The organism is Arthrobacter sp. 2RAF6, assembly GCF_052115205.1.
GTDB lineage: Bacteria > Actinomycetota > Actinomycetes > Actinomycetales > Micrococcaceae > Arthrobacter.
The window spans coordinates 1-44861 of the sequence record NZ_JBFRGF010000041.1; the positions used below are offsets into that span (position 1 = coordinate 1).

A 44861-nucleotide genomic window follows, 5' to 3' on the forward strand; every position below is an offset into this window, starting at 1 on the left:
GTGGCGTTCTTCGATGCTGACCGGGTGGTGGCGTTCGCGCCAGGTGCGTGCTTTGGCCCGGAACCGGGACGGGACGAGGTCCCCGGCCGGGCAGCCGCGGGCGGGGTTGGGTGCGTCGGGGTCCAGGAAGTGTGCTTCCAGGCCGGCTGTGGCGGCGGGGTCCAGGCTGCCGGTTTCGTCGATGATGATCCGGGCGTGTTGCCAGGAGATCGTTCCGGACTGCAGGGCCGCCAGGGTCAGGGGCAGGCCCATGGTCAGGGCCTGGGCGTCGGCCAGGAAGGCCCCGGCGGTTCGTTCGCTGACGGTCAGGACGCAGGCCACCTCCGCGAGCAGGGCCAGCTCGTGTGCGGTGGACTCCTGCGGTGAGGACGCCGGCGGGGCCAGGGCCCTGGCCGCGTGGACGTAGTCCGCGGCCAGTGTCGCCTTCAGCGCGGCGGTCCGGGCCTCCAGCCGGGCCACTTCCGCCAGGCCGTCCAGGCAGGAATCCGCCAGCTCCCGCAACGGATTAGCGCAATCCAAAGCATCTGCGCCAGCCAGAAAAGCGAGGTCCAATGAATCGACGACGCGCGGATCAGAACGGCCCACACCGGCACCGGCGAGGGAATCAAGGACAGCAGTGGACGCGGCAACTGCCGCCGCCGCCCTGCTCTCCGCAGTCCACGCCGTGTTCTGATCCATACCCACAGCATCGCAGGAGGCACCGACATTATTAACTCCAGGAACCGCTTGGATCGAAAACCCTGAAAGAAGGCGCTCTCCGGGTGCCGGCACCCAGCTTCTTCACGAGAAAACGGACGCTCGAACCTCCGGCGGCCTCCTCCCCGAAGGTCTACCCAGAACCCCCAGGTGCGCTGAACCTCGAGTGGCCTGCCCTCGTAAGGTCTAAACATTGTCGAGGTCTGTTCGCCGCTCCCGGTTCAGTGCGGGACAGGCTGCCGAAACTGATTCGCTACGCGGCGCCTTCATGAGTCAGCGCGAAGCCTTGACAATCGTTCGAACATATATTCGAATGGAGGCCATGAGATGGGACGCACAAGCACTTTCACCACAACGTGGTCCGGCACCCGGAGACAACAGCGACAGCATTCTGTCCGGAGCCGCCCCAGCAACGGACGCACTGCTGCCGCTGGCCGGGCTTGTGCGTTCCGTCTCAACCCCCGAATTCTCCGGAGTCACCTTTCATGAGGTCACCGCCAAATCGGTGCTCAACAAGGTGGCGTCCGGTTCCCAGATGCCGTTCGAATGGACGATCAACCCATATCGCGGATGCAGCCACGCCTGCGTCTACTGCTTTGCACGCAAGAGCCACACCTACCTGGAGTTCGACGCCGGACACGATTTCGATTCCCAAGTGATAGTGAAGATCAACGCCGCAGAGGTCCTGCGCAAGGAACTCTCCAAACCATCGTGGGGCCACCATCATGTGGCCCTGGGCACAAACACGGATCCGTACCAGCGGGCGGAGGGCCGCTACCAGCTGATGCCGGGGATCATCCGGGCCCTGGCCGATTCCGGTACTCCGTTCTCCATCCTCACCAAGGGCACCCTCCTGGGCCGGGACATCCCCCTCCTCAAGCACGCCTCCAGCCAAGTGCCCGTGGATCTGGGTATCTCGCTGGCCATGACTGACGAAACACTGGCCTCGGCAGTGGAACCGGGCACGCCCGCGCCGCGCGCCAGGCTCAAGCTCATCCGCCGGCTGCGCGAGGCCGGGCTGCCTTGTGGTGTCATGGCCATGCCCATCCTGCCGTGGTTGACGGACAGTGAGGACGCCCTGGAGTCGCTCTTTACCGCCCTGTCCGAGGCCGGTGCCACTGGCGTGACGGCCGGGGCGTTGTACCTGAAGCCGGGCACGCGCGAATGGTTCATGCAATGGCTGGCTGCACATCACCCCGGCCTCGTCGGCAAGTACCGGCGCCTTTACGGCCAAGGCTCGTACGCTTCGAAGGAATACAGGACCTGGCTGAGTGGCCGCATCAACTACTTCAAGGCCAGTCACGGCTTTTCCGGGAGCAGCGGTTTCAGCCACAGGAACGCGACAGCGGACAAGGAGACGTCGGTTTCCCTCCCACCGGCTTCCTTTCCAACAACCGGCCAGTCGACTCTTTTCTAGCCAAGCAGGCCTGAGGCCACCCGTTCCAGTAGTGCACGGACAATCGGCAGGTCAGCCGGAATCCACGGCAAGGTGAACGCCTCGTCAGAATTGCCAAGCGGAACCCACCGGAGTTCATCGTGGTCTTGGAGCGGACGTGGTTCGCCGTCAAGCAGTTCGGCGAACCATACCCTCATGACGGCCCGTTCGTTCAGGGACCAAGCGGCGCCTGCGTCCGGCTCCACTTCGGCCCCGAGCCGGACAGTGATCCCGAGTTCCTCGAGCAGCTCGCGGCGCAGCGCGTCTTCGAAGGACTCCCCTGCCTCCAGCTTGCCGCCCGGGAACTCCCACATTCCCGCGAATTGCGGCGGGGCGCTGCGTCTTGCGGCCAGCAACCGCTTCGGGTTTTCAAGGGAATCGACGACGGCGGCGCCCGCCACGCTTATCAGTCCAGTCACCGCAACAGTCTATTGGCCGTCAGGTCATCACCCCCGCCTATGGAAGTTGTCACATTCAGGGACATTCGCCGGAGACTCGCACTAAGCTTGAAAGTCGGCTTTATTCCCTTCGAGTGGCTTCCCGCTCGCCCCCAAGAAACAGGACGATGACCACTACCGCTGTCACCAGGACCTCCCAAAAGACCGGAAGCCGGCACGTGGCGCTGGCGATCTTCGCCCTTGCCATGGGCGGATTCGCCATCGGAACCACGGAGTTCACCATGATGGGCTTGCTCAAGGAGATCGAGCAGGGACTCAATATCAGCACGCCCGAGGCCGGGAACCTGATCTCCGCCTACGCTTTGGGTGTCGTGGTAGGTGCGCCGATCTTCGCGGCGCTCGGCGCCCGGCTCCCCCGCAAGCAACTTGCCTTGGGACTCATGCTGTTCCTTTCCATAGCAAACCTGACGTCCTTCATCGCACCGGACTACGGAACCATGGTGATCACGAGGTTTGCCTCGGGACTGCCGCACGGGGCCTTCTTCGGGATCGCCGCGGTCATTGCAGCCAGCCTGGTTGCTCCCACCAAGCGCGGTTGGGCGATTTCGATGGTCATGGGCGGACTTACCGTCTCCAATGTCATCGGCGTTCCCGCGGCTACGTGGCTGGGCCAGACATTCGGGTGGCGCCTGCTCTTCGTCGTGGTGGGCATGATCGGCCTGGCCACCACTGTGTTGCTGTGGAAGTTTGTCCCCTTTGAGCCTGCCCATCCCGAGGCAAGCATCCGCCGGGAACTTGGTGCCCTCAAACGCATCCAGGTGTGGCTGGCACTGCTGATCGGAATCATCGGTTTCGGCGGCTTCTTCGCCACGTACACGTACATCTCCCACACCATGACGTCCGTGGCCGGCATCCCGGAGGCGCTGATACCTCTCGTAGTCGCCCTCTACGGACTCGGCATGGTGGCAGGCAATATCCTGGGCGGCCGCATCGCCGACAAGTCGGTCATGGGAACCATCTACCGGGTCCTTCCCCTCATCGCCTTGGCGCTGGTGGCCTACGCCGTCGCGGCCCACTGGGCGTGGTCGGCATTCATCATGGTCTTCATTGTGGGCGGTATCGGCTCCATGCTTATTCCGCCCTTGCAGACGCGCCTTCTCGACGCTTCGCCGGACGCCCCGTCCCTGGCCTCTTCGCTCAACCACTCCGCCCTCAACATCGCCAACGCCCTTGGCGCGTTCCTCGGCGGCGTGGTCATCGCCTGGGGCTGGGGATACGTCGCCCCTGCCCTCGTGGGAGCTGTCCTGGCAGTCCTGGGGCTCGGCGTCGCGGGCGTCAGCGGCTGGTTGGAGCGCAAGCGGCCGTTGGCGGCATAGTGTTGCCTTCGCCTGCTTAGACCTGGACCCGCTCGACGTCGGGCTCCAGGTAGATGACCCGGGCGATCGGTACCGCGGTGCGGATCCTGAGTTCGGCGGCGTCGATCGCTTTGGCAATCGCCTGACCGGTCTCTGCCGCACCCACACTGATCTTCGCGGCGACAAGCAACTCCTCCGGGCCCAGGTGCATGGTCTTGAGGTGGATGATGCGCGTGCCATCGGACTCAATGGCTTCCGTGATGCGCGCGTTGTCCTCTTTGGTGGCCGATTCGCCGAGCAGCAAAGACTTGGTTTCCACCGCGAGCACCACGGCGATTCCCACAAGAAGCAGGCCGATCATTCCTGTGCCCGCGGCGTCCCACAAACCATTGCCCGTGATGAGGGTCAGGCTCACGCCGAACAGCGCGAAAACGAGGCCCAAGAGGGCTCCGAAGTCCTCCAGGAGGATCACGGGCAGCTCGGGTTGCTTGGCGTTGCGGATGAACTTGATCCAGCTTTGTTTGCCGCGCAAGGGGTTGGATTCGTGGATTGCGGTGCGGAACGAGAAGGATTCCGCCACAATGGCTCCGAACAGCACGGCGAGCGGCACCCACCAGAAATCCCCTTCAATGCCATGGGGGTGCTGGAACTTCTCCCAGGATTCGTAGAGCGCGAAGAGGCCGCCAACGCTGAACAGCACGATCGAGACGATGAAGGCGTAGATGTAGCGCTCACGGCCATAGCCGAACGGGTGTTCGGGACTTGCGGCCCGCTGCGCCCGCTTCCCGCCGAGAAGGAGGAGCAATTGGTTGCCGGAGTCGGCTACGGAGTGGATTGCCTCGGCCAACATGGACGACGACATCGTCAGGACGAATGCGACGAATTTGAGCACAGCGATCGCCAGGTTGGCACTCAATGCCGCCACGATTGCCTTGGTACCGCCATTTGCAGCCACGAAAGCTCCACTTCTTCTTCGGTTCAGGGGATGTCAGTGAATCGGCCGGAACGGACCGCGGGGTTGCGTCCCTGCAAGCAATACCGTACCTGTTGAGAAATCGTCAGGAGGCGTGCTGGGAGCGCGCGCTGGCGTAGAGGCAGACAGTGGCGGCTGTGCCGAGGTTCAGGCTTTCCGCCGAACCATAGACGGGCACTGCGACACGATGGTCGGCAAGGGCCAGCTCGGAGTCTGAAAGTCCTTGCGCCTCATTACCGAACAGCCAGGCCGTCGGGGCTTCGAGTGCGTACGCGGAAGGTGCTGCCGACGCACCCAGGCGGCGTGCCGCGTTCTCGTCCTGAAGTTTGTCCAGATTGAGGGTGCCGTAACCGTCCGCTGCGAGAATCCCGATGCCGCGATCCTTGCAGAGGGCCGCGAGCTCCTCGACGTCCGCACCCAGGACAACCGGCAGGTGGAAGAGCGAACCTGCCGTGGACCGCACAGCCTTCGGGTTGTAAATGTCAACGCTGGAGGCCGTCAAGACCACCGCATCCGCACCGGCCGCATCAGCGGCCCGAAGCACCGTTCCGGCGTTGCCGGGATCCCGCACCTGGCACATGACGGCGATCAGCCGCGGCCCGGCGTCGAGCACTGATTCAAGGCTGACGTCCACAAAACCGCAGACGGCCACAATCCCCTGGGGATTGACGGTGTCCGCCATGGCGGCCAGGACATCGTCATTCGCGAGCCGCAAGGCAACGCCGTCGGCGAGCTCGGCCAGTTCAGGGAGCCGGTCCAGGCAGCTTTCGCTCGCGAAGACTTCGTGTACGACGCCGGGCTTCCCCGCCGCAGTCCGCTCCCGGTGCAGGACCAGCGCCTCGCGAACGGCCTGGGGGCCTTCCGCGAGGAACCGGCCGCGCTTTAAACGGGCCGGGCGCCCTGCAAGCTTTGCGACATCCCTGACCCGATCGGCTCGGGGATTGGACATCGGAAGTTCTTGCGGGCGCCCGGTTTCGTTCATATACAGAACTTTAGTGGCAGTTGCGGCTAGTTCTTGATCTGCTGGCGGGCTTCGCCGCCGGCAGGCTCAAAGCCTGCAGCCTTTGCGGCCTCAACGGTGGAGAACCAGTATTCGGCAACAGTGACGTCGTACCAGGTGGAACCCGGAACGTGGTACTTGTTGGACTCGGCGTTGCCCTTGATGGCGTGGCCTTCCGGTGCAGCTTCGCCCTCAACGGCAACAACAGCGCCTTCGATGGCCGGCTTCTCGGAAACCGATGCCTTGACCGCAGTAGCGGTCTTAGCAGCCGGAGCAGCCTTGGCGGCAGCCTTCGGAGCGGCCTCGGCCTTGGCGGCCGGAGCGGACGTGTCGGCAGGCAGGGAGTCCTTGGCAACCTTGACCAGCGCGGCGAAAGCGTTGGCGTCGGAAACGGCCAGCTCAGCCAGCATACGGCGGTCAACCTCGACCTCAGCGGCCTTCAGGCCCTGGATCAGACGGTTGTAGGTCAGGCCGTTGGCGCGGGATGCAGCGTTGATACGCTGGATCCAGAGGCGACGGAAGTCGCCCTTCTTCTTGCGGCGGTCGCCGTAGCTGTACACAAACGAGTGCAGCAGCTGCTCTTTTGCCTTGCGGTACAGGCGAGACCGCTGACCGCGGTAACCCTTGGCCCGTTCAAGGACAACCCGACGCTTCTTGTGGGCGTTTACCGCCCGCTTCACACGTGCCACGTGCGTACTCCTTCAAAATTCTTATCCCAAGCTGCTACTGCCGGAAACCGGCCGGCCTGAGAAGGCTTTGGTGTAGTCGGCAGCTACCGGATGGCAGCAACCAGAAAACTTGGAACTTAGACGCCGAGCATCTTCTTGATGACCTTGGCATCGCCCTTGAAGACGATCTTGTCGCCGGCAAGGCGACGGGTCAGCGTGGAGGACTTGTGCTCCAGGTAGTGGCGGCGGTTGGCCTGCTGACGCTTCAGCTTGCCGGTACCGGTCAGCTTGAAGCGCTTCTTAGCACCACTGTGGGTCTTCATCTTCGGCATGGGAACCGATCTCCTTACGTGTCCGCAGACTGGGTCTGCAGTTCTTTCGTGCAGCTTCCCCATAGGGGCGGCTGCTGCTTTCGTGCCGGGCGGAGGGGATGCCTCCTGCGGCGTGACTAGTTGGTCTTGCGTGCCGCTGGCTTCGGAGCGGCCTTGGGGGCTGCCGGCCGAGCTGCAGGCTTCGGAACCGCGGGCTTCGCCATCGGTTTCGGTACTGGTGTAGCAGCAGGCTTGAGGGCGGCCGGTACAACAGGCTTGGAAACTACCTGCTCAGGAGCCTTTACGGGCGCCGGTGTCTTCGCCGGTGCCGGTGCCTTTACCGGCGCCGCAACCGGAGCTGCTTCAACCACGGGAGCCTTTTCGACAACCGGGGCTGCTTCAACCACGGGAGCCTTTTCGACAACCGGGGCTGCTTCAACCACGGGAGCCTTTTCGACAACCGGAGCTGCTTCAACCACGGGAGCCTTTTCGACAACCGATTCCTCAGCGACCGGAGCCTCTTCGATTTCGGCAGCCTCCGCCTCAACGGCGTCGGGCGCGGTTTCCTCGGCCTGGGTTTCCCCAACCTGAGTCAAGAGTTCCGCCGGGAGCAAGTCCGCGAGTGACTGGGTCAAGGGAGCATCCTCGCCTGAAACGTCAATCCGGCCTGCTGCCTTGGCTTCATTCTGGGCTTTGGCTTCTGCACGCTGCGCCGCACGGCGGGCCTCGGCCTTGGCCTCTGCCTTGTTCTTCAACGGACCAATCACCATGACCATGTTGCGGCCATCGATGCGCGGGCTGGACTCAATCACGCCAACTTCGGCAACGTCCTCAGCGAAGCGCTGCAACAGGCGGATGCCCATTTCAGGGCGCTGCTGCTCGCGTCCACGGAACTGGATCATGGCCTTTACCTTGTCGCCGGCACCCAGGAAGCGAAGCGCATGGCCGCGCTTGGTCTCGTAGTCGTGGGTGTCGATCTTCAGGCGGAAGCGGATTTCCTTGAGAACCGTGTTGGTCTGGTTCTTGCGGGCCTCACGGGCTTTGACAGCGGCTTCGTACTTGTACTTGCCGAAGTCCATCAGCTTGCACACCGGAGGCTTCGCCTGCGGTGCAACTTCAACGAGATCCAGGTCAGCCTCGGCAGCCAGACGCAGGGCGTCCTCAATACGGACGATTCCAACCTGTTCGCCGGCAGGGCCGACCAAACGCACCTCGGGGACGCGGATACGCTCATTGATTCTTGGCTCGCTAATGTCAAAGCTCCTGTTGTTGTGATGAGTATTCCACCGGCAAATAGAGAAGGCCCCCAATTGCTGGCGCAATCGAAGGCCTCGAAGATCGGATACGGCCCCTTAATGGGGCGTTCGCACCATCCAAGGCTGACCTTGAACGGCGTCCGACCAGGTACCCGGCAACTTACATCCCCGAAGGGAAACGGCTGACGCGGGTGGGAGAGAACTCCGCTTGCAAACTGAAAATCAATTCTACAGAAATCGGCAACCAACCGCACATTAACGATGGGTGGCCGAGCGCTGCGTGTGCCATGGAAAATGGCAACTTCCAGTCGGTCTGTGACAAGCTTACCAGCATGAGCACTTCAGACAGCAATTCCCTCGACCACGAGCCCGCCGGCACCGACGCCGGAGTAGGCCAGCAGATCCGCGACATTTCGGAAGTTCCGGCTGTTGAGGTCATCACCACCGGCGCCGTTCACCTCATGAGCGCAGCGGCCGTCAAGGTGGGCCTGGCCGACGACCCCGAGGCCGAGGAGCTCAAGGACCTGGACGAAGCCCGCAAACTGATCACCGCTTTGGCCGGCCTGGTCACCGCCGCCGCACCGGAAATCGGCTCGCAGCATGCCGGCCCCTTGCGCGATGGCCTCCGTTCCCTGCAGCTTGCGTTCCGCGAAGCTTCCCTTATCCCGGACGAGCCTGGCAAAGGCCCGGGCGAAAAATTCACCGGCCCGGTCAACTGACCCCGGACTACCCGTACGACCGCGACGGCGGGCTGGCCTCTTTGGCCGGCCCGCCGTGATCGTATCCTGGCGGCTTAGGCGCAACTCAGTTGGCGGGATCCGCACCGGCCTGGGTGGTGGTCATGATCCGGCGCCGACGCAGCTGGAGGAACAGCCCGGCAAGGCACAGCACCACTCCCGCCGTCCCGATAGCGACGAAGCCTGCCCACGGCCCCACGCCGTCGATAAAGAGCCCCGCGACCGGCGAACCGAAAGCCACGCCTGCCGTGAGAGCCGAGCCATACCAGCCCATTGCCTCGCCGCGCCGGTCCTCATCCACGATATCGGCGACCCTTTCCGAAGCCGCGGACAACACCGGCGCGCAGAGCAGGCCGGGGAGCAGGGACAACAAAGCAAGGGTCCAAGTGTCCCCTGCGAAGCCCATCGGGATGGTCAGGGCCGCCATGCCCAGCAGGAGCAGGATCGGTGAGACGGGCTTGTGCATGGCGCCGTAGATGAGCCCGCCGACTACCGAAGAGGCACACCAGAAGAAGAAGACAATTCCGATCTCGCTCTCGTGCCCGCCGCGCTGCAACACCGCGACGATTCCGACGTCGGTGCCGCTCAGTACCATGCCGGATCCTGCGGCGACGGCAAACACGGCGGCTACCGCCGCGGTGAACCATGTGAAGTTCCGGGCCATCTTTCCCCGCAGCCCGGAAGCTTGCGAGACCGTCGGAGCCATCTCTGAAGCGGCTTCCTGGAGATGGGCCGGCGCCGAGGCGACCACTGCGGCTTCGGCCGCATGGAGCTCATCGGCATCCCGGTCGGCGGTCTGGCCGGCATCCAGGACGCCCTCGCTGCGGGTGGGCGGGTTGAACCAAAGCAGGAAGAGACCGGCCGCCGAGGTGCATACACCCACGATGGTCAGGCCGAGGACCGTGAACCCGCTGGTAGCCACAACCGCGCCCACCGCGGGGCCGATCATGAAGACCACTTCGGTGCCGATGGAGTCCAAGGCGTAGGCCGAACGCCGCTGCTCGCCATCAACCAGCACACCGAGGGATTGCCGGATGACGCTGAAGATCGGCAACGTCAACAGGCCCCCGACGAAGACAAGCGGAAGGATCCATTCGTAGCTGACGTGCGGGACCACGGACCAAATCACCAGCTCAGACACCACCGAAGGAACAAGCGCCCTGCGCAGGCCGACAGTGTCCACGCGCCGTCCTCGCCACGGGGCGCCAATCGCGATGCCGATGGTGAATACCGCGGCCGCAGCACCGGCGGCGGCGTATCCCTTGCCCAGGGTCAGCACGATGTGCAGGGTGAGCAGAACTCCCGCCGCCGAGTGCGGTATGCGGGCGACCATGCCCACCAGCAGGAGACGCCGCACGGACGTGATGGAAAGCATCTCCCGGTAGAGAGAGAAATTCACGAGATACATCCTCTGTTCTGCCGAGGGCAGGACAAGGACGTTCCCCCTGTGCCTTCGGCTACTGTGCCGCCCGCTGCAAGCTGACCTCGATCGAGTCAACCCGCTCGGCGAACAATTCGTTCTGCGCCCAACGTCCGTTCAGCCCGGAGACGAGATCCTGGACCGCGGCGGCGTCCAGGCCGTCTTCGAGGTATAGCACCACGCGCAATTCAGGCCCGGCTCCCCCGCCGGCCATGGCCGATCCATCAGCCGTGCGCGAAGCCATCCCCGATCCTGGCCGCATCTCCAGGCGCCGCACGGCCGGGTACGTCTCTGCCAAGGAATTGAGAGCAGCCTCCAGTTCATCATCAAGGTACGACGGCGTCCAATCGCGCTGCTGTGCCAGTGACCACATGGCAGGCCGGCGCACCACGAAGGTGACATCCGAACCGGGATCCAGGACGAGCAGCTGGGCTCCCTCTGACACGGCAGACAACGCCGCCCGGGCCGCATAAACGGCGACGGGACGGGCCTGCGGATGCCATGCTTCAAGGGCGGCAGCCGAGGTGAACACGGGCATGGCCGTGCGCCCATCCGGCGCTTTCAGTGTCACAAGCGCCATGTCGGCCTGCTTGTCGGCATGGAGGCCGTCCACGCCTTCGGCTTCCTCAGCGAGCTGGGCCACCACCGGGACAAAGACCCTGGCGGTTGCCAGCGAAGCCACCACACCGGCCTCGCTGCCGGTACCGGCGAGCAAGGCCGCGACGGCGGCGAGGTACCCGGCGTCGGCCGTTCCGTCGTCGTCTTCGAAATTATGGATCTTGGCGGCATCTCCGCTCAGGTCGCGGCCCGCCCAGGGCCGGCCTGCAGAATCACCAGCTCCCCCGGCTCCCGCCAGGGCCGCAGCGATATGCCCGGGCAACTGCCGGGGTGCCGGAGCCTTGTCAGCAGCCGGGTACTGTGGTTCCTGCGACATCAGCGGCGGCCGGCGACGTCCAGGGCTTCCGGGAGCGTGAAGGCACCGGCGTACAGCGCCTTGCCGACGATCGCTCCTTCGACCCCGAGCGGTACGAGTTCGCGCAGGACGCGCAGGTCCTCGAGGCTCGAGATGCCGCCCGACGCAACGACGGGCTTGCCGGTCTTTTCGACCATCTGGCGCAACAGCTCGACGTTGGGACCCTGCAGCGTTCCGTCCTTCGTGACGTCGGTGACCACGTAACGGGCACAACCGGCGTCCTCAAGGCGGGCCAGCACCTCCCAGAGATCCCCGCCCTCCTTGGTCCAGCCACGGCCCGCGAGCGTTGTGCCGCGGACGTCGAGCCCGACGGCGATCTTGTCACCGAAGCGGTCGATGGCCCGGCGGGTCCACTCCGGGTTCTCCAATGCGGCGGTTCCGAGGTTCACGCGGGCGACGCCGAGCTCAAGTGCGCGCTCGAGGGATTCGTCGTCGCGCAGTCCGCCGGAGAGCTCCACCTTGACGTTCAGCTGCGAGACGACCTCGCTGATGAGGTCGGCATTGTTGCCGCGGCCGAAGGCGGCGTCAAGGTCCACCATGTGTACCCATTCGGCTCCGGCGTTCTGCCAGTTCAGTGCAGCTTCCAGCGGGGTGCCGTAGCTGGTCTCGGAGCCGGCTTCTCCCTGAAGGAGACGGACAGCCTGGCCGTCCACGATGTCGACGGCGGGCAGGAGTTCCAGAACAGGCAGTTCGGAGGCGGTGGTCATTGAAGTCCTCGGTGTTGTGGAGACGGGCGTCAGTTGCCCGCCGAGCTAATTGGCAGGCAAAGTCATTTGGCAGGCAGCGTGAAGAGGTAGGCCGCCAGCAGAGCCAGGCCGGCCAGGACGTAGAACGAAATGGAGACCCAGACGGGACGCTTCTGCTGGTGGAAGGAGATTCCGCCGCCAACCAGTAGCCCGGCCGCGCCCATGAAGATAACGGACCACATATTAGGCAGCGCCTCCGGCCTCGGTCGCCTGCGGCTGGATTTTTGCTTGCGGGCGCAAGCCCTCAACCCAGTTTCGCAGGAGCCGGGCTCCGGCGTCGCCCGACTTCTCGGGGTGGAATTGCGTGGCGCACAACGGACCGTTCTCCACGGCGGCGATGAAGGGGGCGCCGTGCTCGGACCAGGTCACCTTCGGCGGGGCCATGCGGGGCTGGACGACGTCGAATTCCCACTTCTGCACGCCGTACGAGTGCACGAAATAGAAACGTTCGTGCTCGACGCCGGCGAACAGCTTTGAGCCTTCAGGCACGTCCACGGTGTTCCAGCCCATGTGCGGGACAACGGGCGCAGGGAGGAGTTCCACCTTGCCTGGCCACTCGCCCATGCCTTCGGCCTCGGTACCGTGCTCCACTCCGGCCTCGAACAGGACCTGGAGCCCGACGCAGATGCCCAGGACGGGCCGGCCCCCGGCAACGCGGCGGCCGATCATCCGGATGGCGTCGACTGCCTTGAGTTCGCGCATCACTGTTTCGAAGGCGCCGACGCCGGGGACCAGGAGCCCGTCAGCGTTCAGGACATCTTCGGGCTTGGCGCTCAACGTGACTGCTGCTCCAGCACGCTCAAGCGCCCGGACCGCCGAGCGGACATTGCCCGAGCCGTAGTCAAGGACCGTTACTGTCGGTTTTCCTTCAGGCGAGACAATGCGGCTGGCGGCCTTCGGATCCACGACAGCGCCGTCCTTGAGGATGTGCGCACTCACAAGGCGCCTTTGGTGGACGGAATGCCTTCGACGCGGGGGTCGGACTCAACGGCGGAACGGAGCGCACGGGCGAACGCCTTGAACTGGGCCTCCACGATGTGGTGGGGATCGCGGCCCGCCAGGACATTCATGTGAAGGCAGATGCCGGCGTGCAGGGTGATGGCCTCAAACACGTGGCGTGTCAGCGAACCGGTGAAGTGTCCACCGATCAGGTGGTATTCCTGGCCGGCGGGCTCACCGCCGTGAACGAGGTAAGGGCGTCCGGAGACGTCGACGACGGCGTGGGCCAGCGCTTCATCCAACGGGACCGTGGCCTCGCCGAAGCGACGGATGCCGGCTTTGTTACCCAAGGCGGTGCGCAGGACCTCACCGAAGGTGATAGCGACATCCTCCACGGTGTGGTGGGCGTCGATGTGGGTGTCTCCGGTCGCCTTGACGGTCATGTCGATGAGCGAATGCTTGCAGAGCGCAGTCAGCATGTGGTCATAGAACGGCACCGAGGTACTGATATCCGAGACTCCCGTCCCGTCGAGGTTGATTTCAACCAGGACGGAGGACTCGCTGGTGGTGCGTTCCATGCGTGCTGTCCGGGCGGCCGCCGTGCTGGCGCCGTTTTCGCTCATTGATGATCCTTAGGAGGAAGGAGTGGTGGGACTTGTTCAAGTCTAGGCCGGTGCGGAGACCTGGCCGTCCAGCAAGGCTTCGAGCGCCTCAAGGAAGGCCGTGGTCTCAGGCTCCGTACCGGCGGTGACCCGGAGGTGGCCCGGTATGCCGACGTCGCGGATCAGGACTCCGCGCTCCAGCAGGCCTTGCCACATGGCATGGGGGTTTTCGATTCCGCCGAAGAACACATAATTCGAATCCGAGGCGGCGGGCTTGAAGCCCATTCGGGTCAACTCGCTGACAATGCGGTCGCGCTGGACCTTGATGTCCTCGACGTCGGCCATGAGGGCCTCGCGGTGCCGGAGGGCCGCCAGCGCGGTTGCCTGGGTGATGGCGGAGAGGTGATACGGAAGGCGGACCAAGCGGATCGCATCGGCGACCTCGGGAGCAGCTGCCATGTAGCCGATGCGTGCACCGGCGAGGGCGAAGGCCTTGCTCATGGTCCGGGAGACAATGAGCCGCTCCCGGCCGGGGAGCAGCGTCAACGCACTTGGCGTGTTGTCGTGGGCGAACTCGTGGTAGGCCTCGTCGACGATCACCACCGTCTGGCTCGCCTCGCCGGCTTCGTAAACGGCTTCGACGACGTCCAGGCCAAGTCCCGTGCCGGTGGGATTGTTCGGGGAGCAGAGGAACACGACGTTCGGCTTGAGTTCGCGGACCTGCGCGGCGGCCGAGGTCGCATCGAGTCCATAGTCTTCAGCGCGAACTCCAGCGATGTATGCAGTGTCGGTTCCGCTGGCCAGCAACGGGTACATGGAATACGTGGGCGGGAACCCGAGCGCGGTCCGGCCGGGGCCGCCGAAAACCTGGAGGATCTGCTGCAGTACTTCATTGGAGCCGTTGGCTGCCCAGATGTTCTCGGCCGCAAGGTCGTGGCCGAGGTATTCCGCAAGGGCCTCGCGGAGTTCAGTGAATTCCCGGTCGGGATAGCGGTTCAGTCCAACGGCGGCTGCCGCAACCGCTTCGGTGATGGCCGCCTGGACATCGGCCGGTACGCCATGCGTGTTTTCGTTGACGTTGAGCAAAATCGGAACATCAAGCTGCGGCGCGCCATACGGGCTCAGGCCGCGGAGGTTGGTCCGGAGGGGAAGTCGGTCAAGTCGCTCAAGCTGGTCACTCACCATGACAGTTTAAGGCGCCGCGGTGGATGCACTGAAACTGTGACGACCCGGCGGCCGTTCAGGCGAGCTGTCAGCCCGGTCAAGGTTGCTGTCAGGTGGACGGAATAAACAGCTGCTGGCCCGGCACGATGCGGCCGTCCTGAAGGTTGTTCAGCTGGATAATCTCGGCAACGACGTCTCGTGGGTCCCGGGAAGGCGCGGCGGTTCCCGCAATCCCCCACAAGGACTGGCCGACTTGCACCGTGACGCTCGTACTGGAGGTGGGCTGCAGCTCGGCGGCGGAATCAGCAGCCTTGGCCGGCGAATTCAGGAATCCCGCCAGGCTGAGCAGCACTGCGACCAAGAGCATTGCCGGGATGCCGAAGAAGACCATGCGGCCCCGGCGGGTCAGGCGAAGCCGACCCGGTGCCGTACTGCGGCCGGACCTGTGGGTGATGGTGATTGCGGACATGAGCTGAGCCCTTCTGAACAATGCCGCGTTCCGGAATCTCTGGTTGCGGCTGCCAATTCTTGCCTTCAGTCAGTGCTTGCAGGATGGCTGTTCGTTGTTCTGTTCGAACGATTCGAACGAACACCCGGATCCTGCGCCACTTTTATAGAACACATATTCGAACCTTGCTATGACATTTTTAGCACTTATCAACGAATGATGTCGAGACTCGCTAGAACAAATGTTTGATAAACGCCTGTGCCTGCCCTACGTTTGAGTGAAGGAACGAGCACTGAATCAGTGCAACAGGAGGGTCTGACATTTCAGGCCGACAGTCCCGGCAAGGCCTCAGCGCCGCACGGGCGGAACGGAAGGGCGTTGGCGAACATGGCAGCGAAAGCCACTGGCAGCGGGTCGGCTTCAGCGCGGAGCCAGCAGCCGCAGAAGACACCCAAGAGCCTGACTGTCCGCCAGAAGAAGATCCTGGAGACCATCCAACGTTCGGTGAACGATCATGGCTATCCGCCGTCGATGCGCGAAATCGGGGACACGGTTGGCTTGGCCAGCTTGTCCAGCGTCACGCACCAGTTGTCACAGCTCGAGAAGCTTGGCTATCTTCGTCGCGATCCCAAGCGCCCGCGTGCAATGGAAGTCCTCATGCCGTTGACCCTGGACGGCGGCTCCGTCATACCCGGCGTTGACGCGCCGGCGAAACTCCGCAGCGCCGGCGGCATGGCCGTCACGGAACTTGCGAGTGCAAGTGACACGGCCATGGTTCCCCTCGTCGGGCGCATTGCTGCCGGTGGACCTATCCTGGCGGACCAGACCGTCGAAGACGTCCTGCCGCTGCCCCGCCAGCTGGTGGGCCATGGCGAGCTCTTCATGCTGAAGGTCGCCGGCGATTCCATGATCGACGCGGCTATCTGCGATGGGGACTGGGTGGTGGTACGGCGTCAAAACGACGCCCTCAACGGCGACATCGTGGCCGCACTCCTGGACGACGAAGCCACCGTCAAGACCTTCCGGCAGCGCGACGGCCATACGTGGCTGCTCCCCCAGAACACGCAGTACGAGCCCATCCTGGGAGACCATGCCACGATCATGGGCAAGGTCGTCTCGGTCCTGCGCTCACTTTAGTTCGCCCCCGCTTTAGGACGAGCCCGTATTAAGCCTTGGCGGACTCGGCATAAAGCCGTTCGAGCGCACCGCGCACTATTGAACGGTCCGTGGTGGGCCAGAAGGGCGGCAACGCTGCCCGGAGAAAATTGCCGTAGCGCTCCGTCGAAAGCCGTGAATCCAGGACTGCCACGACGCCTTTGTCCCCCGTTGAGCGGATGAGACGGCCGGCCCCTTGGGCTAGCCGGATGGCGGCGTGCGTCGCCGAAACTGCCATGAAACCGTTGCCACCGGCCTGCGCCACCGCGCGGGACCGTGCCGTCATCAGGGGATCGTCCGGACGAGGGAACGGGATCCGGTCAATCACTACCAGCCGGCATGAACCGCCTGGAACGTCAACGCCTTGCCAAAGGGACATGGTGCCGAACAGGCACGTGTCTTCCTCCTCGGCAAACTGCCTGACCAACGCCGCCATGGTCGATTCGCCTTGGCACAGGATGTCCACGTCCAGGCGTGACCGCATCGCTTCCGCCGCGTCCTCCGCCGCACGTCGGGAAGAGAAGAGGCACAAGGCTCCGCCGTGCGAGGCCTTGATGAGCTCTTCAAGTTCGTCAAGCGCCTCGGGCGAGGTGCCGCGCCCCGGCTTAGGCAGGTGCTTGGCGACGTACAGCATGCCCTGCTTGGGATAGTCGAAGGGAGAGCCTACATCCACGCCGGTCCAGCTGGGGGCGCCTTGGCCAGTCAGGCCCAGTCCTCCGGCCGTGGCCTCGAATGCAGAGCCGATAGCCAGGGTGGCAGAGGTCAACACCACGGTATGGCCCGCGAAGAGCCCTTCCCGGAGGCGTCCGGCGACGCTGAGCGGCGCGATATTGATGAGCGCAGGCGAGTCCTCGTCGGGCGCCGTGTAGCCCTGCTGCGGATCGAAGGTACTGTTCCTGGAGAGCCAGACGACTTCCCGGTTTTCCCGGGCTGAGAGCAACCGTTCGCATAGTTCGAGGATCAACATCAGCCGTGAGCGCGCGAGCTGGCGCCCGCCGTCGACCGCGTTGGACGAGTCGCCCTTCGAATCGGAAAGGGCTGCACGGCAGGCTTCCCGGAGCTGGTCCACGCAATCCAGTTGTTCGTCATTGAGCCCGTTGGGCAGGAGGCCGGAGGGCGCTCCGATGATCGCGAGTTCCAGGCGGTCCGCAGCCGCGTTCAGCGCGTCCACGGTGATGGCAGTGTGTTTGCGGGCACTCGACGCCGCGGCATGGATCATCGCCACCGACAGCTGCCCGGACACAGCACCGGTCACGCGGTCCTGGAGCTCGTGGGCCTCGTCCACCACGACGATGTCGTATTCGGGCAGCACCGCCAGGCCTTCGAAGGCGCTGACTGCGAGCATCGCGTGATTAGTGACCACGACGTCGGACTCCGCGGCACGGTGCCGGGCGAGCTCGCTGAAGCATTCCTCCGCCATCGGGCACTTCTGCGCCCCGAGGCACTCCATGGACGTGACTGATACCTGGCGCCACGCCCGGTCCGTCACACCCGGCATGAGTTCGTCCCGGTCCCCCGTCGCCGTCTTCCCGGCCCACTCACGCAACCGCAGGACTTCCTTGCCGAGCTGGGAGGCAGGCCCGCCGATGGCTGCGGCGAGATGCGGAACGCTCGTGTCCTCACCGAGGGAGAACAACTGCCCCTCGGCAGGCTCCTCGCTAGGGAACCCGCCCTCGAGCTTGTGCCGGCACACATAGTTGGCCCGGCCCTTGACCAGGGCGATGCTGACCGGGCGCTCCAGCTCCGGATTGATCGTTTCCAGGAGCCGGGGCAGATCCCGGCCCACGATCTGCGTCTGAAGGGCGAGGGTGGCCGTGGACACGAGCGTGGGCTTGTTGCTCTCCATCGCGTGCGCAATCAGCGGAATCAGGTACGCGAGCGACTTGCCCGTGCCCGTGCCCGCCTGGACCAGGAGGTGTTCACCGGTCTCGATCGCCCGCGCCACCTGCCTGGCCATCTGGTGTTGGCCGGTGCGGTTCTGGCCGCCCATACCGGCAACGGCTTTGTCCAGGAGTTCGAGGGCGGTCCGTTCCCCCACGGTCTCGCCGCGCTCCCCCATCTCTGGATCAACCATTGCTGACGAACGACTCCAACTCGGCTGCCAGGTTCTCATGGACCATGGCCACCACGCGCGTGCCTTCCTCCTCATGCTCAAGGCTCAGGATTTCGGCGTCGGTGTTGTGCAGCTTGTTGATCAGCTCACCCCGGTTGTACGGAATCAGAACTTCAAGGCGCACACCAGGACGCGGGATGGCCTCGCTGATGGCTCCAAGGAGCTCGGCAATGCCTTGTCCGGTGCGGGTCGACACGACGACATGGCGGGGCTCTTTCTGCTTGAGCCGCTCCACGACAAACGGATCCGCGGCGTCTGCCTTGTTCAGGACAATGATTTCCGGGATCTTCCGGGCATCCACTTCGCTGAACACCGTGCGGACGGCCGCGATCTGGCCTTCCGGATCGGGATGCGAAACGTCCACCACGTGGAGGATGAGATCGGCGTCGGCCACCTCTTCCAGCGTGGAGCGGAAAGCCTCCACGAGCTGGGTAGGCATCGAACGCACGAAGCCGACGGTGTCCGAGAGCGTGTAGCCGATCCCGTCGGGAGTCTGGGCCTTCCGGACCGTGGGATCCAGGGTGGCGAACAAAGCGTTCTCCACGAGGACGCCGGCATCCGTCAGACGGTTGAGCAATGACGATTTTCCGGCGTTCGTGTAACCGGCGATGGCGACCGAAGGAACGGCATTACGACGGCGGTTAGCCCGCTTGGTCTCGCGCGATGGCTTCATCGCGGCGATTTCACGCCGCAGCTTGGCCATGCGTGTGCGGATTCGACGGCGGTCCAGTTCGATCTTGGTTTCGCCAGGACCACGGGAACCCATGCCTGCGCCGGCACCACCCACCTGGCCACCGGCCTGGCGGGACATGGAATCGCCCCAGCCACGCAGGCGCGGCAACAGGTATTCCAGCTGTGCCAGCTCAACCTGGGCTTTGCCTTCGCGGCTCTTGGCATGCTGCGCGAAGATGTCGAGGATCAACGTGGTGCGGTCCACTACCTTGACCTTGACGATGTCCTCAAGGCCACGCCGCTGGGACGGCGCCAGTTCGGCGTCGACCACCACGGTGTCCGCGCCGGTGGACATCACGATGTCCTTGAGCTCGATGGCTTTTCCTGAGCCAAGGAACGTGCCGGGGTCCGGCTTCATGCGGCGCTGGACGATCCCGTCCAGGACTTCCGAGCCGGCCGTTTCGGCCAAGGCGGCGAGTTCCCTCAGGGAATTCTCGGCGTCGGCCAGCGTGCCTTCGGTCCAGAGGCCTGCCAGCACGACGCGCTCAAGGCGCAGCTGCCGGTATTCGACCTCGGTGACATCTTCAAGTTCCGTGGACAGGCCCGCGGTACGGCCCAAGGCCCGGCGCTCGGCCAGATCCACTTGATCGCCGTCGTAGATGCTGTGCTCTTCGTCCAGGCGGGAAATCGCCTGGGCCTTGCCAAACACGCCCCGGGGTTCGTCGCGGTCCTGAACTATGGCAGGTGCGTCCTTGGAGAGAATCCGGTCGATGACAGCCTGGATTTCTTCAGGACTCATGTCCTGGGCGTCGGAATCGGGTCCGGTGTTCTTCTGCGTGGTCATGGTCTCCTTTAGGGGTTCGGCACTTCCAGAATAGTGCCGATTCGGGTCTTATGGCGCGGAATTCGCGCAGGGCTGATGCCTGGCAAGGCTCTGCCGACGGTCTGGGACCTCCATCCGGAACGGGCTGCGCGGATTGCGTGCACGGATCCCAGGAGGGAGGGGGACGATCTGCTGAGTGTCCAGCGTCAAGAAGCAACGACTGGAACGGACATGCCAAGGCGGAATGGCGCTGCACATGAAGCAGGCCTGCGTCGCGGGCGGTGCCGGCTACTCAAAGATCAAGAACATGGAGATCACACTATCAGACCCCGTCAAGCCCGCGTTGGGCCTGGTTGTCACGGTGCGCGGTTTCCCTTGCCCGCTGCTGGCCACTAATCTGGCAAGCTATGGAGTCTGCTCACTATTTCAGCGCACAGCCCGCGGGGCCGTTCACCCGCAAGTCCCTCACGGTGGAACTGGCCGGCGCGACCCGCCGGCTCCAGACATCGGGCGGCATCTTCAGCCCCGACGGGATCGACAAGGGAACTGCGATCCTGCTCTCCGAGGTTCCACCGCCGGCCCCGCAGGGAAATCTGCTCGACATCGGCTGCGGCTGGGGTCCCATTGCGTTGACGATGGGGCTCATGGCTCCGCACGCGCGCGTCCACGCCGTTGATGTCAACGAGCGCTGCGTCACCTTGACCAACGAGAATGCCGCCCTGCTGGAGCTCGGGAATGTCACAGCTAGCCTGCCCGACGACGTCGACCCCGCCCTGACGTTCGACACTATCTGGTCAAACCCGCCCATCCGCATCGGCAAGGATGAACTCCACAACCTGCTGCTCAAGTGGCTGCCGCGGCTCGCTCCGGGTGGAAACGCCTGGCTTGTGGTGCAGAAAAACCTTGGAGCGGACTCGCTTCAGCGCTGGCTGGCCGATAGCCTCGACGGTTCCTTCTCGGTATCCCGGGAAAGTACGTCGAAATCCTTCCGCGTGCTGCGAATCAGGAAAGCGTCCCGCTAGCGACAATCACGGCCGGGCCGCTGAGCTCAACATGTTCACGGCCGCTTTCTCCCGGGAAGAAGCGCACGCCGACGACGCCGCCCGGCACCTTGACGCGCCACGTGTCGGGAGCGCCTTCCCCGGCCCAGTGGCGGATGGCGACGGCGGCCGCGCAGGCACCGGTGCCGCACGATTGGGTCTCACCGACGCCGCGTTCGTGGACCCGCATGGTGATGTTGCCTACGCCGTCGTGAACGAGGGGCTCCGCGGGAACCACGAATTCGACGTTGGTGCCGTTGGCCGGCTTGGGATCGACGACGGGCGCCTTGAAGAGCTGCGTGGATTTGAGCTCCGAAAGTTCGGCCAACGCCACTACGGTGTGCGGATTGCCCATGCTGACGGAAAGGGCTGGCCGGGCGACTTCCAGTCCGTCGGCGCTGACGAGGGAGTCCATGGCCTTGCTGGTGGCATCCTTGGGGAAAATGAACTCCCAAGGACCCATGTCCACTGCATAGCCGTCAGAGGTCCGCACGATCTTCTTGATGCCGCCGCGCGTCCCGATGGTCAGCGATTCACCGGCGTTGAGGGTGACAAGACCCTGCTCGATCAGGAATTGGACGAAGACCCGGACGCCGTTGCCGCACATCTCAGACAACGAACCGTCGCCGTTCCGGTAATCCATGAACCACTCGGCATCGGAGTCTGCTTCGAGCAGCTGGAGGCCTTCGGGCAGGAATCGCGAAGGGACTGCCCGGATGAGCCCGTCTCCACCGATGCCCAGATGACGGTCACAAAGCGCTGCGACCTGCTCAGGCGAGATCTGGTGCGCGTCTTCGGGGTCCGCGATGAGGACGAAGTCGTTGCCCGTACCGTGCCCCTTGGAGAAAGACAGTCCGTGAAGACCGGAGGCGGGTACGGCACCGCCGGCAGCGGCAGGCTGCGGGGCGGAAAATGCAAGGGTTTCATCCATGGCTCAAGGCTACCTGCACTGGGGGTTGCGCCTAAATCATCGACGCCGGGCTCGCGCAGATTTCTGCGGCTTTGGCCACCAAATCCGGATCCTGCCAGTCAAGCCAGTGGATCCGGGGGTCGGCCCGGAACCAGGTGAGCTGGCGGCGCGCGAATTGCCGGGTGGCCACGATGGTTTCTTCGGCCGCGGTAGCAGTGTCGGACTCGCCGTCGAGGACCCGCAGGAACTGGGCATATCCGAGCGCCCGCGATGCGGTCTTCCCTTGCCGCAGTCCGGCAGCGTCCAGCCGCGCGACCTCTTCAAGAAGTCCCGCGTCGACCATCCCCAGGACGCGCTCGGCCAATCGCTCGCGCAGTACTCCGCGGTCGACGTCGAGCCCTATCTGCACGGCCGGCTGGAAGTACTCGCGCTTCGGCATGAAGGAGCTGAACGGACGCCCCGTGAGCTCGAAGACTTCCAACGCGCGGATGACGCGGCGGGCGTCCTCGAGCCTTCCGGCAGAAACGGGGTCGACGTCTTGCAGTCGCTCCTGGAGGCCTGGAAGACCGGATGTTTCGTGCTCCCGCTCCAACCGCTGCCGTACGCCAGGGTCCGTGCCGGGAAATTCCAGGACATCCAACGCCGCCCGGACGTAAAGGCCGGAACCGCCCACCAGGATGGCACGCTTCCCGCGGCGATGAATATCACGGATGGCGGCGCGGCAGTCGGCCTGGAAAGCGGAGACGCTGGCTTCCTCGGTGACATCCATCGTGTCCAGGAGGTGGTGGGGTACTCCCCTGCGTTCGGCGACGCTGATTTTGGCCGTGCCGATGTCCATTCCGCGGTAGAACTGCATGGCATCGGCGTTGATGACCTCGCCGTCGATCGCAAGGGCGAGTTGGACGGCGAGATCGGACTTGCCGGAACCGGTGGGTCCGACGACGGCGATCACGGGCGGATTCGGATCCGCTGATCCGGCCGGTACTGCTGTCATGTCGGACTAGCCGCGTCGTACAGGGAGCGAGGGCATGCCGAGTGAGACGCCCTTTGGACTGGTGGACCCGGCGCCCGCGGCACCCGGTACCGGAGCGCCGCAGGAATCGGCCTGCGAGCGATCCCAAGCGTCGCCGGCACGGGAGCGCCTCAAGCTGTAGTCCGCCGTCGTCGCCGGATCGGAGACGAGGTGGAAGGCAGCGGCCCCGGTGATCGTCACGGTGACGAAGTCGCCAGGCCGTGGGCTCTCTGCGCCTTCGGGCACGGAGAAGTGGACCAGCCGCTGGTCCTGGGAGCGTCCGGACAGGCGATGCGTCTCCCCGGCCTTGCGTCCGGACTGGGCCGTGACCAGGAGTTCAACCCGGCGTCCGAGCTGTTTCGCGTTCTCCTCGGCCGCGATGCGGTCCTGGAGGGCGGTCAGCCGTTCGTAGCGTTCCTGGACAACGGCCTTGGGGAGCTGTTCCGGAAGGTCCGCGGCCGGGGTGCCCGGGCGCTTGGAGTACTGGAAGGTGAAGGCCGACGCGAAGCGTGACTTCTCGACGACGTCGAGCGTTGCCTGGAAGTCCTCTTCCGTCTCGCCGGGGAAGCCCACGATGATGTCGGTGGTGATCGCGGCGTGGGGAATCTTGTCACGGACCTTGTCCAGGATGCCCAGGAACTTCGTAGAGCGGTACGAGCGGCGCATGTCCTTGAGGACCTTGTCCGAGCCGGACTGGAGAGGCATGTGCAACTGCGGCATGACGTTGGAGGTCTCGGCCATCGCCTCGATGACGTCGTCGGTGAAGGCGGCCGGGTGCGGGCTCGTGAAGCGGACACGCTCGAGGCCCTCGATGCCACCGCAGGCGCGCAGCAGTTTGGAGAAAGCCAAGCGATCCCCGAATTCCACGCCGTAGGAGTTCACGTTCTGGCCGAGCAGGGTGACCTCGACGGCGCCGTCGTCCACCAATGCCTGGATTTCGGCCAGGATCTCGCCGGGACGGCGGTCTTTCTCCTTCCCGCGGAGCGACGGGACGATACAGAAGGTGCAGGTGTTGTTGCAACCGACGGAGATGGACACCCATCCCGAGTACACGGAGTCACGCTTGGTGGGCAAAGTGGATGGGAAGACGTCCAGCGATTCGAGGATTTCCAGCTGCGCCTCGTTGTTGTGGCGGGCCCTGTCCAACAAAGCCGGGAGCGCCCCCACGTTGTGGGTCCCGAACACGGCATCCACCCAGGGAGCCTTGCGCACGATGGTTTCGCGGTCCTTCTGTGCCAGGCATCCGCCCACGGCGATCTGCATGCCCGGATGGGCGGCCTTGACCTGTTTGAGTTCCCCGAGGTTGCCGTAAAGCTTGTTGTCGGCGTTCTCACGGACGGCGCAGGTGTTGAAGACCACGACGTCGGCGACGCCGCCGTCGAAGGGCACGTATCCTGCATCCTCCAGGAGTCCTGCCATGCGCTCGGAGTCATGGACATTCATTTGGCAACCGAAGGTGCGGACCTGGTAGGTGCGCTTCGCCCCGTGCTTGGGTGCGGGCTCGCTAACAGGGGCCGGAACGGGCTGCTGAACGGGGGCTGGTGCTGGTGCTGCGGAAGGGGAACTCACCAATCTAGGGTAGCCCCTCGGACTAGTACCAGTTGAAGCCCATCTCATGCTGCCAGGCGTTGCAGGGGGAACCGTAACGGTCGCGGATATAGCCGAGGCCCCAATCGATCTGGGTCCGGTAGTTGCTGAGCCAGTCGCTGCCTGCCGAATAGTACTTGTCCGGCGGCAATGCCTGCGCAACACCGTAGGCGCCGCTGCTGGGATTGGTCGCATCTGTCATCCAGCTTGATTCCTGGGTCCATAGCAGGGACAGACACTGCATTTGGTCCTGGCCCCAGCCGTAGGCGCCGAGCCGGGAGGACGCATATTGCCGTGCACCTGCGGGGTCGTTGACGACATTTCCTCCGCCACCGCCTCCGAAGCCGCCGCCTCCGCCGCTGCTGATCGGTGGCTGGACGGGTTGCTGGTTACTGGCAGCTGCGGCCGCCGCTGCCGCTGCAGCCGCGTCCGCCTGGCGCTGTGCTGCCTCCCTCTTGGCTTCCTGGGCAGCCTGATAGGCGGCAAGCGCTACCTGGCCTTCCTGGTATTTCTGCGCAACCGCGGCAGAAGTGGAGGTCAAGGACGCGAGCTGCGCGACCATGGTCTTTCGCTGGCCGTCCGTGGCAGCAACGCTGTCTTCCGCGGCGCGCCTGGCAGACTCTGCGGCCTGGGCCTTTGCCGCGGCGTCACTGTCCAACTGCGCCAAGACATCGCGGGCAGCTTGTTCCTGCGCGGTTGCGGCGGCCGATGCCTGGGAAGCGCTCAGGGCATCATCGTGCAGCTTCGCCGTATGATCGAGGACCCTGTTCAGCAAGGCGAAATTTTGAATGTTGTCTGGTGCGATGGCGGCATTCGCGAGGGACCAGGGCCCGGGATCGAAACCGCCAGACTCGTATGCCTTGACAACCAGGGAGGACGTGGCCGTCTTCAATGAATCCGCTTTTGCCTTGGCTTGTTGGGACGCTTCAGCCAGCTTCTGGGTGACTGCCTGCTGGTGCTGCAGCGCGTCATGGGCCTTCGCGTACTCAGTACCCGCCTTGATGGCTGCCGCGCCCAGCTCGCCGGACTTCTGTTGAAGGCCGGCCAATAGCTTGTTGATGCGGTCCACTTCAGCACTTGCGGCAGCTTCATTCCCCTGGGCCTGCTGTACCTCCGCCCAGCTCGGATAGCCCGACGGCGGGGCATCGTCGTCCGCCGAAGCCGGGCCTGCCTGGAGAAGCGACGCGACAAGCAAGGGCACAATGATTGCCGAAAGCCGTAGCGACAACGGATTCATTGGATCTGACCTGCTTCCCGACTCGGAACACTAGTCCAGAACCATAGCCGACGGCCGCCAAGAAGCCACCCAACCCCGCCGCCTGGGACAATACTCACAGGCAGCTCTCAGTTTCCCGGACGACGCCGCCTAGCCGATGTCGCCTGCTTCAGGAGCACCGTGCGCCCCGGCCCGGTGGGACTCCGGCTCCCCTGCCAAGGCTTCGTCCAGGACCTCCCCGACAATCCGGAACGCCGCCGATGGCTGGTAGCCCTTGCGGGCAAGCATCGACGCGAGCCGCCGGGTTTGCTTGTCGCGCTCGGTCCTGTCGGAAAGGTCTGTTCCGGCCCTCAGACGTCGCGCGACCAGCTCCCTGGCCGCGGTCCGCTCGTCGTCATCGCTCACCTGCGCGAGGGCCTTCTCGGCCGTTTCAGCGTCGATGCCTTTGTCCGCCAATTCGCGCCTCAGGGCACCCCGCGCGAGTTTCCTCGACTGGGCGCGTCCGCGGACCCACATCTCGGCGAAATCGGCGTCATCAATGAGCCGGACTTCCTCGAAGCGGTCCAGCACGGCTTCGGCCACGTCTTCCGGCACGTTCCGCTCAGCCAGCTTCCGCGCAAGCTGAAGCCTGCTCTTGGGAGAATTGGTCAGTTGACGGAGCACAATGGCCCGGGCAACCGCCTCCGGATTGGCTTCAGGATCTGCTGCCACGGACGAATCCGTAGACGGACCCCAGGACCGGGAGCGGCCCTGGCGCTTAGCCGTCAACGGCCTTCAGCTTCGGAGATTTCTCGGCTTCGGCAGGCTTGACTACTCCGACCCCAAGCTTCTCCTTGATCAGCCGTTCGAGGTCCGCAGCCAGCTCAGGGTTGTCCCGCAGGAAGCGGCGGGAGTTCTCCATGCCCTGCCCCAGCTGGTCACCGTCATAGGTGAACCATGAACCGGACTTCTTGATGATGCCGTGCTCGACGCCCATGTCGATGATGCCGCCCTCACGGGAAATGCCCTGGCCGTAGATGATGTCGAACTCCGCGATCTTGAAGGGCGGAGCCATCTTGTTTTTGACGATCTTGGCCTTGGTGCGGTTACCTACCGAATCCGCGCCTTCCTTCAGCGTCTGGATGCGTCGGACGTCGATGCGGATGGAGGCATAGAACTTGAGGGCCTTACCACCGGTAGTTGTTTCCGGGGAACCGAAGAAGACGCCGATCTTCTCACGGAGCTGGTTGATGAAGATAGCGGTCGTCTTGGTCTGGCTCAGCCGGCCGGTGATCTTACGCAGGGCCTGGCTCATAAGACGTGCCTGGAGGCCGACGTGGGAGTCGCCCATTTCGCCTTCGATTTCAGCGCGGGGAACCAAGGCGGCGACGGAGTCGATCACGATGACGTCCAAGGAACCTGAGCCGATCAGCATGTCCATGATCTCAAGCGCCTGCTCACCGGTATCCGGCTGCGAAACCAGTAGCGCGTCGGTATCGACACCCAGTTTCGCCGCGTACTCCGGGTCGAGGGCGTGCTCGGCGTCGATGAAGGCTGCGATGCCGCCCTGGCGCTGGGCGTTCGCCACCGCGTGAAGCGCGACGGTGGTCTTACCGGAGGATTCCGGACCGTAGATCTCGACGACACGGCCACGAGGCAAGCCGCCAATGCCAAGAGCGACGTCCAAGGCGATGGAGCCGGTCGGAATGACCTCGATCGGCGCCCGGACTTCGTCCCCAAGGCGCATGACCGAGCCCTTGCCGAATTGCTTGTCGATCTGGGCAAGCGCTGCCTCGAGCGCCTTCTCACGATCCTGATTTGCCGCCATGGTTCACACCTCTGATGCTTTCTCGCTGTGGACTGGCCTGAACGGCCGCTTTCCTATCTCATCCGACGCTAGTACGAGCCGCTGACAATTTTGTGTGCGACTTCGTCTATGTGGAAAACCACAGGGTCCGAATGATGCGAAAAGTGGTCCGCTAGGGTCAATTTTCCTCTGAAAGGAGCATAGCCTCATCCGAACAGATATTCGAACAAATTTGCGGGCGTGTCCGCCAGAAACCGGAAGTCAGAACGTTCCGGACCCTTTGTCCGCGGGCTTCATGTCCCTGCCGAGCCGTCGCTCCGGAGGAACGTCCTGGACGTCGCACAGGGCAAGCCAGACGTCGCGGGGGCTGTAGCCCGCTGCCAAGGCGTCGTCTGCCGTACGGCCGCCGACGCCGGCCAATACAAGGGAGCTGCTGAGGACCCGGGAGTAGCCAGCCCCGAATTCATCGTCCATCAGCCGCCAGAAGTCACTGATCCGCACCAATAGAGTCTCTCACGGGAGCGGACTCTAGAATGGTTGTCATGAGCAACACTCCCGACGACGCGCCAGAGATGGTGGAGGCAGGCGACAACGTCGACGCCGCCCTCCAGCAGGTGGAACACCAGCTGAGCATGTTCTGGCGACGCGCCCGATCGCTGTCCCACCAGTTATCCCGCCAGGTCCATCCCGACATGGAACCAGCCGCATACGGACTGCTGTCGATCATCCGGAAGGAGGGTCCCATCCGCCTGACTGAGCTCGCCTCGTGCATCGGCGTCGGGAAGCCCTCGGTAAGCCGCCAGATCGCGTTCCTCGAGAGCATCGGCATGGTCTACAAGGAAGCCGACCCCCAGGATGGCCGCGCACAATCGATCCGGCTCACCCCCAAGGGCGAAGAAAAGATGCACCAGGTCCAGGACGCGCGCCGGCAGGTATTCCGGGAACGCCTGGGCGAGTGGCCGCTGGAAGAAATCCAGACGCTGGCTGACTACATTGAACGGCTCAACGCGGCCTACGGCGAAGGAATCGGCAAGGACTGACCACGCCAAGCCACAAAAGACCAAAGAAGGAGGGCCTCCAGGTGGAGACCCTCCTTCTTTGCTTCAAGCATGTGCCGTTGTTACGGCGCAACGGATCCCGGCAGCGACGTGCCGGATCGCGCTCCGGCAACTGAGCACCGGAGTCAGGTCCGACTAGCGGGCTCCGGAGAGCATGCCCTGGGTGAAATCGTCGTTCAGTTCGGCGCTGAGCTCGCGGTCGAGATCGCGGCCGTAGCGCTGTGCGAATTCCTGCGGGACGGTGTCCGGAACAGCGACGCCTTCGGCGACGGCAACCCGGTCACTGACCTCGCGGAGCATCCCGGACAACGGAACGTCCAGCGCCGAGCAGATCGAGGACAGCAGCTCTGAGGATGCTTCCTTCTGGCCGCGCTCAACTTCGCTCAGGTAGCCAAGGGAAACGCGGGCGCTGTGCGAGACTTCGCGGAGCGTACGGCCCTGGCGCTGGCGGACATCGCGCAGGACATCACCAATTTCGTGACGCAGTACAACCATCTTGCGCTCCTTCTGTTCGCTCGGTGCCTTCTCGGCCAAGCCCACATCCTTCCAGCGGACAACGCCGTTTACGGATACGGGCTGCTTAACCATCTGTATCGCCTTGCTCCCTCGTGATTCCGGTTCACCTTGCAGGTGCACCGGTTGTTTTCTACATCCTAGGCGCCCCGGCCATTCCGGGGCGACACAATGTAACAACTATTGGGCCGCTGTTTTTGTTCCCGGCTACTTTACGTGCGGTAGGTCGGCAAGGACAAGGCACTCAAACAAGCGCTCCAGTGCGGCCGTCGTTGCCTGCGCACGGATGCTTGGCCGATCTCCCCGAAAGGAGTAGGCATGCGCCACGGCTCCGCCCGACGTGGCGACGCCAATGAAGACGGTGCCAACCGCCTTTCCGTCGTGCGGCAACGGCCCCGCAACCCCTGTGGTGGAGACCCCGACGTCGGCCCCGCACGCGCGCCTGGCGCCGTCGGCCATAGCCGCGGCCACCTCGGCGTCGACGGATCCGACCGCGGAAAGCAGCTCCTCGGACACCCCAAGGATTCCGGCCTTGACCGCATTCTGATAGGCAACGACCCCGCCCTGGAGCATGCCTGACGCGCCGGGAGTATCAGCGAGGGTGGCGGCAACCATCCCGGCTGTCAGGGATTCCGCGGTAGCCACTGTGACGCCCCGCTCGATGGCGAGGGCGACAGTAGAAGCGGCCACCTCATCCGCGGTAGGGCTCATGCGCGCCTTCCGGCCGAGCGAAGCTTTGCGGCTTCGATCACGTATTCGACGCCGGTCCACACTGTGATGACGAGAGCGACGATCATGACCCAGAAGGCCACGCTGACAAGCCACGGCGCGAAAGAATTCAGCGGCAGGATGTAGAGGAAGATCGCGACAGTCTGGACGGCGGTCTTGAGCTTGCCGCCACGCGACGCCGGCATCACCCCATAGCGGATGACAAAGAAGCGCAAGGCGGTGATGCCCCATTCGCGCACGAGGATGAGGATGGTGATCCACCACGGCAGCTCCCCCAGCGCCGAGAGGAGAACGAGTGCCGATCCGATCAGCAACTTGTCGGCAATGGGGTCCGCGATCTTGCCGAAGTTGGTGACGAGGTTGCGGCTCCGGGCGATGTCGCCGTCGAGCTTGTCTGTATAGATTGCCACGGCGAAGGCCACTACGGCGGCCCAGCGCCAGATGCCGTGCTGGCTGTTGTCCTCCAGAAGGAACCAAACGAAGAACGGGACCAGGACAATCCGGAGCATCGTCAGGATGTTGGGCAGGTTCCAGATATCGGAGCTGCTGGAACCGGCTTTGCTGCCGTCGGATGTAGTCACCCCTCTAGGCTACCGTCCGGCCAGTGACCAGGCGTCTTCGCCGCCGTCGTCCTCGTCATCGATGCCATCTGCTCCGTCGTGGTATTCCGTGACTTGCTTGCGGCGTTCGAGATCGGCGGCCACAAGGTCCTCTGCGTAGCCTCCGACGGCGATATTCGCGTTCGCATTCTCGCTCAGGGCCGCCGTGTGCGCGTCGGGCGCAACCGGAGCCTCCTGGCCCTTCATGGCCGCCAGTACGGGAGCGAGGTCGTCCGGCTTGACCAGGACATCGCGGGCCTTGGAGCCCTCGGACGGACCCACGACGCCGCGCGACTCCAGCAGGTCCATGAGGCGGCCGGCCTTGGCGAAGCCGACGCGGAGCTTGCGCTGCAGCATCGATGTGGAGCCGAACTGGGTGGTGACCACGAGTTCGGTCGCCTGAAGCAGGACCTCGAGATCGTCCCCGATGTCGTCGTCGATCTGCTTCTTCTGCGCCTCGGGCGCCACGTCGTCACGGTAGACGGCCTTAAGTTGGCCCTTGACGTGCTCCACCACGCGGTGGATTTCAGACTCGGTGACCCAGGCGCCCTGCACGCGCATCGCCTTGGAGGCACCCATCGGCAAGAAGAGCGCGTCACCCTGGCCAATGAGTTTTTCCGCGCCCGGTTGGTCCAGGACCACGCGGGAGTCGGTGACAGATGACGTGGCGAACGCCATGCGCGAGGGAACGTTCGCCTTGATCAGGCCGGTGACGACGTCGACCGAGGGACGCTGGGTGGCCAGGACCAGGTGGATGCCGGCAGCACGGGCGAGCTGGGTGATGCGGACAATCGAGTCTTCGACATCGCGCGGGGCCACCATCATGAGGTCGGCGAGCTCGTCCACGATCACCAGCAAATAAGGGTAGGGCTTGATGACGCGCTTGGAGTCGACCGGCGGAACAACTTTGCCTGCGCGGACGGCCTTGTTGAAGTCGTCGATGTGCTTGAAGCCATAGTTGGCGAGGTCGTCGTAGCGGGCGTCCATTTCACGCACCACCCACTGAAGCGCCTCGGCCGCCTTCTTGGGGTTGGTAATGATGGGCGTGATGAGGTGCGGAACACCCTCGTAAGCGGTCAGTTCGACGCGCTTGGGGTCCACCATGACCATGCGGACCTCATCCGGCGTCGCGCGCATCAGGATCGACGTGATCATCGAGTTCACGAACGACGACTTACCGGCACCCGTAGCACCGGCCACGAGCAAGTGCGGCATCTTGGCGAGGTTCGCGACGACATAGCCGCCCTCGACGTCCTTGCCGACGCCCATCACCATGGGGTGGTCGGTCCGCCGCGCGTTCTGGCTGCGCAGGACATCGCCGAGGGAAACGGTCTCGCGGTCCGTGTTGGGGATCTCGATGCCGATGGCCGACTTGCCGGGGATGGGGCTGAGGATACGTACGTCGCTCGACGCCACGGCGTAGGAGATGTTCTTGGACAACGCCGTGACGCGCTCCACTTTGGTGCCGGAGGCAAGTTCGATCTCGTAACGGGTCACGGTGGGGCCTCGGCTGAAGCCGGTGACGGTAGCGTCCACGTTGAACTGTTGCAGGGTGTCCGTGAGGGCGGCCACGACGGCGTCGTTCGCTTCCGTGCGCTCCTTCGGAATGGAACCCGGGGTCAGGTTGTCCGAGGACGGCAGCGTGTAGGTGACGTCGCCCGCAAGCGAAAGTTGTTCGGTGCGCTGCGGGATCGGCGTCGGGGGCGGGGGCGGGCCGACCGGTGCCGCAGGCACGATGACCGGGGGGACGGCGGCGGTCGGCGTGACCAGGGGAATGGCTTCGGTGGCGTTGTCCGCAACGGGCTTCGGGCTTCCGAGTCCCTGTGCACTTCCAAGACCTTGCGCGGCTTTGATCTTCTCGACGGCGATTTCGGCCTGGGTCGGTCGGCGTACCCCTGGCGGCACGGATGGCCCGCCCTTTGCGGGAGCGGCATCGTCGTCGACGATTGCGTGTTCGAAGGCCTCGTCGCCGACATAGCCCTCAAGCGTGGGGTCGTCGTCGTGGTCCTTGCCGAAGAAGCGCTTTCGGCGCTTCTTCTTCGGTTCAACCGCCACCTCGTTTTCGTATAGATAGCTGCGGTCATGGGAATCGGCACGTTGCGCGTCGGCATCCAGCAGGTCGACGCCCATGAGGTGCTCGTAGGCGTCATGGATACGCCGGGGAATGGCGCCGAAGGGCGTGGCCGTGAGAATCAGGAGGGAGACGAACGCCAAAGCACCGTAGACCATGACGGGGACCACGGGGTGGATGGCGGCAAGAGGCGACGCCGCGAGGAAGCCGAGCATCCCGCCCGCGCGCCGGAGGCCCTCGAAGCCATCGGCGACAGTCGGCTGGCCCCCGATAATGTGGGCCAGTCCGGTGCCGGCGAACGTCATGATCAGGAAGCCGATGCCCACGCGGTTGTTCCCACGGCTGTCCCACGGCTGCCGGAAGAGCCGGAAAGCGCAGACGAAAAGCATGAGCGGAAGAAGCAGGGATACCCAGCCGAAGGTTCCATTCACGACGCTGAAGACAACATCCGGGAACCAGCCCTTGAAGCCCCACCAGGCGAAGGTAGCTATGAAGACACCGAGCGCCAGATTGAAAAGCGCGGCGCCGTCCCGGCGGTCCAGGGGATCAAGGTCACTGACGTCGTGGCCGATCCGGCGGATGCCCGCACCCACCACGTGCCCGATTCCCAGCCAGACACCGGCCAGCGCGCGCAGGATCCACGGCTGTTGGGGTTCGACGACGGCGGCCTGCTTGCCGCGGGCCGTGCCCGTGCCGCTCCTGCCGGTCTTGGCCGGGGTCCGGCTGCTGCCCGAGCCGCCGGTTTTGCTATTGGAGCTGCCTCTAGGCGCGGAGGTAGTACGAGTCGCCATATCGGCCACGCTACCCCAACCCGTCCGGAAACCCGCGGATTTCAGGGGCGCGGAGGAACCATGTTGCCCCTGTTGAACAATCTACGGACCCGGTTTTGCGGCGAGCCGGTCCTGAAACGCGAACGGCCCGGTTCATTTGAACCGGGCCGTTCGGAGCCTGACTAGGCCTCCAAAACCAACGGGATGATCATGGGGCGCCGGCGAAGCTTGCGGTTGACCCACGTGCCGATCACACGACGCACCACTTGCTGGAGTTGGTGGGTGGTGTGGTCCGCGTGGTGGAGCACTGCGTCTTCAAGGGCCGCGTTGATCTTGGGGATGATCTCGTCAAAGACGGAATCATCTTCGGCCACGCCGCGGGCGTGGATTTCCGGGCCCGAGACGATCTTGCCTGTGGTCCGGTTGATCACGGTGATAACGGAGATGAAGCCCTCGTCGCCGAGGATCCTGCGGTCCTTGAGGTCGGCGTCGGTGATTTCACCCACGCTGGAGCCGTCCACATAGACGAAGCCCACTTCCACCTGGCCCACCACATTGGCTTTGTGGTCCCTGACGTCAATGACGGTGCCGTTGTCGCTGAGGATGACGCGGTCCGAGGGCACGCCGGACTCTTCCGCCAGGTTGCCATTGGCGATGAGGTGCCGGGTTTCGCCGTGCACAGGCATCGCGTTCAAGGGCTTGAGGATGTTGTAGCAGTAGAGCAGTTCGCCCGCCGCGGCGTGGCCGGAGACGTGCACTTTGGCGTTGCCCTTGTGGACGACGTCGGCGCCGAGCTTGAGCAGCCCGTTGATGATCCGGTAGACCGCGTTCTCGTTGCCCGGGATGAGGCTCGAGGCCAGAATGACGGTATCGCCCTGGCCGACCACCACGCGGTGGTCTCCGTTGGCCATCCGGGACAGCGCTGCCATGGGCTCGCCCTGCGAGCCCGTGGACATCAGGACCACGCGGTGGTCCGGAAGGTTGTCGATGTTCTTGATGTCCACCAGGATTCCTGGCGGGACGTCAAGGTAGCCCAGTTTCGCGGCGATAGCCATGTTGCGCACCATGGAACGGCCCACGAAGGCGACATTGCGGCCATGCTTGGCGGCGGCGTCAAGCACCTGCTGGACGCGGTGCACGTGCGAGGAGAAGGACGCGACGATGATGCGCTTCTTGGCCTGGCCGAACAAGCGGTCCAGGGTGGGACCGATTTCCTTTTCCGCCGTGGTGAAACCGGGGACATCCGCGTTGGTGGAGTCGGCCATGAACAGGTCCACCCCTTCTTCGCCCAGGCGGGCGAAGTGGCGCAGGTCCGTGATGCGGCCGTCGAGGGGCAACTGGTCCATCTTGAAGTCGCCCGTGTGCAGCACGTTGCCGCCGGCGGTGCGGATGAAGACGGCCAAGGCGTCCGGAATGGAGTGGTTGACGGCAACGAATTCGCATTCGAAGGGGCCGAACTGCTCCACTTCTCCTTCGGCGACCGTGAGCGTGTACGGCTTGATCCGGTGTTCCTGGAGCTTGGCCTCAACGAGGGCAAGCGTCAGCTGGGAGCCGACCAACGGCAGGTCCGGACGCAGGCGCAGAAGGTACGGCACAGCACCGATGTGGTCTTCGTGGCCGTGCGTCAGGACGATGGCAACGACGTCGTCCAGCCTGTCCTCGATGTACGAGAAATCGGGCAGGATCAGGTCAACACCCGGCTGGGTCTCTTCAGGGAAGAGCACGCCGCAGTCAACTACCAGCAGCTTGCCGTTGATTTCGAAAACGGCCATGTTGCGGCCGATCTCCCCCAGCCCGCCAAGGGGCACAATCCGGAGTGTTCCCTGCGGAAGTTTGGGCGGGGTGACAAGTCCGGGAAGGGCGGTTTGGGTCATAATGCGCTACTTTCCGGCGGAATCCTTCTAGACAGTGAAGTCCATTCCAGCTTCCGCCAAGTCCTCGCGGATGATTGCGATCTCGGCGGCGTCCGGCTCCACGAGGGGCAAACGGACAACCGAGTTGGGCAGGACTCCCTGCCATTTAAGAATTTGTTTGGCGGCGACGGCGCCTTGGACCCGGGTCATGGTTGCACGGATCACGGGCTCGAGTTCGAAGTTGATCTTGCGTGCAGTGCCAAGGTCGTTCGAGTTGATGGCGTCGATCAGCTCACGGAAACGGCGGGTGGCAACGTGGGTGGTGACGCCAATCAGGCCGACCGCACCCATGGCCATCCACTGGAGGGTCAAGCCGTCGTCCCCCGAGTAGAAGAGGAGGTCGGTTTCCGCCATGACCCTGGTGGCCGCGGCGAAGTCGGCTTTGGCATCCTTGACCGCAACGATGTTGGGGTGGGCGGCCAGGCCGATCATGGTCTCCGGCGTGATCTGAATGGAGGAACGCCCGGGAATGTCATAGAGCATGACAGGGAGCTCGGTGGCGGACGCAATGGCCTCGAAGTGGGCCCGGACTCCGGCTTGGCTCGGCTTGTTGTAGTACGGGGTGACAATCAGGAGTCCGTCGACGCCGAGCTTCGCGGCTTCCTGGGAGAGGTGCACCGAGTGCGCGGTGTCATTGGTTCCCGTTCCAGCGATGATTGCCGCGCGACCGCCCACGGCTTCCTTCACGGCGCGGAACATGCCGAGGTTTTCCTCATCGGTGAGGGTGGACGTCTCGCCGGTTGTTCCGGTGACGACCAAGCCATCGCAGCCGTCGTCGACAAGTTTGACTGCCAGTTCCGCTGCCTGCTTGTAGTCGACTTCGCCATCCTTGGTGAACGGGGTGACCATGGCGGTCAGAAGGGTACCGAGAGCAGGAACGTTCGCACGAGAGTCAGACATATGAAAAACGTTACCCTGTCAGCTGCGGGTTAGGAGAATGGGGCCCGCGTGATTGTCGTCAAATTCGGCGAAATGGGAGCAAGGCCTCAGGCTGAAGCGTCGCTATGGCGCCCGGGCTTCGCTGGCGCCTCCGACGAGCAATACCGGGCAACCGCAGACTCCCGCAAGCGGTCCGCCCACGCCCCGAGTCGTTGGGCTGCCCGCACATAGTCGAACAATTCAACAGGGGTCAACGATTCGAGGTCAGTCTCCGCGAGCCGTCTGGCGAGTTCGGCGCCCGGCTGCTGTTCGGCCAGAACGGTTCCCTCGTGCCGCCACTGCACATCTTCGGGAGGCTCGCCCGCCACTAGCTGCCGGAAGAGGAAATCGACGACGCCCGGGCTCATCGCCTTCATGGGCCCGTCCAGGCCGTGGGGATAGCCGTTCGGCAGCTTCGAAGGATCGTTCATGCAGCCATGGTATTCGAACATATATTCGAATACAAGGTGTTTCCTTCGAGGCGACAGCCGCTACCCCTCCGCTGCGGTGGGCTCAGCGCGGAAGAGGCGCACGGCGTCGCGCATGGATTCCCTCGCGCGCTTGCGGTCGCCGGCGGCGTCGTAGGCGCAGCTGAGCCGGAACCAGGAACGCCAGTCCTCGGGGGCGGCCTCGGCCTCCACGCGGTACTTCTCAAACTCGGCGTCCGCGGCGGCACGCACGATGCGGCCTCCCGGTGTGCGGGGCAGGTTGTCCACCGGCAGCCCGCCTTCGGCTTCGAGCACCTTCGCCATCTTCTCCGTGCGTGCACCGAACACCAGCTCGCGGATCAATGCCCACGCCCCGATGAGGGGAAGCACCAGGTAGGCAGCGCCGATTCCCTTGGCGACCAGGTTCGCGTCACTGAGCAGCAGGATCGAGCGTTCGAAGGTGACCACGAGGTAGAGAACCAACAACAGGGTGACGGCACCCACCCAGATCTTGGTGCGGTTCTCCTTGAATGCGTTCCAGAGCGAGCCCATGCGCCTACAGCCCCAGATCCAGATAGCCGTCCAGGCCGACTGTCAGCCCGGGGTGGGACGCCACATTGCGCAGTCCCAGCAACACACCGGGCATGAAGGACGCCCGGTCGAAGGAATCGTGGCGGATGGTAAGTTGCTCACCCGGCCCGCCGAGGAGCACTTCCTGATGTGCCACGAGTCCACGCAAGCGGACGCTGTGGACTCGGACACCGTCTACGTCGCAACCGCGGGCACCGTCAAGGGCGCTGTTCGTGGCATCCGGGCTTGCCGGGACTCCGGCTTCTTCGCGGGCTGCGGCAATGAGCTGGGCAGTGCGGACGGCTGTGCCCGAGGGAGCGTCCACCTTGTTCGGGTGGTGCAGCTCGATGATCTCCACCGATTCGAAATACTTGGAGGCCTTGGCGGCAAAGGCCGAGGCGAGGACGGAGCCGAGGGCGAAGTTGGGGGCGATAAGGACGCCTGCCTCCGGATTCGCCGCAAGCAAGCCGCGCAAGTCCGCGAGCCGCGCGGCGTCCCAACCGGTGGTGCCGACAACTGCATGCATGCCGTGTTCGACGGCGAAGCGGACGTTCGCTTCGGTGCTGTCCGGTACGGTCAGGTCGACGACATACTTGGCGCCGGCGTCGAGCAGGGTATCAAGGGAATCGCCGCGGCCGAGCGCCGCGACGAGCTTCATGTCGGAGGCTGCCTCCACCGCTTTGACGGCTTCGATACCCATGCGGCCCTGGGCGCCCAGAACGGCGACAGCAAGTTGTTCGGTCATGCCCTTAACCCTACCGGGCGGCGCGCACCGGAATTACCCCGCACGGGATGGTGGCTGCCCCCAACGTGGGGTCGCGGGAACGGTGCGGGTTCGCCCGAACGCTCCGGCGAACCGGCACCGTTCCGGCGATTTTGACGGGAAGCGAGCTACTCACCGGCCCCGACCCACTCGATCGTGCCGTCGCTGAAGAACTGTTCCTTCCAGATGGGCACTTGCGCTTTGATCCTGTCCACAAGCTCCGAGCACACTGCGAAGGCTTGTCCGCGGTGTGCGGCGGCAACGGCGCAGACGAGCGCAGGTTCGCCAATCTCCAGCAGGCCGATCCTGTGTGCTGCCCAGATGCGGACAGGCTGGGCAGCCTCCCCCGAGTGCTCCGCCACGAGTTTCGCGACGACGTCGGCCATGACTTGGTGCGCGGTGGGGTGGGCGCTGTAGCTGAGCCTGTCGACAGGTTTGCCTCCGTCGTGGTTCCGGACCACACCGCTGAAGCTCACTACCGCTCCCGCGGTGTCCGATTCCACGGCTGCTATGGCCTGGTCCACGGAAATCGGTTCCGCGCTGAGGATCGCGCTGACGACTTCGAAGTCGGTTTCAGTGGTCATGACTTCCCTCCAATTGATCGCAAAGGTGGGCGATGACGGGATCAAGGACCGCAAGGCCGTCCATCACGCCCTTCGGCGAACCCGGCAGGTTCACGATGAACGTCTTGCCGGCTGTACCGGCATGGCCCCGGCTCAGCATCGCCATGGGGGTCTTGGCGGCCCCTGCGCGGCGGATGCCCTCCATGAGCCCCGGTATTTCGCGGTCCAACAAAGGCAGGGTGACTTCCGGAGTACGGTCATCGGGGCTCAGCCCGGTGCCGCCGCTGGTAATGACGACGGCGGGGTCCTGGGTCAGCAGCGCACGGATGGCGGCACCGACCGGCTCACCGTCCGGGACCACCATGACGGGGAAGGTCTCGTAGCCGTGTTCGACCAGCCAGTCCAGGATCACGGGGCCGCTCTTGTCCTCGTAGATTCCGGCCGCGGCCCGGTTGGACGCGATGACGACGCCGGCCTTCCGCGGGCCACGGCGGGGTTCGCACGCGTTCATGCGCGTTCTCCTTCGCCGGGCGCGCCCGGCGAGGCTGGAAGGGCCCAGTCGCCGCTCTTTCCGCCGCTCTTGGCCAGCACCTGGATGCCGCTGATGACGGCGTGCTTATCCACTGCCTTGATCATGTCGTAGACGCTCAAGGCAGCCACGGAGGCCGCAGTCAAGGCTTCCATCTCCACGCCCGTGACGCCCTTGGTCTTCACCGTTGCCAAGACGACCACCGTGTCCGGGCCGAGTTCGAAGTCCACCGTGACCTTCGAAATCGGCAGCGGGTGGCACAGCGGGATGAGTTCGGGCGTCTTCTTGGCTGCCATGATGCCGGCAACGCGCGCCACCGCAAGGGCGTCGCCTTTCGGAAGCTCACCGGCGCCGAGCAGGGTGAGCACCTCGGAGGTGCTGTGGACGGTAGCGGTGGCGGTCGCCTCCCGCGTGGTCACGGCCTTTTCGGAAACATCGACCATTTGGGCTGTACCATCCTGGCGCAAATGCGTAAGGGCGCCGCCATCCTGGCGCAAATGCGTGAGGGCGCCGCCATCCTGGCGCAAATGCGTAAGGGCGCCGCCATCCTGGCGCAAGTTGGTGGGGCCGCCGACGATGCTTGCGGGGTCTGGAGTGTCATTCACAACATCCATACTTCCACTTCCGCCCCGGCGTCGAGTTCCGTGACGGCTGCAGGAACCTGGACCAGCGCGTTCGAGTTGGCGAGCGCATGGATGAGATGGGAGCCGGGGCCACCTTCAAGCCTGACCGTTCCCCCCGGAAGAAGCGTGCCTCGGCGGACCTGGTGCTTACCGGCGGGCGAGGTCAACGACTCCGCAAGGCGCGCCTGCAGGCTCGGACGCAAGGCGGGGCTTCCAACCACGGCGGCGAGCGCCGGGCGAAGGAACATTTCGAAGGACACGAGGCAGCTCACCGGGTTGCCCGGGAATCCCAGGAAGGGCACGCCGTCGAACGTTCCGATCCCCTGGGGGCCGCCGGGTTGCATGGCCACAGACACGAATTCAACGGGCTGGCCTGCCATGGCCTGCCGGACCACTTCGTAGGCGCCCTTGCTGACACCCCCGGTGCTGACGATGAGATCGATGGTTCCGCTCCGGCTGCGGAGGAGCGCCAGCAGTGCGGCGGGATCGTCGCCGCTGATTCCCGTCCGCGTGACATGGAGGCCGGACTGCAGCATGGCGGCTTCGAGCAGGGTTCCGTTGGAATCGTAGATCTTTCCTTCCGGCAGAGACGTACCGGGTTCCACGACTTCATCGCCGGTGGTCACCAAAAGGACGCGTACGGGCTTCCGGACCTCGACGGCGGTCATGCCCAAGGCGGCGAGCAGCCCTAATTGCCCGGGACCGAGCGAGGTTCCAGCGCGCAACGCAACGGTTCCCTCGGTGATGTCGCTCCCGGCGTCGCGGACGAACGTCCCCGGCTCCGTTGTGGGAAGACGGACGGTTGCTGCCACACCGGGGGCGGGAAAGACATCAGGCACTGCCTGTTCGATCGGCACGACGGCGTCGGCACCCTCAGGCATCATGGCGCCGGTCATGATCGGGGCTGCTGTGCCGGGCATGAGTCGGAGCGGTGCCGCCCCGGCAGGGACAGGATCCACTACCGTCAGCTCCGCACCGGCGTCGCTCCCTGCGTGGGGGGTGAGGTCCGCTGCCCGGACGGCAAAACCGTCCATCTGGGAGTTCGCGAAGGGCGGCAAGCTGAGCGGGGCCAGGACGTCGGCGGCAAGTACCCGGCCGAGCGCCCCCATCAACGGGAGCTCTTCGGTGCCCTCTTTGTGTGCGAGGCCGGACAGCAGCTCCTGGACGGCTTGGCGGTGGGCTGCGACGGATCGTGCCACGAGGGTTCCTCCCGGGTTGTTTCGCTCAGACCTACACAGCCTAATGTCAGTTGGCGGAGACGTGGATGGTGTGGAACCCCGTGGCGCCGTCCGGGGCTACGGGAGTTTGGGCCTCGGGCTGCGGCGTACCCGTGGCATCGGTGGCACGGACTTGGATCTCATGGTTTCCCGGGCCCAGGTCAAGGCCCAGCTGCCATTGGTACCAGGTGTCCGAGGAGATCCCCGCAGCGAGCTTGGCTTCGTGCCAGCTTCCGCGGTCGACGCGCAACTCAACCCGGGAGACGCCGCGGTGTTGAGCCCAGGCGACGCCGCCAAACTGGGTTGTTCCGGCTTTGACCGAGCGGCCGTCCCGGGGCACGTCGATGCGGGACTGCGTCTTGATGGGACCGTGGTCGCTCCATCCACGCGGAACCCAGTAGCCCTGGTCGTCAGCGAAGCGGGTGACCTTCAGTTCCGTCAGCCATTTGGTGGCCGAAACATATCCATAGAGGCCCGGGACGACCATCCGGACGGGGAAGCCGTGCTCCAGCGGCAACGGTTCGCCGTTCATTCCGACGGCGAGGATCGCGTCGCGATTATCGGTGAGCGCTTCGAGAGGGGTCCCGGCAGTCCAGCCGTCAGTGCTGCGGGACAGCACCATATCCGCCCCGGGCTTGGGTCCGGCCATGGCGAGGAGTTCGCGGACCGGCCAACCCAGCCAAAGGGCGTTGCCGATCAGGTCTCCGCCGACTTCGTTGGACACGCAAGCGATGGTCACGTAGCGCTCGATCATCGGCTTGGTCAGCAGCGTGGCGAAATCCAACTGGACTTCGCGTTCAACCAAACCGGTCACCTTGAGGGTCCAGTCCGGCGGATTCACGGCTGGCGGGATGAGCGCCGTGTCGATCCGGTAGAAGTCGGGGTTCGGCGTGACGAGCGGCTGCAGACCCGCCAAGGTGAGTGCAGCGCCGTCGGGAACCTTCTGCGGAGGAGTCACCGGGGCGGGAAGGGCCACCCCGCGGCGGAAATCGGATGCCACCGTTCCGGCCCTGCGCACCACCGTCGTCACGATCCCTACGACGACCGCTGCGATCGCGGTTCCACCCAGCAGTTGCATAAAGCTTCTGCGGGCCAATGGCATGTCGGCTGCTTCGGGCACGGGTCGCCAGGTTTCGAGCCGCTGGATCAGGAGCCGGAGGAAAAGCATGGTGACAACTGTGGCAACGACAGGGGCGATGGCCGCTGTGGGCGCAGCTTGGGCACGGGTCAGCACCGCAGCCAGCCCGGCCGCTCCGGCGAGCAAGGCAAGCACCAGCCCCGCTCCTTTTCGCCGATACTCCAGGAGGCCGGCGACCGCGGCGAGGACCAGTGTCACCAGGGCGATGCTGACGATCAAGGCAAGTTTGTCGGCGGTGCCGAAAAGGTTGACGGCCAGTTCCTTGGCCCAACCCGGCACGGCGTCGATCACCACACCGCCCAATGCGGTGACGGGCGAGACGGACGGGCTCAGGAACCCGGCCAGCAACTCGCCGGCCGCCACCCCGAGTCCGATGGCCACCACGCCGCACGCCGCCGCCCATCGGGCCGCCGTCCTGGTACTGGTTTTCTTCGAAGTGGTCCTGCTCATGATGTGCCTGCCTGTTCGGGGCTCTCTGCCGGAATGGTGTCCGCGGGAACTGTCTGTGTCGGAAATACTTTGGTGCGGGATGGGGTTGCCTGTGCACCCGAGGGAAGGCGGAGCGTGAAACGGCAGCCCTCCCCCGTATTCGCCACCGTGACAGCGCCGCCATGCGCCTTCACGATGCCCGCCACCATGCTGAGTCCCACGCCTGCCCCGCTGTATCGCGGCGGACCCCCTTCGACCGGGGTTCCCGCTCCCCGGGAACGGTCCTTTTGCCAACCGGTCTCGAAAACGTGGGCGAGATCCTCGTCGTCGATGCCGCCGCAGCTGTCCACGACGTCGACGACGGCGTCGCTTCCGTCGCGTCCGACGCGAACCAGGACCCCGCCGTCGGGCCGGCTGTAGATAATCGCGTTGAGCAGCACGTTCCGGACGGCCCTTCCCAGGCTGGGGCCGTCAGCGACGGCCATGCACTCGCGGTCGCCGCCGCCGTCGAGCCGGATGCCGCGCTGGGCGGCGAGCGGCGCGAGATCGGCGATGGCGTCGCTCACGAGGTCGTAGAGGTCCAGTGATTCTGCGCTCAGCCGGAGCGTTCCGGCCTGGATTTTGGACAATTCCAGGAGGTCGTTGACCATGACCGCCATCTGGTCCGTCTGGGCGATGATCTTGCGGTAATACTCGGGGACGTCGGAGGCCATGCCGTCTTCCAGCGCTTCGGCCATGGCCCGCATGCTGGCCAAGGGGGTCCGGAGGTCGTGCGAGATCCAAGAGACCAGTTCGCGGCGGGCCGTTTCGACGGCGGCTTCCCGTCGCCGGGATTCCTCCAGTTTGATGCTGCTCGCTTCGAGTTCCTGGGCAAGCTGGGCAAGCTCGGAGTTCATTGCCGGTCCGGCCCGCCGCGAGGCTGATTGTGGCAGGAACGAGCCATCGAGGGCTTCTCCGCTGCCAAGGCGTCGCGTTGCTGCCACGAGCCGGATGGCGTTGCGGGACACCCCGGCCCCGAGGACCAGGGAAATCGCGATCGCCACGGCCGAGGCCACCCCAAGGATGTACCACATGACTTCGAGGTCCAGGGCGGAGATAAACATCGCATTGAAGGCGCTCACCATCCCTGCCACGAGGACGGCAACGGTGGCCACCACCACGAGGCAGATCTGGACCAGGATCGACGCTCCGCGCAGGAAACGCAGCAAGGCAAGGGTCAAGGCACCGATGAGGACAGCCCACAGCAGCATCCAGCCCAGGATCGTGAACATTTCAGCTGGCTGCATGTCCACCTTCCTTCGCGTCAAAGCGGTAGCCGACTCCCCAGACCGTCTTGAGCAGCACCGGGGTGGTGGGGTTGTCCTCGATCTTTTCGCGCAAGCGGCGGACGTGGACCGTCACGGTGGACAAATCCCCGAAGTCCCAGCCCCAGACTGCCTTGATGAGATCCTCGCGGCTGAAGACTTGGTTGGGCCGACGGAGCAGGAACGCCAGCAGATCGAACTCACGCACCGTAAGCATGAGGGGTTTGCCATCCTGGAGCACTGTGCGCGAGGCCGGATCCAATGCGAACCCGGCGAGCTCCACGGGAGGTTCCGGGCTGAATTCCCGGATGCTCCGGCGCAACACGGACTTCACCCGGAGGACCAGCTCGCGGGGTGAGAAGGGCTTGGTGACGTAGTCGTCCGCTCCGGTTTCCAGGCCCAGGATGCGGTCGTCTTCCGTGCCAAGGGCGGTGACCATGATGATCGGAACGCTCATGGCCAGGCGCAGCCTGCGGCACACTTCCACGCCGTCGAGTCCGGGCAGCATCCGGTCCAGGATGACAAGGTCGGGCCGCCTGGCGGCCGCGAGGCTCAGCGCCGTGAAGCCGTCGCCCGCGAGATCGACCTGGAAACCTGCCTGGACCAGGTAGTCCCGGACGACGTCGGCGATGGTCTGTTCGTCTTCGACCAGAAGAATGCGGCGATTGCCTAGTTCGGCAGCGTGCGGGCCGGGCTGCATGTTCACACCTTCAGCATAGATTCGCATGGTGCCCGCGGTATGTGTTCCTGGCGCCGCCGGGCCAACCGTATGCATTCCGTAAGAAGTTACGTCTTGCATCGCCTCCAAAGGGAGCGGACGACGAACATGACCGGTGGGCGATATCACGCTCGGGCCCTGCCTGGCGTAGCCTGAACCCATGAGTGTTCAGCTAGGCATGCCGTTGCCCCCACCGGGCGATGGGACGGGAAGCAGCGTGTCTGCGCCTCCGCCGCGCCCTGCCGGCACTCCCCCGGGCCTGTTCGACCGTTACGGACGCCGGGCCACCGATATGCGCTTGTCCCTGACAGACAAATGCAATCTCCGCTGCACGTACTGCATGCCGGCCGAGGGCCTTGAGTGGTTGTCCAAACAGGCCGTCATGACCGCCGCCGAGATTGTCCGGCTGGTGCGGATCGGCGTCGAGCAACTCGGGGTCCGCGAACTTCGCCTCACGGGAGGCGAGCCCTTGGTGCGTGCCGACCTGGTGGACATCATCGCCGCCCTCCGCGAGGCGCACCCCGACCTGCCGATCTCCATGACCACCAACGGCGTCGGACTCGACAAGAAAGC

Annotated in this window: 46 protein-coding genes and 1 pseudogene; 7 read left to right on the forward strand and 40 right to left on the reverse strand. The window is 64.7% G+C overall.

The genetic code is table 11. From position 1 onward, the window contains the following. Positions 1–678 (reverse strand): annotated as a pseudogene (locus AB4Z38_RS21450) (HNH endonuclease signature motif containing protein); the annotation flags it as partial. Between the two features lie 340 nt (positions 679–1018). Here AB4Z38_RS21450 and AB4Z38_RS21455 point away from each other — a divergent pair. Beyond that, positions 1019–2113, forward strand: a complete 1095-nt coding sequence (locus AB4Z38_RS21455) for an Rv2578c family radical SAM protein (RefSeq protein ID WP_441431574.1) — start codon at positions 1019–1021, stop codon at positions 2111–2113. Here the strand turns inward: AB4Z38_RS21455 and AB4Z38_RS21460 are convergent. Beyond that, a complete protein-coding gene (locus AB4Z38_RS21460; RefSeq protein ID WP_441431575.1) occupies positions 2110–2550 on the reverse strand; it encodes a (deoxy)nucleoside triphosphate pyrophosphohydrolase in 441 nt (146 codons plus the stop codon). The two genes, AB4Z38_RS21455 and AB4Z38_RS21460, sit on opposite strands and share 4 nt — an antisense overlap. Positions 2551–2696: 146 nt before the next feature. On the opposite strand from AB4Z38_RS21460, the gene AB4Z38_RS21465 reads away from it, so the two are divergent. After that, positions 2697–3905: an MFS transporter gene (locus tag AB4Z38_RS21465; RefSeq protein ID WP_441431576.1), complete on the forward strand. Its 1209-nt coding sequence runs from the start codon at positions 2697–2699 to the stop codon at positions 3903–3905. A 16-nt stretch (positions 3906–3921) separates the two neighbouring features. Here the strand turns inward: AB4Z38_RS21465 and AB4Z38_RS21470 are convergent, their stop codons facing one another. The 5 genes from AB4Z38_RS21470 to infC all read right to left on the reverse strand — a co-directional run bounded on the left by AB4Z38_RS21470 (position 3922) and on the right by infC (position 8047). Next, positions 3922–4839, reverse strand: coding sequence for a cation diffusion facilitator family transporter (locus AB4Z38_RS21470; RefSeq protein WP_441431577.1), 918 nt, complete (start codon positions 4837–4839; stop codon positions 3922–3924). Between the two features lie 103 nt (positions 4840–4942). Further along, on the reverse strand, positions 4943–5839 hold the full coding sequence (locus AB4Z38_RS21475; protein WP_441431578.1) for a TrmH family RNA methyltransferase: 897 nt from the start codon (positions 5837–5839) through the stop codon (positions 4943–4945). Positions 5840–5865: 26 nt separating this feature from the next. After that, entirely contained in the window at positions 5866–6546 is a 681-nt protein-coding gene (gene rplT / locus AB4Z38_RS21480; protein WP_284983908.1) for a 50S ribosomal protein L20, sunset domain variant, read from the reverse strand. Between the two features lie 116 nt (positions 6547–6662). Then, positions 6663–6857 carry a 50S ribosomal protein L35 gene (gene rpmI, locus AB4Z38_RS21485; RefSeq protein WP_059387794.1) on the reverse strand — a complete coding sequence of 65 codons (195 nt, stop codon included), beginning with the start codon at positions 6855–6857 and terminating at the stop codon, positions 6663–6665. A gap of 116 nt (positions 6858–6973) precedes the next feature. Beyond that, positions 6974–8047 (reverse strand): translation initiation factor IF-3, encoded by a 1074-nt coding sequence (infC, locus tag AB4Z38_RS21490; protein WP_441431579.1) that lies wholly within the window; start codon positions 8045–8047, stop codon positions 6974–6976. Between the two features lie 377 nt (positions 8048–8424). Here infC and AB4Z38_RS21495 point away from each other — a divergent pair, with 377 nt between their 5' ends. Next, complete coding sequence (locus tag AB4Z38_RS21495) at positions 8425–8811, forward strand: DUF1844 domain-containing protein (protein ID WP_441431580.1); 387 nt, start codon at positions 8425–8427, stop codon at positions 8809–8811. 85 nt (positions 8812–8896) lie between these two features. On the opposite strand, the gene AB4Z38_RS21500 is transcribed toward AB4Z38_RS21495, so the two are convergent. From AB4Z38_RS21500 to AB4Z38_RS21535, 8 genes are all read right to left on the reverse strand, one after another. Then, a complete protein-coding gene (locus AB4Z38_RS21500) occupies positions 8897–10228 on the reverse strand; it encodes an MFS transporter (RefSeq protein ID WP_441431581.1) in 1332 nt (443 codons plus the stop codon). A gap of 58 nt (positions 10229–10286) precedes the next feature. Next, positions 10287–11183 carry an SseB family protein gene (locus tag AB4Z38_RS21505; RefSeq protein ID WP_441431582.1) on the reverse strand — a complete coding sequence of 299 codons (897 nt, stop codon included), beginning with the start codon at positions 11181–11183 and terminating at the stop codon, positions 10287–10289. Beyond that, complete coding sequence (gene priA / locus AB4Z38_RS21510; protein ID WP_184735761.1) at positions 11183–11929, reverse strand: bifunctional 1-(5-phosphoribosyl)-5-((5-phosphoribosylamino)methylideneamino)imidazole-4-carboxamide isomerase/phosphoribosylanthranilate isomerase PriA; 747 nt, start codon at positions 11927–11929, stop codon at positions 11183–11185. Before priA ends, AB4Z38_RS21505 begins: the two co-directional genes overlap by 1 nt. A 62-nt stretch (positions 11930–11991) precedes the next feature. Next, positions 11992–12150 (reverse strand): hypothetical protein, encoded by a 159-nt coding sequence (locus AB4Z38_RS21515; protein ID WP_441431583.1) that lies wholly within the window; start codon positions 12148–12150, stop codon positions 11992–11994. Between the two features lies 1 nt (position 12151). Beyond that, complete coding sequence (gene hisH / locus AB4Z38_RS21520; protein WP_441431584.1) at positions 12152–12907, reverse strand: imidazole glycerol phosphate synthase subunit HisH; 756 nt, start codon at positions 12905–12907, stop codon at positions 12152–12154. Next, on the reverse strand, positions 12904–13530 hold the full coding sequence (gene hisB, locus AB4Z38_RS21525; RefSeq protein ID WP_234753135.1) for an imidazoleglycerol-phosphate dehydratase HisB: 627 nt from the start codon (positions 13528–13530) through the stop codon (positions 12904–12906). Before hisB ends, hisH begins: the two co-directional genes overlap by 4 nt. Positions 13531–13572: 42 nt before the next feature. After that, positions 13573–14691, reverse strand: coding sequence for a histidinol-phosphate transaminase (locus AB4Z38_RS21530; protein WP_441431585.1), 1119 nt, complete (start codon positions 14689–14691; stop codon positions 13573–13575). A 91-nt stretch (positions 14692–14782) separates the two neighbouring features. Beyond that, positions 14783–15142 carry a LysM peptidoglycan-binding domain-containing protein gene (locus tag AB4Z38_RS21535; protein WP_441431586.1) on the reverse strand — a complete coding sequence of 120 codons (360 nt, stop codon included), beginning with the start codon at positions 15140–15142 and terminating at the stop codon, positions 14783–14785. A gap of 366 nt (positions 15143–15508) precedes the next feature. On the opposite strand from AB4Z38_RS21535, the gene lexA reads away from it, so the two are divergent. Then, positions 15509–16258 carry a transcriptional repressor LexA gene (lexA, locus tag AB4Z38_RS21540; RefSeq protein WP_441431587.1) on the forward strand — a complete coding sequence of 250 codons (750 nt, stop codon included), beginning with the start codon at positions 15509–15511 and terminating at the stop codon, positions 16256–16258. Between the two features lie 28 nt (positions 16259–16286). On the opposite strand, the gene AB4Z38_RS21545 is transcribed toward lexA, so the two are convergent. Beyond that, entirely contained in the window at positions 16287–18350 is a 2064-nt protein-coding gene (locus tag AB4Z38_RS21545) for an ATP-dependent DNA helicase (RefSeq protein WP_441431588.1), read from the reverse strand. Further along, positions 18343–19905, reverse strand: coding sequence for a GTPase HflX (gene hflX, locus AB4Z38_RS21550; protein ID WP_441431589.1), 1563 nt, complete (start codon positions 19903–19905; stop codon positions 18343–18345). Before hflX ends, AB4Z38_RS21545 begins: the two co-directional genes overlap by 8 nt. A gap of 386 nt (positions 19906–20291) precedes the next feature. On the opposite strand from hflX, the gene AB4Z38_RS21555 reads away from it, so the two are divergent. Then, positions 20292–20906, forward strand: coding sequence for a class I SAM-dependent methyltransferase (locus tag AB4Z38_RS21555; protein WP_441431590.1), 615 nt, complete (start codon positions 20292–20294; stop codon positions 20904–20906). On the opposite strand, the gene dapF is transcribed toward AB4Z38_RS21555, so the two are convergent. The 7 genes from dapF to AB4Z38_RS21590 form a co-directional block, all read right to left on the reverse strand. Then, positions 20887–21855 (reverse strand): diaminopimelate epimerase, encoded by a 969-nt coding sequence (dapF, locus tag AB4Z38_RS21560; RefSeq protein ID WP_441431591.1) that lies wholly within the window; start codon positions 21853–21855, stop codon positions 20887–20889. The two genes, AB4Z38_RS21555 and dapF, sit on opposite strands and share 20 nt — an antisense overlap. A 31-nt stretch (positions 21856–21886) precedes the next feature. Beyond that, entirely contained in the window at positions 21887–22828 is a 942-nt protein-coding gene (miaA, locus tag AB4Z38_RS21565; RefSeq protein ID WP_441431592.1) for a tRNA (adenosine(37)-N6)-dimethylallyltransferase MiaA, read from the reverse strand. A gap of 6 nt (positions 22829–22834) precedes the next feature. Next, positions 22835–24415: a tRNA (N6-isopentenyl adenosine(37)-C2)-methylthiotransferase MiaB gene (gene miaB, locus AB4Z38_RS21570; RefSeq protein WP_441431593.1), complete on the reverse strand. Its 1581-nt coding sequence runs from the start codon at positions 24413–24415 to the stop codon at positions 22835–22837. Between the two features lie 22 nt (positions 24416–24437). Further along, the gene (locus AB4Z38_RS21575) at positions 24438–25670 is read right to left on the reverse strand and encodes a lytic transglycosylase domain-containing protein (protein WP_441431594.1); all 1233 of its coding nucleotides are present in this window, start codon (positions 25668–25670) and stop codon (positions 24438–24440) included. Positions 25671–25799: 129 nt separating this feature from the next. Then, positions 25800–26360 carry a regulatory protein RecX gene (locus tag AB4Z38_RS21580; protein WP_441431595.1) on the reverse strand — a complete coding sequence of 187 codons (561 nt, stop codon included), beginning with the start codon at positions 26358–26360 and terminating at the stop codon, positions 25800–25802. Between the two features lie 46 nt (positions 26361–26406). Next, a complete protein-coding gene (recA, locus tag AB4Z38_RS21585; RefSeq protein ID WP_234753124.1) occupies positions 26407–27456 on the reverse strand; it encodes a recombinase RecA in 1050 nt (349 codons plus the stop codon). Positions 27457–27696: 240 nt separating this feature from the next. Then, on the reverse strand, positions 27697–27936 hold the full coding sequence (locus AB4Z38_RS21590) for a DUF3046 domain-containing protein (protein ID WP_441431596.1): 240 nt from the start codon (positions 27934–27936) through the stop codon (positions 27697–27699). A 41-nt stretch (positions 27937–27977) separates the two neighbouring features. Between AB4Z38_RS21590 and AB4Z38_RS21595 the strand changes: the two genes are divergently transcribed. Continuing rightward, on the forward strand, positions 27978–28475 hold the full coding sequence (locus AB4Z38_RS21595) for a MarR family winged helix-turn-helix transcriptional regulator (RefSeq protein ID WP_184735788.1): 498 nt from the start codon (positions 27978–27980) through the stop codon (positions 28473–28475). A gap of 153 nt (positions 28476–28628) precedes the next feature. On the opposite strand, the gene AB4Z38_RS21600 is transcribed toward AB4Z38_RS21595, so the two are convergent. The 16 genes from AB4Z38_RS21600 to AB4Z38_RS21675 form a co-directional block, all read right to left on the reverse strand. Then, positions 28629–29081: a helix-turn-helix domain-containing protein gene (locus AB4Z38_RS21600; protein WP_078105673.1), complete on the reverse strand. Its 453-nt coding sequence runs from the start codon at positions 29079–29081 to the stop codon at positions 28629–28631. Between the two features lie 132 nt (positions 29082–29213). Next, on the reverse strand, positions 29214–29717 hold the full coding sequence (locus AB4Z38_RS21605; RefSeq protein WP_441431597.1) for a CinA family protein: 504 nt from the start codon (positions 29715–29717) through the stop codon (positions 29214–29216). Beyond that, the gene (pgsA, locus tag AB4Z38_RS21610) at positions 29714–30316 is read right to left on the reverse strand and encodes a CDP-diacylglycerol--glycerol-3-phosphate 3-phosphatidyltransferase (protein ID WP_441431598.1); all 603 of its coding nucleotides are present in this window, start codon (positions 30314–30316) and stop codon (positions 29714–29716) included. Before pgsA ends, AB4Z38_RS21605 begins: the two co-directional genes overlap by 4 nt. Before the next feature lie 9 nt (positions 30317–30325). Beyond that, on the reverse strand, positions 30326–33196 hold the full coding sequence (locus AB4Z38_RS21615; protein WP_441431599.1) for a DNA translocase FtsK: 2871 nt from the start codon (positions 33194–33196) through the stop codon (positions 30326–30328). Between the two features lie 161 nt (positions 33197–33357). Further along, a complete protein-coding gene (locus AB4Z38_RS21620) occupies positions 33358–35049 on the reverse strand; it encodes a ribonuclease J (protein WP_441431600.1) in 1692 nt (563 codons plus the stop codon). A 27-nt stretch (positions 35050–35076) separates the two neighbouring features. Further along, positions 35077–35988: a 4-hydroxy-tetrahydrodipicolinate synthase gene (dapA, locus tag AB4Z38_RS21625; protein WP_441431601.1), complete on the reverse strand. Its 912-nt coding sequence runs from the start codon at positions 35986–35988 to the stop codon at positions 35077–35079. A gap of 86 nt (positions 35989–36074) precedes the next feature. After that, positions 36075–36437 (reverse strand): hypothetical protein, encoded by a 363-nt coding sequence (locus AB4Z38_RS21630; RefSeq protein ID WP_441431602.1) that lies wholly within the window; start codon positions 36435–36437, stop codon positions 36075–36077. Positions 36438–36497: 60 nt separating this feature from the next. Next, entirely contained in the window at positions 36498–36986 is a 489-nt protein-coding gene (locus AB4Z38_RS21635) for a hypothetical protein (RefSeq protein ID WP_441431603.1), read from the reverse strand. Between the two features lie 4 nt (positions 36987–36990). Further along, a complete protein-coding gene (gene dapB, locus AB4Z38_RS21640; protein WP_441431604.1) occupies positions 36991–37749 on the reverse strand; it encodes a 4-hydroxy-tetrahydrodipicolinate reductase in 759 nt (252 codons plus the stop codon). Positions 37750–37895: 146 nt separating this feature from the next. Further along, on the reverse strand, positions 37896–38351 hold the full coding sequence (locus AB4Z38_RS21645) for a molybdenum cofactor biosynthesis protein MoaE (RefSeq protein ID WP_441431605.1): 456 nt from the start codon (positions 38349–38351) through the stop codon (positions 37896–37898). Further along, positions 38341–38841, reverse strand: coding sequence for a MogA/MoaB family molybdenum cofactor biosynthesis protein (locus tag AB4Z38_RS21650; RefSeq protein ID WP_441431606.1), 501 nt, complete (start codon positions 38839–38841; stop codon positions 38341–38343). Before AB4Z38_RS21650 ends, AB4Z38_RS21645 begins: the two co-directional genes overlap by 11 nt. Beyond that, on the reverse strand, positions 38838–39473 hold the full coding sequence (gene moaC / locus AB4Z38_RS21655; RefSeq protein ID WP_441431607.1) for a cyclic pyranopterin monophosphate synthase MoaC: 636 nt from the start codon (positions 39471–39473) through the stop codon (positions 38838–38840). The genes AB4Z38_RS21650 and moaC overlap by 4 nt, the downstream gene beginning before the upstream one ends. Beyond that, the gene (locus tag AB4Z38_RS21660) at positions 39461–40681 is read right to left on the reverse strand and encodes a molybdopterin molybdotransferase MoeA (RefSeq protein ID WP_441431608.1); all 1221 of its coding nucleotides are present in this window, start codon (positions 40679–40681) and stop codon (positions 39461–39463) included. Before AB4Z38_RS21660 ends, moaC begins: the two co-directional genes overlap by 13 nt. 46 nt (positions 40682–40727) lie before the next feature. Further along, a complete protein-coding gene (locus tag AB4Z38_RS21665) occupies positions 40728–42287 on the reverse strand; it encodes a molybdopterin-dependent oxidoreductase (protein WP_441431609.1) in 1560 nt (519 codons plus the stop codon). Next, positions 42284–43552 carry a sensor histidine kinase gene (locus AB4Z38_RS21670; protein ID WP_441431610.1) on the reverse strand — a complete coding sequence of 423 codons (1269 nt, stop codon included), beginning with the start codon at positions 43550–43552 and terminating at the stop codon, positions 42284–42286. Before AB4Z38_RS21670 ends, AB4Z38_RS21665 begins: the two co-directional genes overlap by 4 nt. Beyond that, positions 43539–44270, reverse strand: coding sequence for a response regulator transcription factor (locus tag AB4Z38_RS21675; RefSeq protein WP_441431612.1), 732 nt, complete (start codon positions 44268–44270; stop codon positions 43539–43541). The genes AB4Z38_RS21670 and AB4Z38_RS21675 overlap by 14 nt, the downstream gene beginning before the upstream one ends. A 178-nt stretch (positions 44271–44448) precedes the next feature. On the opposite strand from AB4Z38_RS21675, the gene AB4Z38_RS21680 reads away from it, so the two are divergent. Then, the coding region (locus AB4Z38_RS21680) for a radical SAM protein (RefSeq protein ID WP_441431611.1) at positions 44449–44861 on the forward strand (413 nt) is incomplete at its 3' end.

Coding starts and splice junctions, on each gene's coding strand:
- lexA (WP_441431587.1), top strand. CDS start 15,509: ATGGCAGCGAAAGCCACTGGCAGCGGGTCGGCTTCAGCGCGGAGCCAG.
- AB4Z38_RS21635 (WP_441431603.1), bottom strand. CDS start 36,986: ATGGGCTCGCTCTGGAACGCATTCAAGGAGAACCGCACCAAGATCTGG.
- AB4Z38_RS21575 (WP_441431594.1), bottom strand. CDS start 25,670: ATGAATCCGTTGTCGCTACGGCTTTCGGCAATCATTGTGCCCTTGCTT.
- AB4Z38_RS21600 (WP_078105673.1), bottom strand. CDS start 29,081: ATGGTTAAGCAGCCCGTATCCGTAAACGGCGTTGTCCGCTGGAAGGAT.
- hisB (WP_234753135.1), bottom strand. CDS start 13,530: ATGAGCGAAAACGGCGCCAGCACGGCGGCCGCCCGGACAGCACGCATG.
- AB4Z38_RS21555 (WP_441431590.1), top strand. CDS start 20,292: ATGGAGTCTGCTCACTATTTCAGCGCACAGCCCGCGGGGCCGTTCACC.
- miaA (WP_441431592.1), bottom strand. CDS start 22,828: ATGACAGCAGTACCGGCCGGATCAGCGGATCCGAATCCGCCCGTGATC.
- recA (WP_234753124.1), bottom strand. CDS start 27,456: ATGGCGGCAAATCAGGATCGTGAGAAGGCGCTCGAGGCAGCGCTTGCC.
- AB4Z38_RS21545 (WP_441431588.1), bottom strand. CDS start 18,350: ATGGTTGATCCAGAGATGGGGGAGCGCGGCGAGACCGTGGGGGAACGG.
- hflX (WP_441431589.1), bottom strand. CDS start 19,905: ATGACCACGCAGAAGAACACCGGACCCGATTCCGACGCCCAGGACATG.
- AB4Z38_RS21495 (WP_441431580.1), top strand. CDS start 8,425: ATGAGCACTTCAGACAGCAATTCCCTCGACCACGAGCCCGCCGGCACC.
- AB4Z38_RS21455 (WP_441431574.1), top strand. CDS start 1,019: ATGAGATGGGACGCACAAGCACTTTCACCACAACGTGGTCCGGCACCC.
- AB4Z38_RS21615 (WP_441431599.1), bottom strand. CDS start 33,196: ATGGCGACTCGTACTACCTCCGCGCCTAGAGGCAGCTCCAATAGCAAA.
- priA (WP_184735761.1), bottom strand. CDS start 11,929: ATGACCACCGCCTCCGAACTGCCTGTTCTGGAACTCCTGCCCGCCGTC.
- AB4Z38_RS21475 (WP_441431578.1), bottom strand. CDS start 5,839: ATGAACGAAACCGGGCGCCCGCAAGAACTTCCGATGTCCAATCCCCGA.
- AB4Z38_RS21650 (WP_441431606.1), bottom strand. CDS start 38,841: ATGAACGCGTGCGAACCCCGCCGTGGCCCGCGGAAGGCCGGCGTCGTC.
- AB4Z38_RS21505 (WP_441431582.1), bottom strand. CDS start 11,183: ATGTCGCAGGAACCACAGTACCCGGCTGCTGACAAGGCTCCGGCACCC.
- AB4Z38_RS21515 (WP_441431583.1), bottom strand. CDS start 12,150: ATGTGGTCCGTTATCTTCATGGGCGCGGCCGGGCTACTGGTTGGCGGC.
- AB4Z38_RS21465 (WP_441431576.1), top strand. CDS start 2,697: ATGACCACTACCGCTGTCACCAGGACCTCCCAAAAGACCGGAAGCCGG.
- AB4Z38_RS21670 (WP_441431610.1), bottom strand. CDS start 43,552: ATGCAGCCAGCTGAAATGTTCACGATCCTGGGCTGGATGCTGCTGTGG.
- AB4Z38_RS21675 (WP_441431612.1), bottom strand. CDS start 44,270: ATGCAGCCCGGCCCGCACGCTGCCGAACTAGGCAATCGCCGCATTCTT.
- AB4Z38_RS21595 (WP_184735788.1), top strand. CDS start 27,978: ATGAGCAACACTCCCGACGACGCGCCAGAGATGGTGGAGGCAGGCGAC.
- AB4Z38_RS21605 (WP_441431597.1), bottom strand. CDS start 29,717: ATGAGCCCTACCGCGGATGAGGTGGCCGCTTCTACTGTCGCCCTCGCC.
- AB4Z38_RS21630 (WP_441431602.1), bottom strand. CDS start 36,437: ATGAACGATCCTTCGAAGCTGCCGAACGGCTATCCCCACGGCCTGGAC.
- AB4Z38_RS21535 (WP_441431586.1), bottom strand. CDS start 15,142: ATGTCCGCAATCACCATCACCCACAGGTCCGGCCGCAGTACGGCACCG.
- dapB (WP_441431604.1), bottom strand. CDS start 37,749: ATGACCGAACAACTTGCTGTCGCCGTTCTGGGCGCCCAGGGCCGCATG.
- AB4Z38_RS21645 (WP_441431605.1), bottom strand. CDS start 38,351: ATGACCACTGAAACCGACTTCGAAGTCGTCAGCGCGATCCTCAGCGCG.
- moaC (WP_441431607.1), bottom strand. CDS start 39,473: ATGGATGTTGTGAATGACACTCCAGACCCCGCAAGCATCGTCGGCGGC.
- dapA (WP_441431601.1), bottom strand. CDS start 35,988: ATGTCTGACTCTCGTGCGAACGTTCCTGCTCTCGGTACCCTTCTGACC.
- AB4Z38_RS21620 (WP_441431600.1), bottom strand. CDS start 35,049: ATGACCCAAACCGCCCTTCCCGGACTTGTCACCCCGCCCAAACTTCCG.
- AB4Z38_RS21665 (WP_441431609.1), bottom strand. CDS start 42,287: ATGAGCAGGACCACTTCGAAGAAAACCAGTACCAGGACGGCGGCCCGA.
- rpmI (WP_059387794.1), bottom strand. CDS start 6,857: ATGCCGAAGATGAAGACCCACAGTGGTGCTAAGAAGCGCTTCAAGCTG.
- dapF (WP_441431591.1), bottom strand. CDS start 21,855: ATGGATGAAACCCTTGCATTTTCCGCCCCGCAGCCTGCCGCTGCCGGC.